The organism is Shewanella hanedai (assembly GCF_007197645.1).
GTDB classification, from domain to species: domain Bacteria; phylum Pseudomonadota; class Gammaproteobacteria; order Enterobacterales; family Shewanellaceae; genus Shewanella; species Shewanella hanedai.
Genome location: NZ_VKGK01000019.1, coordinates 1 through 57,671 on the forward strand (window position 1 = coordinate 1; position 57,671 = coordinate 57,671).

Below are 57,671 nucleotides of genomic sequence, written 5' to 3' on the forward strand. Positions count from 1 at the left end.
CGTACGTGCAATGCCTACCTCGATGTCGACCCGCCGCTAAGCGGGCTCCCCAGTTCAGCGACTTCGTCACTTCTCGCTACAAAGCAGCTGAATGCTGCGCATCCAATACACTACTTTTTCGCCCCCATGTGTCCCCTCCGGGGATAATAAAGAGTAGGTCATTTCCAGGCGCCTATTTAGTATCTAAGCCCGCTACGATGTAGCGGGCTTTTTTACGTCTGTAATTTGTCATTTTCTCTAGGTATAGAAAAGCCTACTCTTGTGAGTAGACTTAGCTTGAAATTTAATGCCTTATATTGATTGCTTTTAATCCATAGAAAGCTCTTTGAGCTTTCTGGTTAAAGTATTTCGTCCCCATCCGAGTCGTTTAGCCGCTTCTTGCTTATGACCATTGGTGTGGGCTAAGGCTGTTTCTAGTAGTATGCGTTCAAATGCGGGTTGGACTTCTGTGAGAAGATCGCTTTCGCCCTCTTGGAGTCGGTCATTTATCCAGATTTTTAGTGACTCTTCCCAATCAGCGCCTTCTCCAGTTTGAGTTTGTCTGCTTTTAGTTTGATCTTTGAGTAGCTCTGGTGGCAGATCTTGGGGGAGAATCTCTTGGCCTGAGGCCATGACCATCAACCATCGACAGGTATTTTCTAGTTGTCTTACATTCCCAGGCCAAGGGAGCTGAGAGAGTTTTTCTGCTGTCTCTTTTGTTAGAGTTTTAGCTTCGACTTCTATCTCTTTCGCTGCTGAGTTCAGGAAGTGTCGTGCGAGCTGTGGGATATCTTCTCTGCGCTGTGATAATGCGGGTAAGTGAACGCGTATCACATTTAATCTATGGTATAGATCCTCTCTGAAGGCTCCCTTTTGCACTAGTAGCTCTAGATCTTGGTGAGTCGCTGCGATGATCCTAACATCCACTTTAACCGGAGAGTGACCTCCGACTCGATAGAACTGTCCATCGGCTAATACGCGCAATAAACGGGTTTGGACATCAAGTGGCATATCCCCAATCTCATCTAAGAAAAGCGTGCCACCATTTGCTTGCTCAAATCGACCTTGTCTTACTGCACCTGCACCAGTAAAAGCCCCTTTCTCATGACCAAATAACTCTGATTCAATCAGGTCTTTAGGGATCGCGGCCATATTAATGGCAATAAAGGGCTTATCTTTACGTGGGCTGTGCTTATGTAACGCACTGGCGACAAGCTCTTTGCCTGTTCCTGATTGCCCATTGATTAAGACGCTTATAGAGGAGCGTGATAGGCGTCCGATAGCCCTAAACACTTCCTGCATCGCAGGAGCTTCACCAATGATCTCGGGCGCTTTAACACTAAGCTCTTCAGGCTGCTTAATGGCTTGTTCGTTAGAGTGGGTGAGGGCTCTTTCAACGAGTGTTATTGCCTCATCGATATCGAATGGCTTGGGTAGGTATTCAAATGCTCCTGCTTGGTATGCGCTGACGGCGCTATCAAGATCTGAGTGAGCTGTCATTATGATGACGGGGATTTCAGGGTAGTGCACTTTGATACGTTCAAGTAGACTTAATCCATCAGTACCCGGCATTCTAATATCGGAAATAATCACTTTGGGTTGACTGAGTTCTAGTGCATCCCATAAAGATTCAGCGGCTGCAAAACTCGCACTGCTAATGTTAGCGCTTTTTAGTGCTCGTTCAACGACCCAGCGAATAGAGCTATCATCATCGAGTACCCATACTTGTTCTTTCATACTCTTTTTTCCTCTCGCTTTATTACGCTGATTTTAAAGTTATTCATCTGTTATCTATTTTCAATGGGAAGCAAAATGGTGAAATCGGTTCCCGCTGAACTAGATTGGCAATCAATTCTTCCGCCATGCAATCTGGCAAAGTTGTGCGCAATAGATAAGCCAAGTCCTGAACCATTATCTCTACCGGTTACCATGGGATAAAAAAGTGTATCGAGGAGTTCTGGTTTTACACCTGGGCCGTCATCAATGATTGATAGCGCGATGACGATTTTGTGTCTTAGAGTGCCTATCGTTACTTGATGTTGTGTACGAGTCTTTATCAATATATTCCCTCCCTGAATATCCAGTGCTTGTATCGCATTTTGGAGGATATTTAGCACCGCCTGTTGCAACTGTTCTGGATCCATTTGAATATCAGGAATCGAAGGATCGTAATCTTGCTCTAAGGTAATGTTTGAAGGGATAGCCATGGTGACGAGTTTTAGCACCTTTTGAATCACTTCATGAATATTGTGCAGGCTATGTTTAGTTGGCTTTTGTGGCCCAAGTAAACGGTCGACTAAGTTTCTTAGCCTATCAGCTTGTTCAATGATTAAATCGGTAAATTCATTAAGTTGAGGATCGTGCAGTTCTCTCGATAATAACTGTGCGGCGCCACGAAGACCCCCTAATGGATTTTTGATCTCATGTGCCAGATTGCGCACTAGATATTGTGCTGCTTGCTGTTGTGCATCAAGTGTCAGTTGTTGGTGAATGCGCAGTTGTTGATCCACCTGACGTAGCTCTAATAGGGCTAACCCTTGCTCTTGCTCTAAAGGAGAAAGTGTTACGTCAACAGTATGATGCTGGTTATCTAAAGTGACTAATGAGGCCGTGTTAACGGTGAGTCCTTGATTGTCTCTGATTGAATTGGATAATAGATCTGTACTAACACCAAGGATTTGAAAACTATCAGCAAGAAAATGCTCGGTTAAGCGATGACTCCCAACTCCCAATAGTTGTTCTGCTGCAGCATTTGCATAGCAGAGCTTGAGATCAGCGTCTATTACCATGACTGCAGTGACGAGATTATCGAGCAGGTGTTTAGTGTCCATTAGTGTTCCTATTGACTCGTTGCACTATAATGGTGCATCAAATTGGTGCAAGCTGCAACTATCTTTTATTGAGTCATTCTAAGTAAACTAACAGTCTAACCGTATATATTTTAGTGAGTTAGTTAACCTCCCTTGTTATACGGTGTTGGCTTTCTGCTGTTGTTCACTATTGCTCGATGAAGATAAATCTTTCTTGGTGAGGAGGATGCAAGTTGTCTGCCGTTTTGCGCTACAGCTTTGATAATAAAGGTGTGTTCGCCTCGGGGAATGTTTTTGAGGCTAAAAATGGGTGTGGTTTGAGCGTTTCCCATGACTTTGTCATCCATTAAGATAACCAATACATCTCCAGAGCTTAGATTAGGTGAGATCGCCGCCATAATCGTGATGTCACCATTATTGTCTCTTATGGTTGCTTCTTCCTGGGGGGACTGTATGCCAATGGTGTATTTTGTTGATGGGGCTAATTCCTCTTGGGTGTCACTATTCATGGTGCCTGATTGCGGAGGCAAAGGCGTGACTTGATTTTGAGTGTTACTTTTAAACTGCACAACTTGTGAATTATTTACCGGTTCATCAGAGTAGTGAGCGTTGCCATCTTTATCGATCCATTTATAAACGGCGGCTTGGGACATGAGAGTCACTGAAATAAGGAGAATCATTAAGGTTAAGCGCATCATCTTTCCTATGTTATGCATTTGTAAGCTATTAAAGATTAGCTTTTTTTTAATGCAAAATCATGGTGAAAATTAATCAGGCATCTCTATTCTATTGAATTAGATAAATCTAAGCATAGATAAAAATACAATAGTTATAATTTTCAATGGTTTATATTGTATTCATACAGATGGTCAAAACTATCGGTTTTTGTATGACCATTTTTATTACAGAGGGAGTGTTGAAATGATGACAAAATAAAGCCGCACCTGAAAGTGCGGCCATTAGTCTTTTATGTCTATCAAGATTGCTTAAGCGCTCAGTTGTTTAATCATTTCATTGGCCACGGCTTCTGATGAAGCAGGATTTTGGCCTGTAACTAAATGCTTATCGATGGCCAGGTAACTCCCCCAATCATCTCCCTTACTGTATAAAGCACCATGGTTTATCAGCATATTCTCGACAAGAAATGGCACTATGTCTGTTAACTGTACTGCTGCTTCTTCACTGTTCGTAAAGCCTGTGACCTTTTTACCACGGACCAAAGGAGTTCCATCATCAGCTTTAACATCTTTTAACGCGGCAGGGGCGTGGCAAACTAAACCGACGGGCTTGTTAGTTCGATAAAAGGCTTGGATAAGGGCAATTGAGTCGGTGTCATTAGCAAGATCCCATAATGGCCCATGACCTCCTGGGTAAAACACGGCGTCATAATCATCTGCGTTAATGGTGTTTAATTTAAGAGTATTGGCGAGATGTGACTGTGCTTTTTCATCTTTACTGAAGCGATCTGTTGCCGCGGTTTGGAAATCAGGTTTATCGCTATTTGGATCGAGCGGTGGTTGTCCTCCATTTGGGGAAGCCAAAGTGACATTAAATTTCTGGTCTTTAAAACAGTAATACGGGCTTGCAAACTCTTCAAGCCAAAAGCCTGTTTTAAGACCTGTTTCGCCTAATTTATCATGTGAAGTTAGTACCATTAAAATGTTCATTGAAGTTCCTTTATGGAGTCATGATGATTTATTACTTCGGTATTAACGCTCTTAAGCGATATTTAAGAGCGTTAATGAATAAGTGGTTGAGGTTTATAGATTGCGTTCTAATATTTGGCGGCTCATGGCTAAATCAACTTCTTGATGTTCACCTAAGGCTGTCATGCCATGTCTTTCAAGTTGGATCATGATTTCGTCGATATGGGTTTTAGTCAGCTGGTAGTCTGATAAACGTGTTTTTATCTTCATGGTTTCGAAGAATTCACGGGTTTTTTCAATCGTTGCATCGATACGTTCATCGTTAGTCCCTTGAGTTATTCCCCAAACTCGCGCGCCATACTGCAATAACTTGTCCTGCTTGCTTTCACGTCTGATGTCCAGCATTCCGGGGAGCAACATAGCGATAGTACGGGCATGATCTATGTCATAGAGGGCAGTCAGCTCATGGCCAATCATGTGCGTAGCCCAGTCGTGGGGGACACCTTTTCCAATCACGCCACTCAATGCCATTGTCGCGACCCACATAAGGTTAGCTCGAACTTCAACATTATCAGGCTGGCTGAGGGCAAGTGGGCCTAGCTCTACCAGTGTTTGTAATAAGCCTTCAGCGAACCTGTCTTGTACTGGTGCATTGACTGGGAAAGTAAGGTATTGCTCAGTGATGTGGATAAACGCGTCGACCACACCGTTTGAGACTTGACGCTCTGGCAGTGTTAACGTTTTAGTTGGATCTAATATAGAGAACTGAGGGAAGACATGGTTACTCATAAAAGAGAGCTTGGCTTGAAACTCTTTACGTGTAATGACACTGGCGCTGTTCATCTCTGAACCGGTTGCAGGCAGAGTGAGCACTGTACCAAATGGCATTGCAGTAGTTACCTTAGCACCCCAGCTGAGTAAAATGTCCCATGGATCACCTGCAAACACGGCTGCAGCGGCAACAAATTTAGTGCCATCGATGACAGAACCACCGCCTACAGCAAGGAGAAAATCAATGTTCTCCTCTTTCACAATGGCAACTGCTTGCATCAAGGTTTCATAGGTTGGGTTCGCTTCAATACCGCCAAACTCTACGATATTGCGTTCACCTAATGCTGCCTTCACTTCATCTAATGTGCCAGTACTTCTGGCACTGTTGCCGCCAAATAGCACTAACACTTTTGCTGTAACTGGGACGAGTTTATCTAATTCGGTAATCTTACCCTCACCAAAGCTGATGTGAGTTGGGTTGTAATAGTCAAAGCTGTACATGATTTTCCTATCTGATTGACCAACATTATGCAGTTGATCAGTCTTCTTGTTAATTGGGGAATAGCACCCAAGGTAGAATAGTAAGGATGCTAATTTTATTGGTTAATCTGCAATATGAAGCGGTTGAGCGAGTAGGAACTTTGTTGCATCTAATACGCGTTCAATAATTCTTGGATCACGACTCAACTTATTGCGTAAGCTGGCACCTAGCCACATTTGATAAAGTACCTCAGCAGTATCAAACGCGTGCATTTGTGCAATAGAGCCATCTGCGATACCCGTTTCAATACAGGTTGCAATACGGTCGATCACTGCTGATGAGCCTGCATCTAATGCAATCCGCATTGACTCGGAGAGGTCAGCTACTTCCGCGCTTAACTTTACGACTAAGCACTGTTGATTCTCACAAGTATCGCTTTGGTTTATTTGCCAGCGAAGCCAATACTGCATCAAACGATCTAAGCCAGTGCCTTCATCGGTGCTGAAAAGTTCATCGATAGAGTGAAGATAATGCGTAAAGTAATCGGAGATGATCTCTTCACCAAACTGCTCTTTTGACTTGAAGTAGTGGTAAAAAGATCCTTTAGGGACATCGGCATATTTTAAGATTTGCGATAAGCCAACATTAGTGAAACCTTTGCTGGAAATTAGCGTGTAGCCAGAGTCGATTATATGCTGGCGTGTGAGTTGGGTATCTTTTTTCATTTGATTAGAATAATCACAAATAGACCGGTCGTCTAGTGATTTTTTATTGATTAGTGTGACTTCAATATTGCCAAGGAAATACCCTCGTGCCAATGAGCCTTAATGAGTTCGCTTTGCCTGCTGGCAGTGTGATGGGATATCGGTAAGCTGTACTGTTACATTGGTTATCTCAATAACGGCATCATAGTCAGCTGCAAACCCATCGATAAATGCTGGGTGGCTGTTACGATCGACTGGGTGTATTTCAGATTCTATATAGATAGGTTGATAAGGAGCGTTTCTGCTCTCGCTTAACCTTATTGAAAGTTGATTAAGAGTGTCACTTGCGGGTGTCGCAGTGACCCAATAGGTTAATGCTTCTTCGCAAGGCTGATATGAACTTACTTCATGACCCGAAATATAGATTCCCTTATGCATGCTAATTTCAGCCAATGTAGTATTGCGGTTATTAGATGGTTGAGTAGTACTTATCTGACATCCTGTTAGCGCTAAGAAGAGAGGCATTAGCGTAAATGAGGTAGATATTTTCATGTAGCAGCTATCTTTGTTTGATCACGCTTTTGAGTAATGCGTTCAACAATTTGCGTCGCATTAAGATCGTGTACCACATTAATCACCGTAGAAGGAGCATCGGTTACAGCGCCTATAATGACTAAGATTGGGATCACCTCTAAAGGAAGACCTAGCGTTGTGACGATAAATATCTCACCTAAAAAAGCGCCGCCGGGTACGCCTCCAATGACAAAGGCGGATAACACTGAGATTAAAATAGTGATGGCAAAAACGTCGGGAGTAAACTCTAGCCCTAATAGCGAATAGATAAAGATGATCTTTAGGGCTGTGATCATTGAAGCACCACCCTTATTTAGGTTCACCAGCAGAGGCAAACAAATATCTGCAATCTCGTCTTTAATGCCCATCTTTTTTGCGGCTCTGAGATTAACCGGCAAACTGGCCAATGAGGAGCTGGTTCCTAAGGCTGTTGCTGCTGGCTCAATGGCATTTTTCCAAAAAAGTTTAACGCCAGCTTTTCCTCCTCCAATCCAAGCATAAATTGAGGAGCCAAGTGTTAGATAGATAATTGCAGCGATAAAAAATAATCCTATGGCGCGAGCAAAAGTGACGATGAGCTCAGAATCCTGACTGGCCATGGTTGAAGCAAAATAGGCGCCTAATCCAACCGGAGCTGCGAACATCAGAATGGACACTATCTTCATTATGACGGTGTTTAAGCTGTCGAGCATCGAGGAGATTCGTTTTCCATCTTCGCCTGACTGGCCGATGGCTATCCCCGAGATCACTGACATGATAATTAAGGCTAAGATATTGGATTTTGAAAGCAAACCAACGAAATCATTGGTGGTTAATAGAGAAACAAAATCCATGCTACCGGGCTCTGTTTGCATACTTTGATGCAGATCCAGTGTCACCCCCTGTGCGGGATCAAACGTCATTGCCAACCCAAGAATACCGACTGCAGGGATTATGGCCATAACAATAGAGATAAGCATGATACTGACCAATATCAGACCCAGTTTCTTAAGATCAGTCATACGCGCAATTGAGGAAGTCACGCTAATGGCGACCAAGGGGACAATGATCATAAAGAGTAGATTTAGAAAAATTTGACCGATTGGTTTTAGTTTTAAAGCGAACTCAGGGAGTGTTAGACCTAAAGTACCGCCAATCACAAGTGCAGAGAGGAGTATGATTGATGTTCGATAAGCCTGAAGTCCGTTCCACATAATTTATCCGTTTGCATAATTAAACTCTTACAGTTAGCAAATACGTTATAGCGGGACATCTCAGGAGTCAACTTACGTCATTAGGATATAATTCTTAGCGTGGAAAAGGGGAATGTTTACTGAAGCTTGTTTAGCCTGAATAGTGTCTTTTATCTTCATCGATAAGATAAGCCAAAGAGGCTAACAGGGCTTTTCTAATATGTTCAGGCTCCAAAGGTTTAGAGATATAGTCGTTCATGCCAGCGTTTAGGCATTTTTCTTTATCACCCACCATCGCATTGGCTGTCATTGCGACGATAGGGATTGTTTTGTAGATTTCTCCAACTTCACCTGCACGTATTTTTTGTGTTGTTTGATAGCCATCAAGCTTTGGCATCTGACAATCCATAAAAATCAGATGATAAGGATTATCGCAAGTCGACTTTTCAAGGAGTTCTAACGCCTGGATGCCATTATTAGCTATTTCGATTTCGAGTCCAAATTCATTAATGATCCCCTCTGCAACCAACTGATTAACCATATTATCTTCAGCTAATAGCAACCTAGGCTGAGTGGAACCGAAATGCTTAGTTAGTTGCCAATCATCGTTACTTTCAATGACTGTATCTTTACTTATTGAGAGCTGGTCTTGGCTATAATTCGTGAGTAAGGTCATTAACTCAGGCTGATAAATAGGTTTATTAAAACCAGCGTAGATTTGTTGCTTGATATAATGACTGATAACGGGCGCGTCTATAGTGCTGTAATTCAGTAAGGTAGGGATTTGGGAGAGTAAAGGCTCATCTTTCAACTTGGAGAGTACGACTTCAATGGCCTGCTTTCCCGTTGGCAAACTCAAGATAACGATTTTAGGTTGAAGCTTGTCTAAATCACAATGCTGAAATGAATCTTCACCAGAGGGCATGTTTAGTTTTGTTACCCTAGCATTTAATCCAATGAGAATATTCTCGAGTATGTTGTCAGAAAGAGGAGTGGTGCTAAGTAATAAAATAGGTAATTTATCAAGATTTGGGGCTGATATTTTTTGGTGAATTGGCGTCTGGCTTGGCAGCTTTATATCTATTTCAAATGTAAAAGTACTGCCTGTAAACTCTGTACTGGTTGCAGATATGTCTCCTCCCATAAGTTGGCTTAATTGTCTTGCTATTGAGAGTCCTAAACCGGTACCACCGTAGTAACGAGTTGTCGAACTGTCGGCTTGACTAAATGGCTGGAAAACTTCTTCTATTTTATCTTCCCTCATGCCTATACCTGTATCTTCGATGGTAAAAGTTAGCTTGTGTTTATTGTCCATCGATGACAGTTGTCCAATGACATTGATATTGCCAGTTTGTGTAAATTTTATGGCATTACCTATGAGATTGGTAAGTACCTGAGTGATACGTCCGGGATCGCCAACAATATAGACGGGCTGGATTTGAGTTATATCGAGTGCAAGCTCAAGATCTTTTTCTTGTGCACGAATAGCTAAGGGTTGTATTAGTTCATCTAAAGTTTGTTGTAAGTTAAACTCGATAGATTCAATATCAAGCTTTCCTGATTCAATTTTAGAAAAATCCAGAATGTCATTAATGAGTTTTAGTAGAGATTTAGCGCTGCCTTGTGCCAACTCTAAATTGTGCTGTTGGCTTTGATCGAGTTTTGTTCTGCTTAACAGGGCTAACATACCCAGAACACCATTCATTGGGGTACGTATTTCGTGGCTCATGCAGGCAAGAAATTCAGATTTCGTTCTGGCAGTAGCTTCTGCAGCTTGACGTGCTTCATCTAAAGCCCAATTATTAAACTCAAGATCGAGGGCATATTTTTCTAACTTCTTCTCATTGTTCCTGGTTAAAGTTTGATCTTCAATACAGATAAAAAAACCGTTAATCTTGCCATCAATGTCAATGTCAGGCACTTGGGTAACATGGAATTGAAGGTATCCCTGATTGATATGTTTAAACTCAACGTCGAAAGTGAGAAACACACCATTAAGCGTTTGCTTGATATAAGGCTGCATGATTCTATATAGATTGGCTGGAATGATCTCTACGCAAGTGTGGTTTATCACTTCATTAATGTCGTAACCTAGCCAATTTAAACTATGACGATTAATAAATTGGATTTTTTGTTCTGTATCTACATAAGCTAAATGCACCGGAAGTACACTGGTCATGTTTTTTATATGGCGGTGAGATTTTTCAAGTTCTTTCTTTTGTAATAGCTGTTTATGAATAGAGTGATTATAGCTATTGATCAGTATGTTGAATTCATCTTTAGTCGTGCTGTTTAATGGTTTTGGAATGGAGTCGTTACTGGCTTGATGCTTAAGCTGATTGGTGATCCGAGAGAGAGGAGCCAATATGACCACTCTCTGTATCCAAAGGTTGATAACTAGGAGTAATGCGAGGCCGCAAATGACGATTAAAAGATAGTTATCTCGGCTTTGTTTGATCCCTGCCTCTAGCGCTGTGTTGTCGTATTTAAAATAGATAATATAAGGTCTAAGACGATTGACTTCGGGATCGATTAAGTGAAATTGAACCGCGTGGTGCAAGTTATGGCCGATAAAATCGCCTGAATGCTGGCTATGATTTTTTGTCGGAGAAAGCAGCAAGGCCATGATAGAAGGATGGAAGACTTTTGAAGCTAATTTACCATTGTGTTGAGCTAAACTATCAGCATTGATTTTCATGTCTGATGATTTGATTACCGAAAGGCGATCAATATTCTCATAGGTCGCTAATACACCCACAACCCGTATCATGTTAGATAGTTGAGAATTTGTTTCTAGGGCAAGTTTTAACGTATCTGTTATCTGCGAGAGCTCAATATTCGCTTGTATCTTGATTCTCTCATGAGTCTCTTGAACAAAGTAGACACTTAAAATTCCGCAGATCAACACACCAATAACTAGAGTGCTTAAATTGAGTTTAATGGCAATACTTCTTGTAATAAAATGGCTCCTCCGTTCAAGATTAATGGAGTGCTTACTCATATTAGATCCCAGAATAAAATAGTGTTTTTATATGGTCACATGAGCTATTAAATGCTGCAGCTTTATTGAGCGTATCACACACTGATTGGGCGAGAGATATTAGATCTTCTTGATTTTTTAGTAGGTTTTTTTGTTCAACATTATTAAGTAGATAGATGTCAGTAAGTGATTGATTAAATTCGATTTCAGAAATTTTCTCTCGTTCAGCCATCAGTTTGACTGCTTCAACTGGATGCTGTTTGAGGTATTCATAAGCCATCTGCCAAGCTTGATGAAGTTTGGGTACTAAATCGGGATTTTCACTGACCACTTTCTTAGAGATAGAGATGGTATCTAGAATTTCGTTTGGTATCTCTGCGGTAGTAAAAATTCTATGATTTACTTGATGTGAGTCATTTAATATTTCGAATGAATAAGGTGGGTAAGTCACCATCGCATCTATTTGACCAGCATTGAGAGAGTGCAGTGCATTGCCTTGCTCCACATTTATAATTTCTACATCGTCCAAAGTCATTCCGTACACAGTCAATGCTCTAGCTAAGATATAGATCCCGAGAGAGCTGACTTCACAGCCTATTTTCTTACCTTTTAGATCGCTTAATGACTGATAAGGAGCCTGACTTAATATCACATCACCTCCGTTGGAATAATCAGCCAACAAGACCACGTTTAATGGGTCTCCTCCAAATTCTTGAGCTTGGACTGCTTCAACTATGGTACTCGCAAAGCCATCGACACGGCCGCTTATATAGGCTCTTTGTCCGTCAGAAAGACTCGCTGTTTGAGCTAATGCTAAATTGAGTCCGACATCTTCGAAAAAACCTTTATTTTTAGCAAGATAAAGTAATTCGTATCCAGGCCAAGGATTAATGGCAATGGTGACTTTTTGTGTTTTAGGCTCATGGCTACAAGCGATAAGTATAAAAACAATAAACAGACTGATTGTAATTCGTAACATACTTTATTCTATTGAGTTGAATGTACTTAATAGATTAGTAGACGCAGAGAGTTATCGCCAACGAGATAGGGAAATTGAAAGGGTAAGAAGAGTTAAATATTTAACGTAATATAGAAAGCAAAAAGCCCTAATATATTAGGGCTTTTTCGTTTTTACTGAGAGATTATAAACTGTAGTAAAGTTCGAATTCCACAGGGTGAGTTGTTTGCGCAACTCGAACAACATCTTCAGTTTTAAGCTTGATATATGAATCGATGAAATCATTGCTAAATACATCACCACGAGTTAGGAACTCACGATCAGCATCCAAACACTCAAGCGCATTCTCTAATGATGTTGCTACTGTTGGGATTTCAGCCGCTTCTTCTGGAGGAAGATCATATAAGTCTTTATCCATTGCTTCACCTGGGTGAATCTTGTTTTGGATACCGTCAAGGCCAGCCATAAGCATTGCAGAGAAGGCTAGGTATGGGTTAGCCATTGGGTCACCGAAACGTAGCTCGATACGACGGCCTTTCGGGCTTGGTACTACAGGAATACGAATCGAAGCACTACGGTTAGCGGCAGAATATGCCAGCATCACAGGTGCTTCAAAATGTGGTACCAGACGCTTGTACGAGTTAGTTGCTGGATTAGAAAACGCATTAATAGCACGTGCGTGCTTAATGACACCACCGATAAAGAACAGAGCTACTTCGCTCAATCCACCGTACTTATCACCAGCAAACAGGTTGGTACCATCTTTGCCTAGTGACATGTGTACATGCATACCGCTGCCGTTGTCGCCAACGATTGGCTTAGGCATAAAGGTTGCTGTCTTGCCATAAGCGTGTGCCACGTTATGAACAACATACTTAAGGACTTGAACTTCATCAGCCTTTAGCGTTAGCGTGTTAAAACGTGTAGCTATCTCGTTTTGGCCTGCAGTCGCAACCTCGTGATGATGTGCTTCAACAACTTGCCCCATGTCTTCAAGAATAAGACACATTGCGCTACGAATATCTTGTGAAGAATCGACTGGAGGCACTGGGAAGTAACCGCCTTTAACACTAGGACGGTGACCGGTATTACCACCTTCATAGCTTTTACCTGAGTTCCAGCTTGCTTCTTCAGCGTCGAGCTTGTAGAAACAACCTGACATATCTGCGCCGTATTTTACGTCGTCAAATAGGAAAAATTCTGGCTCTGGACCGACTAAAACGGTATCAGCAATACCTGTAGAGCGAAGGTAATCTTCTGCTTTCTTAGCAATTGAACGAGGGTCACGGTTGTAACCAGTCATTGTTGCTGGTTCTAAAATGTCACAACGAATGTTAGCAGTAGTATCAGCAGTGAAAGGATCAAGTACGAAGCTTTCAGCATCTGGCATTAATACCATGTCTGATTCGTTAATGCCTTTCCAGCCTGAGATAGATGAACCATCGAACATCTTACCGTCTTCAAAAAAATCGGCATTAACTTGATGTGCCGGGATAGAAACGTGTTGCTCTTTTCCTCGGGTATCGGTAAAGCGCAGATCAACAAACTTAACTTCTAATTCTTCTAGTTGTTGTAAAACTGATTCAGCTGACATTCTAAGTCTCCGAGTAGAGTAAAGGTGTTTATTTAAATTAATGCACATCGTGATTTGATAAACTATAAGCTAGACTTGTGCCATATTTATAACTTACTAATTTTATTGCGATCTCTTGCTTTACATTCTTTATGAATATCGACGTTCGCACCAATATGGTGCGATGTTTGTTCGATATTGGTGCGGCCATCGTATTGGTGCAAGTGAAATAAAACGGATTATTATAGCTGTCTAAAAAATAATCCTGTGCGATAGCCCTCGGCTAGAGTAGAATGGCACGTTTTTTATTGCAACAGCTATTGTTTGAGCTGTTACAAATACCCCTATATTTTGATGGTAAGAGGTTTATCTGTGTTAGAGAATTTACGTAACATCGCCATTATTGCGCACGTCGACCATGGTAAAACTACCTTGGTAGATAAGTTGCTGGCCCAGTCTGGAACCCTTGAGAGTCGAGGAGAAGCCGCTGAGCGTGTGATGGATTCGAACGATCTTGAGAAGGAGCGTGGAATCACGATTCTGGCAAAGAATACTGCCATCAAGTGGAATGATTACCGCATCAACATCGTTGACACTCCTGGTCACGCCGATTTCGGTGGTGAAGTTGAGCGTGTTCTATCTATGGTTGATTCAGTATTGCTTCTTGTTGATGCAGTTGACGGCCCAATGCCGCAAACTCGCTTCGTAACGAAGAAAGCATTTGCTCAAGGCCTTAAGCCTATTGTTGTTATCAACAAGATTGACCGTCCAGGTGCTCGTCCTGACTGGGTTATCGATCAAGTATTCGATCTTTTCGACAACTTAGGTGCTACTGATGAGCAGCTAGATTTCCCAATCGTTTATGCTTCAGCACTAAACGGTTTTGCTTCACTTGATCCAGAAGTAACAGAGGGCGATATGACTCCTCTGTTTGAAACAATTGTTGAGAAAGTATCATTTCCTGATGCCGATTCGGAAGGTGACTTCCAAATGCAGATCTCTCAAATCGATTACAACTCGTACGTAGGTGTTATCGGTATTGGTCGTATCAAGCGTGGTAGCGTTAAGACTAACCAACAGGTCACTATTATTGGTGCTGATGGTAAGAAACGTAACGGTAAGATGGGCCAAGTATTAGGTTACATGGGTCTAGACCGTACCGAAGTTGAAATTGCTAACGCTGGTGACATCGTTGCTATTACAGGCCTAGGTCAGCTATTAATTTCAGACACAGTTTGTGCAACTACTAACGTAGAAGCATTACCACCGTTGTCTGTTGATGAGCCAACACTAACGATGACCTTCCAGGTCAACACTTCTCCATTCGCTGGTAAAGAAGGTAAGTACGTAACTTCACGTAATATCCTTGAGCGTCTGCAGCAGGAATTGGTTCACAACGTTGCATTGCGCGTTGAAGAAACTGAAAGTCCAGATCGTTTCCGTGTTTCAGGTCGTGGTGAACTTCACCTTTCAATCTTGATTGAAAACATGCGTCGTGAAGGTTACGAGCTAGCTGTTTCTCGTCCTGAAGTTATCGTTAAAGAGATCGATGGCGAGATGTGTGAGCCATTCGAAAACTTAACTGTTGATGTTGAAGAGCAGCATCAAGGTGCAGTTATCGAGAAGCTTGGTATCCGTAAGGGTGACATGAAAGACATGCAGATGGATGGTAAAGGTCGTGTACGTATCGACTTCGTTATCCCAAGCCGCGGTCTAATCGGTTTCCAAACTGACTTCATGACAGCGACTTCAGGTTCTGGTCTTATTTACCATTCATTTGACCATTACGGTCCAGTGAAAGGTGGTGATATTGGTCAACGTGCACGTGGTGTATTGATCTCTAATGGCACTGGTAAAGCACTGACATTCGCATTGTTTAACCTTCAAGCTCGTGGTCGTCTGTTTATTACTCACGCTGCAGAAGTTTATGAAGGCCAAGTTGTTGGTCTTCACGCTCGTGCAAACGATTTGACTGTTAACTGTTTGAAAGGTAAGCAGCTAACTAACATGCGTGCATCAGGTACTGATGAAGCACAAGTACTGACTCCACATATCGAAATGACACTTGAGCAAGCGCTTGAGTTCATCGATGATGATGAGCTAGTAGAAGTAACACCTTTGAACATTCGTGTTCGTAAGCGTTACTTGACTGAAAACGAGCGTAAGCGTCATAACCGCTAATTACTGCTTCGTTTAACTACAATTAATCTGTAAAGGTTAATTGTAGGAAAAAGCCCTGAACATGAGAGTGTTCAGGGCTTTTTGTTACTTGCACCTGAACAAATGCGTCATCTAGTTGGTATAATACCAATCAGTATAAAGATGTGATCGCTCAGCGAGAATTTAGCGCTTCTGAGGTAAGGCGACGAGTGAAGAACATAGTTATTCTACGTTTAAGCTCGTTAACACTGCATCAGAAGTGCTAAAACTCGCCTTTTAGGCGTGTTTTTGGCTGCCTACTTCTGCGTTGAATGAATTCACAAGGGAATAACCATTCCATCATCCATTTGCCTTGAATTAGTTTGCCAAAAAACACGCTGAGTAGATCACTTTCTTATACTGGTTGGTATAATCCACGTGACGAGACCTCGAGGTAGCTGCCAGTAGGCTGTCACGAGGGGCTCCCTATTTTCAACTCGCTTATAGAATTAAAGGTTGTGACCATGAAGCGGATCCTATCCATTCAATCCCATGTGGTATTTGGCTGTGCCGGTAACAGCAGTGCTGTATTCCCTATGCGTCGTTTAGGCATGGAAGTGTGGCCAATTAACACAGTACAGTTTTCCAACCATACCCAGTATGCCCAAGGCTGGAAAGGCACAGTGATGCCTGTCGGTCAGATCACTGAATTAGTGCAAGGACTGGATAATATTGGTGAGTTAAGAAACTGTGATGCGGTGTTAAGTGGCTATCTGGGTAGTCCTGAACAGGGGGCGGAAATCGTTGCAGCTGTCGCCAAAATAAAAGCAGTTAACCCGCAAGCCATCTATTTTTGCGATCCTGTGATGGGTCATCCTGAGAAAGGTTGTATTGTCACGGCTGGGGTACAGGAGTTTTTTAAAACTAAAGCTTTAGCTGCGGCTGACATTCTCGCGCCTAACCTGCTTGAGCTTGAAACACTGACAGATAGGCAGCTGCATAATCTCGATGAGGTTATTGATGCCTGTAAGAGTCTATTAGAAGCCGGTGTGAAGATGGTATTGGTAAAGCATCTAGCCAAAGCGGCAACGAACCAAGAGCAATTTGAAATGTTGCTGGTGGACAAGAGTGGCAGCTACTTAGTGTCTCGTCCATTGTATGAATTTGAGAAGCAGCCTGTGGGTGTTGGTGATTTAATCAGTGGTCTGATGTTGGCTAACCTTCAAGCTGGCTATCAATCTGTTGAAGCGTTTGAGCGTACCAATGCAGCGGTGGATGCGGTGTTATTGGAAACGTTTAATCTGCAAGCCTATGAGCTGCAACTGGTCCGTACCCAAGATGCAATTGCTTCGCCAGTCATTAATGATCGCGCCAAACGGGTAAAGTAAAGCACTGTTATAAGGGCTAAGTTTAGCCCTTTTGCTGTCGGCGCTTAAAAAGCGCCTGTTGCGCCTGGAAATACCACCGGGCTGACGTTGCCATTGGCGCTTACACTCGCGACACCGAACAGATAATTGTCGATCACCATATTCTCTAAGGTGAAAGATTCAACTTTGCCAACATAACGGCTGTGAGTCCATTCAGACTCAGTGGTTAGTCGCCAATACACTCGATATCCAACCACCTCTTTCTGTTGGCTTAGTTGCCATGTTAAGCGAGTACTTGGCGAGACTTTACCTTCAATACTCACTGATTTTGGTGGGGCAGGCGCCCAGGCCATCGATGCCAGACTAATTGCGTTTAAGGCAGTGAGTTTGGCATTAAAATCGAAGTCTACGCCTTCAATAACATCCCCATAAGCCACACCATTTTCCATGCGAATGTCTTGATGCTGACGGTCATAGTGCTCGTTGGTTTCCATGATACGCACTGCGGGCAGACCGGCTTTATTAAAAGGGAAATGGTGTCCACCACGGCCAAAGCGGTCTAGGCGATACACCAGCATGACATCCAGATTAGTCATGTATTGGTCGGCCAAGGTTTTAATTTTACGGGCGAGATTACGTGAAGCTGAATCATTCTCACCACCACTAAAGTAGCGCTCTTTAGCCTCCTCTGCTGTTTCGGCAATACGAACACCTTCAGAAAATATTCGTACTGAATGGTTGTCGATAACGCCATTGACACCTTCAATATTGCCTATCATGTCATTGTTTAATACGGCTTCGACCTGCCAATCCTGATCTTTGGCGTATTGAGCTAATGTCACGCCGCCATATAAACCTTGCTCTTCACCGGACAGAGCAGCATAAACAATGGTGCCAGCAAATTGGTACTTTGATAACACTCGCGCAGCTTCAATGGCGCCAGCAACTCCGGAGGCGTTATCGTTTGCTCCTGGTGAGACAGAGGTTGAATTCATCACATCACTGACCCGTGAATCGATATCCCCACTCATCATCACCACGCGTTTAGGGTCAAGGCTACCATGCTGAATTGCAATGACATTAACCACTTCACTCGGATCTGGAATACGCTTGCCTGTGACGGTATCGGCTAAGGTGATGACCTCTAAACAACCACCACAGGCTTTTGAGATATGTTCAAACTCAGTTTTGATCCAACGTCTTGCTGCGCCGATCCCTCGAGTATCCGATTGGGTTTGTGAGAGGGTATGACGCGTACCAAAGCTGACAAGTTTTTCAACGTCAGCCTTCAGTCTTTTAGGATTTGTTGATACCGCGATATCATATAAACGCATATCTTCTTGGGAAGGTGCAGCAAGATTTGCGGCGCTTGCCGTTGAGCTTAGTGACAGTATTATTGCGAGGATAGACAAATGGCTTAAAGGGATAGATTTGGAAGTCATGTTTGCTTCTCTTAGATGTTATTTTGTACAACACTTTAGCAAATGTACACCTAAGAGCAAAATATACAGCTAAGCGCATCCTATCCGCGACATATGGAGCGACCGCCATCGACTTTAATCGAAGTTCCTGTGACAAAGTGATTACTCATGATGAAATCTATGGTCTGAAACACGGGGTGAAAGCCCGCTTCGAAAGGCAGCAGGGTTCCTTTAAGCACCTGTTCTTTTTGCTCTTGTGTATGATCAGGTAGGAACTGCAGTGGTCCCGGCATAATAGAGTTACAACGAATACCTGGAGCAAACTTTTTAGCGAAAGAGCGAGTTAGGTTCTCCAAACCGGCTTTGGTTGAGCAATAGAGTGAGCGTTCTGGCATTGGGTTTTCGGCGTAAATATCGGTCATGTTCACCAAGACGCCAGGGTTTTCCTCATCAAACATGTACCGCTTTAGCTCATGAGTGAGCAGATTCGGAAACAGCATGTGAACTTGAAATAAAGCGATAAACTTGGTTTCAATATCTTGGCTATTGTCAGGATCTTGCTCGAAGACTGAAGCGTTATTGACGAGCAGATCGATACGTTCAACCTTTGCGCTGATAGCGCTAACCGCTTGTTCGACGCCATGCTTATCGTAGCTATCAATTTGAACCGGATGAAAGTGTGGTGAATCGATGGAAGTAAACTCATTGGGTTGGCTACGAGAAATGGCAAATACCCTGTCACCTTTAGCAATAAACTGTTCGGCTAAATAGAGGCCTAATCGACGACTCGCTCCGGTGATCACTATCGTTTTCATTTTATTCTCGTTTAATTTTTAACGTGTAAGTAGTTAATTTACCATAGCTTAGACGTGAAGAAGAGGGGGAAAGCTTAAGTTAATTTCAAGTCAGGAATATTGAGTATTAGACCTAAAGTTAGTCAACTGCAATTTGGCTAGTTGAGGGGATTATACCAATCAGTATAAAGATTTGCTCGCTCAGCGAGAGTTTAGCGCTCCTGAGTCAAGGCAACGAGTGAAGAGCATAGTTATTCTACGGTTAAGCTCGTTAACACAGGATCAGAAGCGCTAAAATTCGCCTGTAAGGAGTGTTTTTGGCTGCCTATTTCTGCGTTGAATGAATTCACAAGGGAACAACCATTATCTCATTCATTCGCCTTGAATTAGTTTGCCAAAAAACACTCTGAGTAGATCAACTTCTTATACTGATTGGTATTAAAATCGATTTCTTACTTGGAAGCGCCATTCCCACTTATTGACTTCGACTCCCGTGGTAAAGGGCATACTGATATCAATATGAGCGACGTTGCCATAGCTGGATCGAGAGGAATAAATTCGAGCGCCAACGCCGACGCTACCTATGGGGTCTGATACCTCATTCCCCTCATCTTGGCCACCTGTTGCTTGACCTACGTCCACAAACGCGGCCCAACCGAGTTCGGCAAATTGATACAGATTAATATTAGGGTAGTTACGCAGTTCAGCGGTAAATAACCATTGATTGTCGCCATGTTGATAATCGTTCGGGTAGCCACGAATACCAGTGTCATCGCCCAAGGCGAAAGTTCTATCAAGATAGTTATTCTTAGAAGTGCTCAATCGGGTTTTGACATAAGCAGTCCATTTAGGATTGATTTGATAGAAGTACTCTGCCATGGCATTTACTTTATAAAAGTCCTTTTGCTGTGTGGCGAATACCCCTGTTCCATCGAACGATAACAACACCAAGTCATCATTGCTTAAATAGCCTCGGGTTGTCTTCCAGTTAATATGATAGCCAACCGATGAGTTGTTTACATCTTGGGTTTCCAATCCAAATTTAAGGTAATGATGCCAGCCCAAATTAAAGTCTTCGTTGTAGTTAATTAAATGAACATTGTTAAGCACTTTATAGTCATCTTGCAGGTATTCGTAGGCAACCCAAGGGTAGAGAAAATCTCGGTCTTGGGGGAGTGTTGTATTAGGGTACTGTTCAATATTGGCAAATTCACTTTTGTCACGGGTCACCCCTGTGATGAGGCGAGTGCGTGAGTTGGTGGTGTTATTGATACGCCAACCATATTGAAGATTGAAATAATCTTGAGTATGTTCAAATTCATTGATATCCATACCATTCTGTCTAATCGTATCGGTCCTCATATCATCAAGATAGCGGATACTGTACATATTGGTGGTATCTAACGAGTAGAAGGGTTTATCAAATTGGAATTGAATCGCCTGACCATCACTATTGTCGTGAAAACTGGCCGCGATGGTCGAGTGTTCTACCAAGTTGTCTAGTGGTGCTTTCACCGCAAATTTGTAGCCAGTTCTGTCATTACTGGATTTATATTTGATGCGTGTTCGTATACCTAACCCGAGCAGGTTGTCTTCTTTGAGCCCGATAGAGAATTTACTGTCTCCGCCACTGCGTCCTAAACTCACTGTTGGTAATAGCGACCAATTATCCCAAGTTTCTACTAATACAACTTCGCCCTCTTCGGGGACATCTGCATCGGGATCACGCTCAGTAAAACTGATTTTTGCATCACGAATGTAAGGCTCATATCTTAGAATTCGCTGGGCTTCATCAATATCTTTTTGGCTCACGCCATCTTGTTCGGTAAAGGTGAGCTTATTTAAAATGGTAGATTCTTGGGTATTGATATGAAGGTAATTTGCCCAGTGATGAAGGAAAAAACTGTCAGGATCTGATTCATCGAAGATAGGGTGACTCACGACAACGATTTTATGTAGTGGCTTTTTCTCTGTTAACGCATCTGTTTTATCCGTGACTTCTTCGGCCATACTCATTTGAGAAGCAAAGAGGCAAATACTGATAGAAACTAGATACGTCTTGTATGTCACGTCAGATACACCCCATTTGATTAAGTTTGTATTTTACTGTGAGAACTAAACAATGTGATCACAACTTAATAACACACCTAGGAGAGGGCTTAGTCAAGCAAGAAATGAAAATAACTTTATGATTTAATTTAAGCAAAGTGAAATATCGCAGCAAATAAATTCATTACTGCGATGGGTTTCTTTCACGTTAGTTGGATTGGAAACTAGAGTGTTCTTCTAGGGGGGACTGCGACGTTAGCGAAGATTAATCCTGCAATGAGAGACATAAATATCAGGAATATCTGGCTACCAATATGAGATTGGTTAAGCATGCTTTCACCTAGAATAAGGGTGTTGAGCCCAATGTAGGTTTTACTGCCCGGAACGAGAATTACGATGCCTTGCAGCAGGGCGATAGAAGCAGGGGCTTTCATCCATCGAGCAAACAGGTTCGAATAGACACCCACGGCGAAAGCACCAAAGAAAATTCCGATAGAATCGCCTAAATACAGCCCGCCTAACATCGATGAACAAAAAGCGACAATACCCGCTAGTACACCCCAAGGGGCGTCTTTCATGCGTGCTTTAAAGATAATGACCAGCGCCAAAGATAAGATGGGTACAGCAGACCACACAGCGAGGTTGGGCAAGGGGTCTGGTTCAAAGTAGATCGCTTCACCGAAAATGGCGGTTCCCACCACCATGCCAAAAATTGCACCAAAATAGAGCTTAAACAGCTGCATGCAGGCATCCATGATACGTGCGGTGCCGGAAATCAGATCTCTGGCGGCCAGTTCTGCTAAGCCCAAAGTGAGCGCCAATCCAGGGATAAAGATAATGATGCCGGACAAAATGACCACTGGTAGGTTGATGCTAGGATCGACCTGTGCAATACCACAGGTGATAATGGCGCATAATATTGCTGCAAGCGGTTCGAGGGTTTCGGCCAAGCGTTTGGAACGCTCAGCGCGGTAAACAAGGCCGTATACCATGAAACCTAATAGTGCTGACCAAAAGACATCGTTCCAGCTAGTCCCCATCAACATTGCGAACGCACCCGCTGAGCTTCCAAACGCCAATAAAGTTAATAATGGGCCGTAGGGTGTGGGTTTGTTGGCAATCTCGTCGAGTCGCTCTAATGCCTCGTTAAGAGTCCTCTTTCCTGACACTAACTCTTCAACCAGTTCATCGGTTCTTGCCAGTGAGCCTAAATCGAGTTCACCGGGCTTTACCCTAGCGACATGGTTATATTCTTGCTCATCGTTACGTTGAAGTACGAAAGTCATGGCGGTTGGGGATATTAAAAAATAGCCCTCTAAACCTAAGAAATGAGAGACGGCTTGAAGGTGTGCTTCGAGACGATAAGCTGGGGTGCCAAACTTATGAAGATACTTACCTAACTTAATGATAAATTTGTGTTTCTCTAGGAATTCTTGATTGTCCACTAGCAAGGTCCAGTCTGATTAAAATGAGTGCCAAGGATTGGTAAGTATAAAACGAGCGCATAGTAACCTAGTTTGTGTTGAAAAGGTTAATCAGATGGAAAATATTTACTTCCAAGAGATAACTTGTCATCTTGGCATTAACGTTATTAATCATTAATTAGGAAGATGTATGCCAGTTGCTATATCCGGGCTCTATATCAGTATCACAGCCATCTTAGTCATAGTCTTTGCGATGCGAGTGGTCAAGTTACGCCGCAAATATAAAATTGGTATTGGTAGCGCCGATAATAAAGAGCTGAGAATTGCCGGTCGGGTGCATGCGAATTTAATTGAGAATGCCCCGATAGCCATGACTTTGTTGCTGGTGGCAGAACTCAATGGGTTAAATTCAATCCTCTTACACTTGTTAGGTTTAGTGTGGATTGTGGCGCGAATATTACATGCTATCGGATTAACCCAAGGGGATGGCGGCTATCATTTAGGTCGATTTTGGGGCGGGTTATTAAGTTGGTTGATGATCTTAACACTGGCGGGCATCAATCTTGGGTATTTTATCGCTAGCTTGCTATAGGACTTTAGCCCCTAAAGTCAGTAAGGGTAAACATCCATACTGATTTTAGGGCTACTAGTCGTAAGCCCTTACTTCGATCTGAAATTAGGTCGGTTGGTTGTTTTTTGTTCGACTTTTAGCCCGTTCTCCTGCTATACTCCGCGTCCCATTTATCTGTGGCATGAGAGTGAGTGTTTAATTATTACTTTCCATTTTTCCAGTCCAGATAATGCAGTGGGCGCAAATGTTGGTATTATTTTTCATGTTTGATAGTTAGGCTGTAAAACTCATGCAAGTTGAATCTACGTTATTTACCTATCCCAAGTATCGCTCTGAATTGCAGCGACCGGCACCATTTTTGCCTATGTCTCGTAAAGAGATGGATAAATTAGGTTGGGATAGTTGCGACATTATTATCGTCACAGGTGACGCTTACGTGGATCATCCCAGCTTTGGTATGGCCGTTATCGGTCGTATGCTTGAGGCTCAAGGTTTTAGAGTCGGTATCATCTCTCAGCCTGACTGGTCTAATAAAAATGACTTTATGAAGTTAGGTAAACCCAATCTCTATTTTGGTGTGACAGCTGGCAACATGGATTCGATGATTAACCGTTATACGGCTGAGCGTCGTATGCGTCATGATGATGCCTATACTGCAGGTAATATTGGTGGCAAACGCCCCGATCGCACGGTGACTGTCTATACCCAGAGATGTAAAGAGGCCTTTAAGCAGGTACCTGTGATCATCGGTGGCATCGAAGCAAGTCTGCGTCGTATTGCCCATTACGATTATTGGTCCGATAAAATTCGCCGCAGCGTCATTTTAGATGCCAAAGCCGATATCCTGGTTTACGGTAATGCCGAGCGCCCTCTGGTTGAGCTTTCACATCGTCTTGCTGCTGGTGAGCCGATAACCGAACTGCATAATATTCGTGGAACCACAGTGATCCGCAAAGAACCTATGCCGGGTTGGAAAGGCATGGATTCACGCAAAATTGATCAACTGCATAAGATCGATCCTATTCCGCATCCTTATGGTGCCGATGACGTCGGCTGTAAGAATTTATCTGGTCCATCAGATGTAAAAATCTTTGATAACGATGCCCCGAAGGCGATCAGCGTACAACCGGCGAGACCTAAGCCATGGGAGAACACTTACGTGTTGCTGCCAAGCTTTGAGAAGGTGTCGGAAGATAAATATCTTTATGCTCATGCCTCTCGTATTTTGCATCAAGAGCAGAATCCAGGTTGTGCTAGAGCCCTATTTCAGAGACATGCTGAGCGTGCCATTTGGGTTAATCCGCCCGCATGGCCTTTGTCTACCGAAGAGATGGACGGTGTGTTTGGCTTACCCTATGCGCGCGTGCCTCACCCTTCATACGGTAAAGAGGTTATTCCTGCTTACGACATGATTAAGACGTCGATCAATATCATGCGTGGTTGTTTCGGTGGTTGTTCATTCTGCTCCATCACCGAGCATGAAGGCCGAATTATTCAGAGTCGTTCGCAAGAATCTATTGTGAACGAGATTAAAGATATTCAAGAAAAGGTGCCTGGCTTTACCGGTGTTATCTCAGATCTCGGTGGGCCGACGGCCAACATGTATCACTTAGGCTGTAAGAGTGAGAAGGCAGAAAAAACCTGTCGTCGTATTTCTTGTATCTTCCCCGATATCTGTGGCCATATGGACACCGACCACCAACCTACGATTGATCTCTACCGAGCTGCTCGTGAAGTGCCTGGCATTAAGAAAATCTTAATCGCATCGGGTGTGCGTTACGATCTCGCATCGGAAGATCCTCGCTATGTGAAAGAGCTGGCGACCCATCATGTGGGCGGTTATTTGAAGATAGCGCCTGAGCATACCGAAGAGGGCCCGCTGAATAAGATGATGAAGCCGGGCATGGGCAGCTACGATAAATTTAAAGAGCTTTTTGATAAGTACTCCAAAGAAGCGGGTAAGAAACAATATCTTATTCCTTACTTTATCTCGGCTCATCCAGGTACGACCAACGAAGATATGGTTAACCTGGCTTTATGGCTCAAGGGTGAGAAGTTTAAACTAGATCAGGTGCAGAATTTCTATCCATCGCCAATGGCGAATGCGACGACAATTTATCACACTGAACTTAACTCGCTTAAAAACGTAAAACACACCAGTGAAACCGTGACAGTGCCTAAGGGCGGACGTCAACGTAAGCTGCATAAAGCGCTGTTGCGTTACCATGACCCAGCTGGCTGGCCAATGATCCGTGAAGCGCTCATCGAGATGGGTAAAGAGAAACTGATAGGCGGCGGGCTTAATTGCTTAGTGCCAGCAGAGTCTCGTCAGGAGCGTGAAGCAAATCGTAATAAGGGTAAAGGCGGTAACAAGAGTTTATCTGCCAATAAAGACCAAGGTGGTCAGAAAGCCTTAACGCGTTTCTCTGAAGATCAATTTGCTGATCGTAAGCCCAAGGGCAAAGGTGGTAAGCCGAGTTCAACGGCTAAATCGGGAGCTGGTAAAGCTGGTGGGCAGGGGAATTCCTCAGCGGCATCTAAGCAACGCCCGCCGAAGAAAAATGTTTGGGGAACGACACCTAAGCACCAGAGGTAGTATCCAGTCAGAGCATTAAACTAGAACTGGCTAAATGAATACAAAAAGGGGAATATCAATGATATTCCCCTTTTTTCAAGGAGTTTTCGATGAATGATAATTCAGATAATGCGGCAACGGATGGTTATAGCGAAGATGGTTTCTGGCTTAAGGTGAAACAGTTTGCTAAAAAAGCGGGGCGAGAAGTTATCGATAATGCGCTGTGTCTTTACTACGCAGCAAAAAGACCGGATACGCCAAAGTGGGCCAAGACGGTTATTTTTGGCGCGCTGGCCTACTTTATCTCTCCATTGGATGCGATACCTGATCTAACCCCCTTTGTGGGTTTTACCGATGACTTAGGTGCACTGGCTGCTGCTTTAGCGATGGTGTCGATGTATATCGATGACAATGTTAAAAACCAAGCCGCTGAAAAAACAGCAACTTGGTTTGATTAATTAGCTATTTTTATTCAACCACTCAGCGGTTGTAATTGCTTCAGCGCCACCAAACGAAAGAGACAGTAGGTTGGCAGCAACAAGCTGTTCTCCGCTGAAGTCATGCTCACCGTAGCCCAATGTCGGTGCTGCGATGGCATCGCTAATGACTTCACAGTGATAACCCTTATTGGTGGCACTGCGAGCAATCGTTTGTACACAGGCTTGGGCCATTGCGCCAACGATCACTAGCTTTTCAATCCCAAGCTCAACGAGTGTTTGCTCAAGGGAGGTGTCAATAAAGCTGTCTACTTGATGTTTGACGACTAGTGGCTCACTTTTCTGTGGTGCCACGCTCAACGCTATCTCAATACCGGGTGTGTTGTCGGTAAAGAATGCCGCGTTCTCATCTTCGAAAATATGCTGAATGTGGATAACCGGGAGCCCTTGTTCCCTAAAGTGAGTCAGCAGTGTTTTAGCTTGTTTAGTGGCTTCGTCTGTGTTGTCTAGTGGGAAGCGTCCGCCGGGGAAATAGTCATTTTGTAGATCAACCAATACCAGCGATGTGCGCATGTGTTGCTCAAGCGGTGCGGCTAATTGAGTCAAGACACTGAAATCATCCTCTGCTAAATACCACTGTCCGTCATCACTTAATGTCCAAAGCTCCTTACTGATAAAACCACTGGCAATATTCATCGACCAGTTGGCTGATAATATGGCTTGTTTATCGTTTAGTACTTTAATCTCGACATTACGGTAAACAAGTTGAGTTGGGCCACTTTTGGCAAACTCGCTCCAAAATGCGCCGATGGCATCTCTTCCATCGAAACGGCCAAATGGAGAAACCTGCATGTTTGCCTCAGGCAAATAGCGTTCGATACACGCTTGAACATTACCTAGGTTAAAGTTCGCTATCCATTCACGGCTTGCTTGCATCACTGACTGGCGTATTGACTGACTCATGGTGTTACTCCTGATTAATCGATTTGTTTTTCTATGCTAAGCAGTTTATTGTTATTTGATTCTTTAATAATTAACCAGAAAGTGAAATTAATGTTCATAAAAAGTGAACAAAGGCGGCTTGCTTATCAAATGTTGGTATTTGATGAGGTGATTAAGAAAGGCTCCTTTACCGCAGCAGCCGAGTCTTTAGGTCACACCAAATCGGCAGTGAGCCAATACGTGAGTCAGCTAGAGGCTGATTTAGGCGTACGCCTTTTGAACCGCAGTACTCGCCAGTTAAACCTCACCGTGGTTGGGCAGCAGCTTGCAGAGCGAAGTGAGCAGCTACTCGACCTACTGATGACAACTATTGAAGAGGTTAAGTCCCATGAACTGGCGCCCGCAGGGCGTATTGCGATCACAGCTCCCCATGCTTTTGAATCGAGTTTAGTGACACCAATCGTGGCTCAGCTTTGTCATGAGTATCCGAAGTTAGTGCCGGAGCTTCTGTTTAGTGATGAGCGATTGGATTTGTTGCAAAACAACTTGGATTTAGCCATCTCAGTGGGGCAGCAAAAAGACAGCGCATATCACGCCATATTGATTGGTAAGCTCAGCAGTATTCTGGTGGCATCACCAGCGTACTTAGCCAAAAACCGTGTTACCGATAAAGTGATTAACATGCAACATTTGGTCATTTTACCCTGGCAGCAGCAAGCTCTATTGGAGGGGCCTCATGGTGAAAATATGGTGTTTAGTAGTGATAAACTGCTGAAGGTGAATACCTCCATTAGTGCGATTAACAGCGTGAAGTGTGGTGCAGGCATTGGTCTTACGCCCTCCATTTTTGTGCAGGACGATTTAGCATCAGGTCAATTGCAAAGAGTGCTGCCAGATTACCAAGGAGAGGTGAGGGATGTGTACGCTCTTCACTCTTACCAGCAGCAACTACCACTCGTGTTAAGGCGATTTGTGGATCGATTAAAGATGGCATTTGGCCGAGTGAGCAATCTAGGGGAGGGGTAAAAATATCTCCCAGAGCTTAAGTTAAAATTTATCTGCTTATGATAGGGTTAATCACAAATCATCGGAGATAATAATGACAACAATAAAATACTCACACATTGGTCTGTTAACCGCTTCATTGTTTAGCTTGTCGGCTCAAGCCGTGACCACGGAACAAAGTGCCTTTTTCGATAATCTAGCTGCTCATTGTGGTAAAGCATTCGAAGGTTCTGTTATTGGTGGTACTTCAGCTGATTCCGCCTTCAGTGGTAAGAAGCTGATTATGCATGTACGCGAATGCAGTGATAACGAACTTAAAGTGCCATTTCATGTGGGCGATGACCACTCCCGTACTTGGGTGATCACCAAGACTCAGTATGGTTTACACCTAGCCCATGATCATCGCCATAAAGATGGCAGTGAAGACAAGGTGACCATGTATGGCGGTGTTACTGCCTATATGGGCAGTACAACCGAGCAATCTTTCCCCGTCGATGCTTATTCTATAAATAACTTCAGAGATAACGGCTTAGATGTGTCAGTCACTAACGTATGGCATATGTACGTCAAACCAGACGAGTTTACCTATCGACTCACTCGAGATAATCGCGATTTTAGAGTCGACTTTGATCTCACCAAACCAGTAGCGTTGCCACCCGTGCCTTGGGGACATAAATAACAGGCCTTTGAATGAAGGCTGATTACATTTTTATATTTGGTTCACTTGGTATTGGATGGGACTGTTGAAGGTAATACCTTCATTGGTCTCCATCGCTTGCCAGCGGAGGATGTGTACTATTTCTTTGAGAAGGGTTTGTGAGATGCGATTGAGTTAGCCATCTTCAAATGAAGATTAGGTACATTTCTTATTAGTTAGTTTTGAATTGGTATTGGGCTAATCTTTGAAGACCATACTTTTATTGTAATCTATCACCTGCGGTGAGCGCATGTGCAGATACTTCGGCGAAACGCTGTAAATATATCCCTATAAGCTTTACGGCAGCATCCATGCTGCCAAAACTCGCAGTCGCAACTACACCAGTTTATTTATCTCTTCGATTTGGCTTAATTGAGTTGATTTGCAGTCCATTTGGCAACAAACTTCCCACCGGCTTTGGCAATTTTCTCTAATCGGTCACAAGTTCCCCAAGCGACTTTAGTACCAATCTCTTTTGTTGCAGACTTAAGCTCTTTATCATCTTTGATTAACGACACTTTTAGGGTCGCAACAGAGACTGGATGAATCGCCCAAATACTGAATTTCTGCGGCACGACATCAATATAATCCACTTTGACGATAATATTGTCATGTTGAGTTGGTTTAACATCTTTACGTGTGATCAATTGATAAGGATAACGTTCACTATTAGTCAAAATTGATTCAGATAATGATGCTAGCATTTTGCATTCAGCTTTAATCTTATCCTCAACCATACCTTCACTAAATTGCATATCTTCTAAAATCAACGATTTTGATGTCAATGGCATGGGTTTACTTACAGTCGAATCAACGTCAGCAGTGGTTATTTCAACCTTATTAGTGATTTTTTCTGTTTGTGCTTTTTTGTTTGTACTACCACAAGCGATTACCAATACTGATAAAATTGTCACTGTTGCCAGTTTTTTAAGCATCATTGCCTCTATTATTAAAAATTATATTCCATTTGCAAAGAAACATATCTTTAACAAAAACAAATGACAAGCATTTTTGGCTAAGAAATAAAGTGTTTGCAGTCAATTAAACTAAGTGGGGAAGGCGGCAATATGTGGATGTAGTATAAACTTTCTTCTTTTCTCTGAATCTGGACTTCATAGTCGTTTTTTAAACTTGGTAACCCCAAAATTTCTAAATCGGAGAGATAAACAATTAGGTGTAGAGACTGCCGGGGTTGTACTTGTGTCTTCTCACTGAAGTCGCTACACATCAGTCTGCTGCAGGCAATAAATACACGCAAGGTTATGTTTTAAATCAAGCCGCCAAATACCAATCCCGCCCAATGATCCCATCCACAGATATCTCAAACTTACATCGGGCAAGTTAGTCAGCTTTTCCCCAATACAGATATAAATACTCACTTGGCATTTTGAAAATCAGGCCACTTGAGCCGAGTCCTGATTGTCGATATACCCACTTACCATTTTCATCTTCGAAGGTGCCGAGATTGGCTTGTTCCACTGGTGATAAATGGTAGTTGACGCCATCATCTCGGTAGATGCTGATATGGCCTTGTCTTTGGGAGAAAGTACAGGGGGTTGAGGTAATAAGCTCCCCCTGAGGTTTATCAAAAATATCACAGCGTGATTTCATCGTGTCTGCCATCAAAGGTGTTGCGATGCCACTGAGTAAAGCGCTGAATATGATGGCGTATATGCTCATTGGCTTCATTATCGACTCCCCTCGTTGATGATGATCACTTCTCTTCAAAGGTAAATGATTGTCCAGCTAGTGCTGCTTCAAACATCAAACCGCCTTTGGCCATGGTATAGACTGCCATTCCATTGATGTATGACGCTTTAGCGACCTTGCCTCCTGCGCCGCTTGAGTTACCTGTGGTGCCAGCTTGGGCATTTGCACCTATGGTGATGGCGACAGCTGAAGCTTGGGCACCAAACTCAAAACTGCCACTGGTGAAGGCGTCATAGGCTTTGGCATTTTTAAAGAAAATAATCTCGCTGTAGGCCTGGCCTCCGATTTGAAAACCTAAGGATATCTGCGTCAAGCTAGTGTCCCCAGTGTAGCCTTGGTTACGGAACACTTTACCTTTACCGTAGGCTGCGCCAATGCCGAAACCGCCTTTACCTACGGTGGGGAAGATAGCGTAACCATAAGCGTTGTCGAAAAACTTGTGAGTGTCATTGGCCATTTTAAATTTGGCGATAGTGTCGGTGTACTCTTCATCGGCTAGGACGGCTTGTGAGAACATAAGCGTGGCGGCCAAGCATGTTGCTGAGATCAGGCTGATAAACTTTTTCATAATGTACTCCGTTTCAATTGCTAGCTTCAGCATACTCACCTAAAACTAAAAAAGCGCCTTTTAGGGCGCTTTTTTGCAGAGTAGTCAGCTTATATTCAGTTACTCTTCTCCCCCGAGACTTCGTTGCCCAAAACATAGTGATTGAACCATTTTTGATCCCATTCCATCTTGGCTTTTCGGTGCTGGTATTTACTTAAACCATGACCCTCATCTGGGTAGACGATAAGCTCCACTGGCACATTGAGGTAATGCTTAAGGGCGCGATATAGGCCTTGTGCATGCCCAACAGGAACACGCTGATCGTTCTCACCGATGTGGATTAAGGTTGGAGTCTTTATTTTATCGGCATGGCTTAGGGATGAACCATGAGTATAAGCATCAGGCTTCTCCCAAGGCAGACCTTCCATAAAGTTAATGACATGGCCGGGGGTATCTTCGAGCATCCACTGCAAGCGTTGATCGAAGACGCCTGCGCCAGAACTTGCCGCTTTAAATCGGGTATTGGTACTGATTAATGCATTGGTTAGGTAACCTCCGTTACTCCATCCCATAACCGCCATCTTATCGCCGTCGGCAATGCCAGCTTGGATAAGATTATCAACTCCCGCCATGATGTCATTAACTTCGATAACATGCTCTTGACCGACAAGATCGGTTAAGAACTTGTCGCCGTAGCCAGTTGAACCACGGTAGTTTGGTGATAGTAGTGCCCAACCATCAGCGGTAAAAGTAGAGCGACCATAAGATCTATGTTGTAACGCATAGGGCGTTGCTGAAGTCGGGCCGCCGTGAATTTGAACAATTAAAGGCAGTGGGCCATCCTCTTGTTTGTAACCTGCGGGTAGATCCAATATTCCCTCGACGACTGCGCCATCAGGAGCTGTCCATTTGACGATTGATATCTGAGGTAACTGCCAATTGTCGACTTGGGGGTTGATATTGCTAAGGCGTTTGGCTTTGGCATTTTTGCGATTGGCGTCGGCAATGAACATGTCAGAGAAATGATCTAGCCCATTGTGACTAAAGGCGACTGATTTACCATTTTGACTAAAACTATAGCTGCCAATAACCATGTCGCCCTTGATGACGTTGCGGGTGTCGCCTTGCTCGCCATCTTCGACTTGGGTGCAGAAGAGTTTAACTCGGCCATGATCGCTGCCACGGTAACAAATCTCGTCGCTGTTAGGCCGCCATTTGATATCACCCGAGTTTAAGGTCACATCACCTTCGCGAGTGAGCTCAAAAGAGGGTTTGGTGCTCGCGGTTGCATTGGCAATAAATAACTTACCCGGATGACCATCGAAATCGATTCGAAAGGCTAGTTCGGTATTATTATCTTGCCAAGCCAGTCCAAGTAACCAGCCATAGGGAGATGGCGCATTGTCTCGCCATTGAGTATCAGCAAGGATAGAGTTTGTTTGTGTTGCCGTGTCAAAGACTTCGATATCTGACCAGCCTTCAAGCCGAACAAGTTCATTGTCATCGGTGGTTATACGGGCAATTTTACTGCCGTCATTGTTGACCTTAAACTCCCAGACAACCTTATCGTCATCGAGTAACAACTCTTGTTTAAAGTGTTGTAGATCCAGCTGGTACAACGGATTGGTTTTACGCTCACCATGGCCATATTTTGGCGCTGAATGGCTAGCACGCATCGAGGCCCACTCGTCTTTGTCTTTAACCGTTTTGGTGGCTAAGAAGTAGAGGCTACTGCCGTCTTGGCTCAATTGAAAGCCGTTAACACCATCGACTTCTTTCGTCATGGGTTGGCTATTACCACTGCTGACGGACAGTCGAAACACTTGTTTTTTGCCGTTGTAAGGTGCTTTGGCTTTCTCTTGTTTGATTGAACTCAAATAATAGATGTACTGACCATCAGGGCTCCACTGAGGGCTGGATTCGCTTTCATTAGTAAATGTCATGCGCTGGGATTCACGGCTTTTCGTATCCAGTAGCCATAGATCACGTTGGCTTTTATCTAGCTCTTTATCCCAGCGTGATTCGAGCCAAACGGCTTGCTTTCCATCGGGACTGAGTTGGACACTGGACATGCCACCAATATCGAAAAAGTCGTCTGTGGTAATGATGTGTGTTCTTTGTGTTGCTGCGATAGATGAGGTTGATGCAAGTACACTGCTGATGACTGCCAGCATACTCAAACGACTTAGCTTTCCCATGGTGGTCCCTTGTTTTATTATTTGTAGACACAATAGCTTAAAATGAGAGACGTTAAAAAGCGTTAATCTATTTGTTAATCTTCTTAATTGATTTTTTAAGTGACTTTGAGCTATTGGTGTTGCTTTTCATCTTCTTGATTATCTTCCCTCATTAGTTGATGGAGGTAATTGAGCTCTTCTGAATTTAACAGTTGATTACTGGTTTTGAGTGGATTGATTAATGTGTGTTTATGGCGATTGAGTTTGCCCCGCAAATAGGCGGCTTTAGTGATCTGCTTGAGCCCATAAATAGCGAGAACATACACAGTCAGCAAGAGTAATAGGCGAGCCATTGCTTGGGGGATTTCAGATATTTGATCGCCCAGATAAAAGGGCAGAATTACGAGTAGGGTTCGCACTAACCAGTTGCACATCAAGGCGAGGGTGAGTACTAGCAACCAATGAAACTTGATGTCTTGTAAACTTTCTTGGTGCGCTTTTCGTGAACGACCTTTGTATCTTCGCAACATCTCAATAATGAGAATGAAGTAGATGAGGGTTTGAATAGAGAGCATGCCGGGAAGCAGTGTTGCGAGAGCGCCTAAATGGGTAAAACTGAATTCTCCTAATTCCAAAGTATTACTGAAATCAAGCACAAAGCTTTTGCTTTCAATAGAGATAATAAGCACTGCTAAAGCAACAATGAGTGCTAGATAAAAATGTGCTGAAAGTCGTAATTCAAGCTTGATGTTGTTTAGGCTTCTATAGCAGTAAAGATAGAGAAGTGGCATGAGCAGAAAGTAAAAAGGGATGATAAGGGTGAAGAGTAGATGTATGGGAACGGGGGAGTTGTCTCGGTTCAGCATACCGGTAAAGAAATACAGGCCCATCAAACTAAAGATACTGCCCAGTAACTTATTATTGCCGTTTCCTTCGCGGTAAACGTAACGGATATAAAGGCCTAAACCGATACAATGAAGCCCGCCGAATAGAGAGAGCCACCAATATCCTTGAGAGAAAAAACTGTTGAATTCATTCATAGCAATTCATTGTTGTATTAATTGCAGGTTAGAAGCAAGGGGATGGCTGAGATTTTAATCAAGTATTATACCAATCAGTATAAAGATTTGATCGCTCAGCGAGAGTTTAGCGGTTCTGAGGCAAGGCAACGAGTGAAGAGCATAGTTATTCCTACGGTTAAGCTCGTTAACACAGTATCAGAACCGCTAAAACTCGCCTGTAAGGAGTGTTTTTGGCTGCCTACTTCTGCGTTGAATGAACTCATAAGGGAATAACCATTATGTCATCCATTCGCCTTGAATTAGTTTGCCAAAAAACACTCTGAGTAGATCAACTTCTTATACTGATTGGTATTAGGTCTTTGTGGATTCCTATCCAGCGATAAATAAGCATATGAGCTGCCAGCAGGCTACCTGGCAGTATTCATTTATCTTTAAGACTCTTGAGATTTTCTTATGTGTCGATTAGATACATGTGATGGAGGTTTTCCAGGGGCAGCAGAACGTTCGGCGAGCAGGTGGCGTATGGCCATGACCGGATGAGGGAGAAGCATTCTAGGGCCTGCAAATATCATGATTTCTCGTGCTTTTGCTTTCATATGTGGCTTGTAGCAATGGACTGGGCACTTATTACAGGTTGGTTTATCTTGCCCATAGGGACAGCGATCGAGGCGTGTATGGGCGTAGGCTAAAAATGTGACACATTCCTCGCATTGGTCGACGGTAGTGTTGTGGTGATGAGCTTTGCAATAGATCTGTACCATTGCGGCAATGGTTCTGTATTCGTAGAGTAACTTACCGCTTAATAACTCATGTTTTGCCATTGCTAGCTCCAAATGGTTAGATCTATTTGATAATTGGAGTCATTGACTCAAATGCTTAAGCTTATTTTAGAGGGTTCAGCAGTATAATCCATGAAGGTGCGCACAAAATAGCGCTTTAAAAGTACAAAGAAAGAGAACTTAAGCTTTGGTTGTTCATTAATTAATGTGCCATCTACGCCCTTCTGGCTGAATTGTTAGATATAATGGTGCAAGTATTTATCTATTTCTTAGTGTTAAAGCTGTGATTTTACATGTGCTGATAACCTTAAGTCGTTGTTGATTTTTCTCGTTTTATTTAAATATTTTATTGTGTAATACTCCTGAATAAATGGGAGTTGGTGGTAATAAAAATAAGAAATTTGACGATTTGAAATAAAAAACTAGATAAACACTTGATTTATAGCAAGAGAATGGATTAATAATACTGGTTACTAGTTGTACATTTATGGCTAGTTAAACTTAACCAAATTATTTAGATTTAGTAGGAAATCACTGGTGGATGACAATGAAATATTTAGCCATTGTATTACTGGTTGCTTTAGGCGTTTATCTTTATAGACGCGCTAAACGACTGGCCGAAGACGAACAGGAAGTAAATAAGCCTGGCGAAAAAGAGATTGAAGAAGTGCCTGCAGTCGAGAAGTCGTCAGCAGATGAAGCTCAAGTTGAGGAAGGTTCAGCTGTAAAGGCTGTCGTGACTCCTTTAGCTGAAGAAACGGAAGTGGAAAAGGTCGCCGACATTGACTCAATGGATCAAATTGACAGTGTCGATAATGAAAAGTCTGCAAGTGACAATCAGTCGATAGCTCCAGAAGAGGTGGTGGTTGCAGCAGTGACCTTGCCCGTTGATACTCCTGCAGAGCCAGAGCCAGAGCCAGAGCCAGAGCCAGAGCCAGAGCCAGAGCCAGAGCCAGAGCCAGAGCCAGAGCCAGAGCCAGAGCCAGAGCCAGAGCCAGCACAATCTGATGAATCGTGGGCGAATGATAAATTAGCCAATGCGCTGGTGGAATACCGTGGTGCATCAGATACAAGCGTAAAGCATCAGGCTCTATTGGCCGCAATTGGTGAATGTTACAAACAACGTAAGCAGGCTGAGTATGCTGATTACGGCGCAGGGTTAACACCTGATTATCTCGAGTTGTTCGCCTCGTTAGCATCGCCATCGAGTGAGAAAGGGGCTGGTTTCATGCATCTTTCAACTCTGCTTAATGATACTGGTCGGTTCGATGAAGCGATAAGCGTTTGTCAAAAGGCCACAAGCTACGGTTTGAGTGATGGTACTGTGACTGGGTTCGAAGGACGAATTGTTCGGATCGAAAAAGCGAAGGCTAAAGCGAAAAAGTAAAACAGCGTATTAGTATTGGCGTAAGCTGTGTAAAATGAGGCGAACTTAGGTTCGCCTTTTTTATTGGCTGCTGTTTAACGCCATTTTGGAGTGTTTATGAGGTTCGTTTTACTGGGTTTATTTATCTCTTCTTTGACGGCTTGTACGCAAAACCCTGAGTGGACTCTATTTTATTACGCAGACGAGGCGAGTATTTCTACCGCTGCGAAACCAAGTGAGCATATCGCTGGATATTATTCGACGTCAGAGCAGTGTCTGATGAAGGGAGCTGGGATGGTCAAGTTGAGTGATTCTGGTGTCGGCAGCTTTCAATGTGGTCAGCAATGTGTAGCAAACGACACGGGTTCATTAACGTGTCAGACATTCGTTGATTCCTTAATTTTTTAAGTCTGATTAACCAAAAATGATCATCTTTTTCTCCATAGTTAGCGCATGTAATACCTGTATTTAAGAGAGCTCATTAATGAAGTTAACATCAGTACAGCTTGATCCTACGTCGAACAGTTTGTCGATTGAGGCCAATATCGACTTTGAAGCTTTTGAGTTGTTTGCCGAACCATTATCTAGCTCCATTGATGCCAAAATCTTAGAGCGCCAATGGGGAGCGGACAGGCACCAGTGGCTACTGGAGTTTGAAGGTACCTTGATGCAACTTAATTATGAGTTTTATGGGGATATCTGCTGGTTATCGGTTACGCGGGATGATGAATTTGAAGTGCTAGAGTTTCTCGCTAGCCTGTTGGAGCAACAAAAATGAACCAAGAAAACCAAGGTGCGGCGTTTCACTATCAGGCATTAACGCCTGATCTCATTCTAGATGCGATTGAAAGTTTGGGGATCTACCCAGAAACAGGTCTGTTAGCACTCAATAGTTATGAGAATAGAGTTTATCAATTTCGTTGTGACAATGGCGTACGCTATGTGGTGAAATTTTATCGTCCTGAACGTTGGAGTAATGAACAGATCCAGGAGGAACATGATTTTTCTCAGTCTCTTTTCGACGAAGAGATCCCTGTTGCAACCCCAATCATTATCAATGGCCGCTCACTACATGAGTATAAAGGTTTTAGATTCGCTCTATTCCCATCGATCGGTGGCCGCTCGTTTGAGGTGGATAACTTAGAGCAGTTGGAGGCTACCGGACGTTTTATCGGACGTATTCACCAATTTTCGCAGCAGGGGAAGTTTAAACATCGTGATTTAGTCAATCCTCAGGTGTTAGGGGATGAATCTCTGCTGTGGCTGAAAGAATCCGGTCATGTTCCCTCTTCGTTAGTCTTGCCCTATTTTACGATTGTGGAACAGGTACTAGATAAATCAAAAGAGATCTGGGCTAAACAGAACCCTAAACAGATACGTTTACATGGCGATCTGCATCCGGGCAATATTTTATGGACGCCTGATGGGCCGGGCTTTGTTGATCTAGACGATGCGCGTACCGGACCTGCTATTCAAGACCTTTGGATGATGATCACTGGTGATAGACAGCAGAAACAACTCCAATTAGAGATCTTGCTTGAAGCCTATGAAGAGTTCTGTGATTTTGACGCTAAAGAGTTAACATTGATTGAACCGTTACGCGCTATGCGCATGTTACATTACAATGCTTGGCTGAGTCGCCGCTGGGAAGACCCTGCTTTTCCTATGAATTTTCCGTGGTACGGAGAGGAGAAATATTGGGAGCAACAGATCCTTTCATTTAAGGAACAACTTGCGGTACTCGATGAACCAGCACTGAGTCTTATCCCCGGATATTAGTATAACTCTCATTTTGTAACAGAAAAATGAACTAATACGCTTGAGATGGACTCCAAAGAACATTATGTTATTCTTCAAATTATTAAAATTACCTAGCGTATTGCGCAAAGAACAAGGAATCATCATGAAAAAAGCATTACTGATTGCCCTAGCCCTACTAACAGCGCCAATGGCAGCACTCGCTGCTGATTATAAAGAGGGTGTGCATTACACTGTGCTCAATGACGGTCCAGCGACTGCTAAGCCTGAAATCACTGAGTATTTCTCGTTTTATTGTGGCCACTGTTATAACTTTTCTAAAGTACAAGTTCCTCAAATAAAAGCGAATCTACCAGAAGGTGTTGTGTTCAAGCAGAACCATGTTGAGTTTATCGGTAGAGAGATGGGCACTGAAATGTCACGTGCTTTTGCTGTGGCTCATCAATTGAAAGTTGAAGATAAGATTGAAAAAGCCATATTCAGTGCTATCCATGAGAAGAAGCAACACTTCACGAATCGTGATGATGTTCGTAATCTATTCATTGATAATGGCGTTGATGGTAAAGATTTCGATGCTGCGGCAAGTTCATTCATGGTGAGTGCTCAAATGTCACAGATGAAGCGAGCGACTGAAAATGCACAAATCTCAGGTGTACCAGCGCTTGTCGTTAACGGTAAGTATCGCGTAGAGACTGGGGCGATTAAGTCTTATGACGAGCTACTCGATATCGCTTATTACTTAACAAGTAAAAAATAAACACTGAGTCATTACTCATTGATTAAAGGAGCCTAACGGCTCCTTTTTTGTACATGGATGTACTTATCCCTGATCGCAGGGATAGCGATTGAAGGGATTTGTGTCAGGTGTTTTGGTGACTATCCAGCAGGAATGCTTAACAAATTGTAATGCATCAGGAGATTTTACGCAGAAAGTACACCATCTAGAGTTCAAGTATTGACTTAAATAGCTGTTTAAAAGGCATAAAAAAACCGTATTTCCTGGTCGCAAGAAATACGGCAGTTGAGCCATGAGGCTCAGTTTTACCCTGAGTAACAAATCTAACTTAACAGGGAGTCAATTTATTGGCAAGTGCCAATTTAATTAATCTTTGGTGGATATTCGTTTAACAGAAGGGGGGAAATAGATGTCAGACAAGGTTGGTTTCAAATACTTACAATTATATACATTCTTTAATGCAACTCTTATGGAAATATCCTGTCAAAATCTGAACTAGTATCCATAATTAATAAGAAAATCTGTATCGGTAATAGGAGGCCAATGTGAGAGTATTTCCTGTCTATGCACCTAAGCTTATTGTTAAGCATGCACGTATATTTTTGTCTGGGGTGATCTGGGTTAAAGACTTGGGTCGTTTAGAGTTTGAAAAAGGGAGATTTTTATTGCCAAGGAAAAGCTTACCAGAGGTAAAGCAGGCAGTACTTGAGTTAAATGAGTTGATAGAAACTCAAAGTAGCGAAGCGAAGATAGCGTAAATCTTCGCATTCGTACAATACAGGCTTTTAGTTCACTTCATCATTGAGCAAGCCAACGAGTCCAGTCACTTTCTCATTCCAAGAATTGAGATCCTGACTTAGTTGTTGGTTTTGCTCAGTCAGTCCGATGCTCTTCTGCTTCTCTTCTTCAAGCTCCATTTTTAGTAGCTCGATAGTTTCAAGTGCTGCCTGGATTTTTGTCTCCAGTTTGGACAGTAGTTCAAGGCTCATGGGAGTCCTAGTAGTTTCTGGATGGTAGTTGATTCTATCAGTGCACATACAGTAGTGAATAGTTAATTATGCTGAATGTCTAAAATATCTCTGTATATTCGTATGAATCGTGTTTTTTTTGTACGTGTTATAATATCGCTCTGATTCTCCTCTTAATTTCCCCGTGGAACATTTCAATGACGACAAGTGTTTTTCTACTCTTGCCTTTGGCTCTGACGCTCATTTTAGCCTTAACAGTTAGGCGAACCCTTTTGGCTTTGGGTGTCGGAATTATCTCTGGCGCGTTGATGATAGCTTCATTTAATCCATTCAAGGCTGTGGAATATTTAGCGGTAACGGCAAGCCATCAAGTTTATGCCGATGGGAGTTGGCAATCTTGGCATTTGAATGTGTTAGCAGCGATGGTGTTACTTGGCGCAATGACCCAATTATTGGCTCGAGGTGGCGCGGTAAATTCGTTTGCCGACTGGCTGTATCATAGAATTCGAAATGGCAGGCAAGCTAGGTTGGGAGTAGTGTTTCTAAGCTGGATAGTTTTCATCGATGGGATCTTTAGCTGCATTGCAGTGGGTCATGTTTGTCAGCCATTGAGTCAGCGTTACGGTATGCCTAAAGAGCAAATTGCTTATTTAGTTGACTCGAATGCTTCCCCTTTATGCTCATTGTTGCCTTTCTCAAGCTGGGGGCCATACGTGATGGCAATACTAGCTGGGATCACCTTGTTGCCCGTCTCTCCATTGCAGGCATTTATGGAGATGGCGCAAATGAACTTTTATGCGATAACCGTCATTGGTTTGTCCTTGTTGGCTGCCTGGTATGGTAGTGGTTTTACACCGCTGAACAGTACAGTCATAGTCAGGGAGTCTGTGAAGCTTGGTAGCCCTTGGTTGCTGGGTGTTCCGATGGCGACATTGCTGCTCGCTTCGATAGGATTCACATTATGGTCAGGGGCGACAGCGTCTGATAATTGGAGCATCACCGATTGGTTGTCTAATGCTGATATCGGTAGCTCAATGCGTAATGCCTGTATATTGGCAATGCTGACTAGTGTCGTATTACTCAAATTATCTGGCCGAAGTCTTAGTCAGCTGATAAAAGATATATTGGCAGGTATTCAGGGCATCAGTTTTGCGATAGGAATTTTAATTTTTACTTGGATGATTGGTGCTGTGATTAGTGACTTAGGTGTCGCGAAGTTATTGGCTGGCTGGGCCGAGCAGTTTATGTCGGAGCACTTTCTTCTCGCTGGTATGTTTCTATTGTGTGCGGTGATGGCGTTTACGACGGGTTCAAGCTGGGGGACATTTGCAATCATGATCCCTATCGGTGGTGAGATTGCCGCAGTTGTCGATGTCACTTTATTGGTCCCTGCGCTCAGTGCGGTAATGGCGGGAGCGGTGTTTGGTGATCACTGTTCCCCCATATCAGATACTAGCGTGTTGAGCGCAACTAGCAGTGGTTGTGAACCACACTCCCATGTTATTACTCAACTTCCTTTTGCGATGATCGCAGCTCTCACATCACTTTTGGGATATCAACTAACTAACTTGGCTTTGCCAGTCTATGGCGTTTGGCTGATGGTTATGATCACCGCAGGAGGTCTTTTCTTTCTACTGACGAGATTTTTTAGAAGAGGAGTTTTACAAGTAGAGGGCTGAACGAAGGAATTAGATACTGAGGCCGATTTGTTTATAGCAAAAAGCCCCTTGCGGGGCTTTTTTAGCTAACTAGCTCGCTTAGAAGCGGTAATCAACTGATAGATATAGTTGCTGGCTATCATTTAGTGATGCGGTCTCAGAACCTGCAACTACGCCATTGTAAGGTGTAGGCACTGGTGCATTACTGATATCATAATCCTGCTTAAGGTAACGGTAACCAATTTCAGTACTTAGGTTATCGTTAATCTTATACATCAAACCTGTTTGACCACCCCAAACAAAACGGTTCTTAGAATCAAACTCATTTGTTTCTGGGCTCAGATGGTTCATACCTGCAGTTGCACCAATAAACCAGTTTAACTTGTTGGAAGCACCAAGTCCGACGAGGTAATCATATGACATTAAAAAGCTTTGCTGCTTAGTGAAATCATCTGAGTTGTATGAGTAAGTACCATAAACACGGTTAGCATCATTTAAGTAAACACCGGCTCTAACTTCATAGATTACGTTGTTTTCGGTTTCTTTAATGTGTTCAGTTTGAGATACACCTGCGATTGGGTTTTGTAGTTCAGGAGTATAAGAACCTTTGTAAGTGTTTTGCTGGGCACCTACGGCACCACCGACGAACCAATCTGCTGCCATTGTTGGTGCTGAAATTGCGGTGGCTAGAACAGCGGCTAATGCTAAAGATTGCTTTTTCATAATATGCTCTCACTCTTTGAATAATAAGGTTTTTGTTTCGTTGAGGGCATAGTAGATGGCATTAGCTGAACAAGAACTGAACCGTCGTTTAGTACAAGTGTTTGTATTAATTGGATGTTAATATCCAGCCGTCCTGTTCAATAATTGTATTATCTGGACCTCTTTAGGTTGGGTTTATGTTTATATTTTGTTGTTTTTGGCGTTTATCTTGCTCAGTATTGCATGTTAGTTAAGCGGGGATATTCAGATCTCGTTAATTTCTTGGGGTTTGCATCAGCCCCAAGAGATCAATTTGGCTTATTTTTTAAAAATAGCGTCGTTAGTTCCATAAGGACCTAGGTTGAGATCGCGTTTACGGATCTCATCGACACGGTCGAAGGCCTCTTCAGCAACATGCAAGTTTTTCACATCGTTACGCCAGTAATATTTGAATCCATTGAAATTCGCATTATTAGGGTACCAATACATTACGCCCAAACCTTCATCCGTCATAATGGGTGTGTTGTGAATAGTTGCACCAGGAATATAGAAGTACTGGCCTGTGCCAAGTTTCTTGAACTGGTTATCCGCAAGAGTCTGACCTTCACCGTTGACTACATAGTAGCACTCAGGCTGACCATGAAAGTGCGGTGCATGGTCTGATTTTCTGCCGTCAGTGATCCCGATAACCACAGGGCTATCTGACAGTTCTTTCCAAATATAGCCAACTGGTGATTTTGATTTATCACAGTCTTGAATTTCGAGTACATTACCGTCGTCATCTAATGATTTACAAAATTGCTGATCGGCGGGAATACTGCTGTTCGATTTAATCGTTTTAAAGTCAATCTCACCCGCTTCCCAAGCGGCGATATACGCTTCAACTTCAGGGTTGCTACATTGCTCAGGCATGGTGTCTTGTGGCGAGTAGGGGGTGCTGTCATATGGCACAGGCGTCATCTGTTGGTAAGGCAGTTGTGTATGGTTACATTGCGGACCTTCTGCCATGACTGAAGTCGACGCTAACGCTGCGATCCCGAACATCATTTTTAGTTTCATCACTCTCTTCCTATTAAAATCTAGCTTAGCTTTACGCTGCCATATTTTTTATTGTAATTAGTTGCTTAAGCTAAGAATAAAGTGATAGTTACTTGGTTAAATTGAATTGGATCACGCAATGTTTTGAGCAGCAAAGTTATTCGTGAGCGAGATCGCGAATAAAGTTATCAGTGACGTATTTTTAGAGGTAAAGCGGCAGTCGAACTTATTCAGGCGAATGGTAAGGCTTACTGCTCGGGGGAGATGAGTGACGTGTAGCGTGTGGGATTAAGGACGGCTCTGATAAACAACCAGAGCCGATGAGTTATATTGGCAATATAAATTACATCTCTTTGAACCACGTTCTATGGCACTCAGAGCATAAAGGTGCTTTAACTTTATGTTCAGCATGACAAGCGATACAGCTAATTGCTTCACCATAATGTACTGACTTGTGAGGGTTTGCATGTGCGTTAACAAGACGACTGGTATCGATGTCTATAGTGCTAATTGTCCCATGGCACTCTACACAGGCTGCATCGTTAGTGTTTTTCTTGGCATTAACATGACACGTTTTACATGCGTCTTTTTCTTCATAAATAAATGAATGGTTATCACGACCTAAGGTTTTTCCTTTAGCCGTGATCAAATCACCAGCATAAACGGTGCTAGAAATAGATATGAGTAATGTTAAAGCGGCAATAAATGTCTTCATGACTAAACCTCCATATCTGTGTTAATTGTTTTGCTAACGATAAATCCGCCCGCTAAACCTTCTAAACAAGCGCAAGATGAGAGGCGGTTGACGCCATGGACACCGCCAGTCGCTTCACCAATCGCATATAGGTTTGGCAGTGGTGCTAGATTTTTAGATCCAATCACTCGGCCATCAACATCGGTTTTTAAACCGCCCATGCAGTAATGCACTTTTGGCCAGATACGGGAAACTACAAAAGGGGGAGTCAGGTGTTTTGCGGTATCCATTAATCGACCGAAAAGTGGGTCTTCACGATTTTCGACATGTTTATTGTGTAATGTGATTGATGCTTTTAGGGCGCTAGCATCCACATCAAACTTGGCCGCTAGCTCCTCAATGCTGTCAACTTTCCACGCCATTTCATCACGCAATGCGCGCACGACTCTGTCGTCGTTCGGGTAGTCGTTATAGTTAAAAAACGCGATTGGGTATGCGGGGGTGTTGTCAGGATTACGTTGGGCTAAAATACGGTCAGAGCAATATTTGCGATCTAAACGTTCATTCATAAAACGATTACCATCTAATACGCTTGCTATCATACCTTCATGGAACGTGATGGATAATAAGGCGTTAGACCAGCCAAAGCCGCCTTCGTCTGGTGAGCCCCAATGACCGGTCTGAATCATGTTCATATGAACTGGCATTGCGCCATGAGACATAGCGGTAAGGGTGACTTCACCAGTCGCGCCTTTTGCGTTTGTGCAATCCATCGTCGGATCAATAGAAGGGTCTAACAGATTACAAAGCTGTTTGTTCATTGCAAAGCCGCCTGTCGCAATGACCACTTTGTTGGTTTTAATGTGTGTAATTTCACCCGTGCTTAGATTTGGGTATCGAAATCCACTACGTACTTTAAGGCCGATAATTCTATTGCCGTCCATGACAAAGTCTTCAACATATTGTTGAAGTCGTAAATCACCCCCTTCGTTTTTAGCCACTTGATACAAGTTACGTGTAATTTCACCACCAGTGCCATCCACAGTGCGTATAGCACGCGCCTTGTTATGACCCCCTACCAGCATGTTGAACCCTTCGCGAAATTTAACGCCTGAGTCAACGCACAAGTGGTATGAATCTAAAGCATGATTTGCGATAGCTTGTAAGTGTTCTTTTGAGGCCATCCCTCGACCTGCAGTGACTTGGTCATTTACCAGTTCTTCGGGCGAATCATCAAGTATGCCTTGTGATAACTGGATTGGGTTTTTAGGCACGGCGAACCAGCCGCCATTAATGGCTGAGTTACCGCCAAACTGCATCATCTTCTCTAGGACTAATACAGATTTGATACCACTGCGTTTGAGGTTAATCGCGGCAGAGAGGCCAGCAAAGCCTGAGCCGATAATAATCACATCAAAGGTTTCATCCCAGTTAATCTCATGACAAGTGTTAGCTTGTACGGTACTGGGTAATGTTGCTGCTAAGCTACCAACGGCAGCGCCGGCACTGAGCTTTAAAAAGTTTCTTCTACCTTGCATTCTGTGACCCTCAATAATAGGAATAGGGTAAAGATAAGCGCAATGTCAGTGATTAAAGGTGAACTGAGTCACGTCATGTTTTCAGTGACAAACATATTCGTGAGTTAGCTCTCGAAGATCTTTTCTCTCAACATGACAATGATTTACGAACATAGAATGTGAACAGATTCTATATGGCGTCAAAGTTTGGGTATATTTGCGTGAAGTGAATCCCGATTAGATGAGATATCTCTAAGGGAAAATGATTAAAAGTGCATAATCGGTTTAATTACATAAACTGGCTTTTTATAGATGAAATGTCCTACTGAAACACTGCCAATGCTGCGTTGTAATCAAATACTTGATGCCGCAGAACAGTTGATCGAGACGCAAGGTATCGTGTCATTTAGGTTCTCGCAATTGGCGAAAGAGGTGGGGTGCTCAACGGGGACTTTATATAAGTTTTTTGAGCGTAAAGAAGACGTATTAGTCTGCCTATTTTTGCGCAGTGCGACCTCGAATCATCTACAGATATTCATCAACAAACACCCTGATTTAACCGCCCAAGAGAAAGTCCTGTTACCGATACTGTTTACCTTTGAGACGATAAAGCGCAGTAAAAGCTTTTTTACTCTGCGCTCGGTGTCGGTCAATACCATGGTGTGGCAGTTGGCCAGCGATGAAAAAGTCGATCGTTTTAAAAAACGCATTAATGCTTTTTGGAAATGGTTCACTGATTCTCTCTATGAGGCGATTGAACGTGGCGAGTTAGAGGCCACACCATTACAAGTGATGGAGTTAGTGCAAGGGATCACTTTTTATTTAACGGGGTCTTTAACTCAATTTGAGAGTCAATTGGTCGATGTAAAATATCTAAGTCACCGACGTGAAACATGCTATCGCCATCTGGCTAAGTTAATGGGCCAATATAAATGGCGTAAACCGCTTACGCATGATTTGTTTGATTCACTCGAGTCTCGCTCATCTGCTTTTTTTGATAAGCATTATCGTGATCATATGAGTTGCGCCGCTTGTAGAGCAATATCAAGCGCGCCGACAGAAGCTGAAACGAGCTGTTCAGGTTTACAGGCGACGGGTTGAAGTTTCTTAGGCTAACCCCCGTTTTACTTGACTTTATTGTGACCACTGAATAGGCTGCTCAGTCAGTATTTAAGGTGGTAAGCAATGCACATAAATTATAATTTAAAACCTGCGTTAGAACGCCGTACTGAGCAGTTCGAGCCTGAAACTAATGTGGGCTTCGGTAACCTCAGAACCGATCATATGTTTTTAATGGATTATCGCGACGGTGAGTGGTGTGATCCAAGAGTTGTCCCTTATGGGCCATTTCAAGTTGCACCGGGCGCTATCGCGCTACATTACGGTCAATCTGTGTTTGAAGGGGCTAAAGCCTTTAGGCATGATGATGGTGAGATCTATACCTTCCGATTAGATAAAAATGCCGAGCGACTCAATCGCTCTGCTGACATCTTATGCATTCCGGGCTTACCTGAATCAATGCAGCTTGCAGGCATTAATGCTTTGATCGATGTGGATAGACTTTGGTTCCCAATGCAGGAAGATGCTTGCCTCTATATCAGACCTTTTATCTTCGCGACTGAAGATAGACTGTCAGTGAGTCCAAGTCAGGAATACACTTTTTGTGTGATGCTTAGCCCGAGTGGACCTTATTATGCTGACGGATTTGATAAAGCGATTCGTCTGCTGATTAGCGAGCGTTTTCACCGTGCAGTTTCTGGTGGAACTGGTGCTTCAAAGGCTGCGGGCAACTATGCTGCGTCATTGAAGGCGGGTAAAGCGGCGGCTGAGTATGGCGCAGCTCAAGTGCTCTATCTTGATGCGAACAATAAGCAGATAGAAGAAGTGGGCGCGATGAACCACTTTCATATCTTAAAAGATGGCACAGTGATCATTCCTAGCTTTACTGACACGATTCTGAAATCTATCACCTCTCAATCTATATTAGATTTAGGTGGGATATTAGGTTGTGAAGTACGCCAAGAGACTGTGATGCTAGATAAATTCATCAGTGATATCGAATCCGGTGAAATTATTGAAGCAGGTGGTTTTGGTACTGCAGCAGTCGTCTCTCCAGTAGGTTCTTATATTTTCGAAGATAATCGAATCGTTACTGTTGGTGATGGTCAGGTTGGTGAACACACTCGTCGTTTATATAAGACATTGACTGATATCCAAAAGGGTAAGCTTCAAGGCCCTGATGGTTGGATACAGCATGTAGAACGTAACGCGTGATCAAGTTGCTATAGACCAAATTAAACAAGGCGCTTAGGCGCCTTTTTTATTGGCAGCTACAGTATTAAATAGCCTGCGCTGTTTTAAAGAACAAGTGATCACACTCATCTGGTGTTAACGGTTTATTAAACAGAAACCCTTGCACCTGATCGCATTGATAGTCGGTCAATAGCGACAGTTGTTTATGATTTTCAACGCCTTCAGCGACCACCTCTAATTGTAAGCTTTTTGCCAAGGCTATGATCGCAGTGGTGATGGTGGCGTCGGCCTTTTTACTATCAATATCGTGCACAAAACTTTTATCGATTTTTAAGGTGTCGACTGGAAAGTGTTTCAAATAACTCAAACTTGAATAGCCAGTTCCAAAATCATCAATGGCTAAGGAGATACCGAGCTCTTTAAGTTGAGTGAAGATGGTGACAGCATCCGTGGGGTTTTTCATGATACTCGATTCAGTGATCTCTAACTCCAATGCTGAAGCGGGAAGATTCGCAACCGCAAGCGCAGCTTGAACTATCGAGACCAGATCTGTTTTCAATTGTTTCGCCGATAGATTGACAGCAATAGTTAAGTCAGTGTGGCCTATTTGGTGCCAAACGGAGAGCTGCTGACAGGCTTGGTTTAATACCCAGTGACCTATCAGCTCAATCATGCCTATCTCTTCGGCAACAGGAATAAACTCCATGGGGGAGATGCTGCCAAGCGTGTTCGACTCCCAACGTAATAGGGTTTCAAATCCCGTTAACTTATGCTGAGGAAGGGTGTATTTAGGTTGATAAACCAGATACAGCTCATCGCGTTCAATCGCTTCTTTAAGGCCAGCCTCGAGCGACAATTGACGAGATGTCACTTCATTCATTGCCGGTAAGTAAAACTGGAAGTTATTTCGACCCTGTGACTTGGCATAGTACATGGCCGTGTCGGCAGATTTGACCAGTAGTTCACTGTTCGAAGCATCTGTGGGGCATAAACTAATCCCAATGGATGTGGAAACGACAAACTTTTTCCCATCCAAGATAAAGGGGGCTTTAAAGGTCTGAATCAGTTTTTCTGCGACGGACTCAGCTGCTGAGGTATTACTCAAATTTTCCAAAATAATGATAAATTCATCCCCGCCAAGTCTGGCGACAGTATCACCTTCTCTTATAATATCCTGAAGACGTTGGGCCACTAACTTAAGCAAAAGATCGCCAATATGATGTCCCATGGAATCATTGATGAATTTAAATCGATCAAGGTCGATAAATAACAGTGCGATTAAGCTGTGTGTTCTTTTGGCTTTGTCTATGGCGTGCTTTAATCTGTCATGGAATAAGCTACGATTGGGCAAGCCTGTTAACGTGTCGTAGTTGGCCAGCAACCTAAGATTTTCTTCCGCTTTTTTACGGGCACTAATATCGGTAAATATCGCAACAAAGTGATCCTTTTTACCATTCTCATCATAGATCTTATTGACCTCTAGCCAGGTTAAAATTTGGCTTCCATCACGGTGTGTTATGCAACTTTCCCCTGACCAGTAATGGTTAGTGCTCAACTCGAATAAGATCTTTTTATATTGCGATCTAGCTTGAGGGTTGAATGCAAACTCTAACAGATGCTTATCGACAATATGCTCAAAATTAAACCCAGTTATTTGACTAAAAGCTGGGTTTACGGAGATAACCTGATGGTTAATATCACCAATAATTACGGCTTCACTCATACTTTGCAGCACTTGTGCTGACAGCCATAACTTGTTTTCTATCTCTCTTCTTGCGGAAATATCTTTATGGATGCCAGCCATACGAATAGGGGTGTTTTGGCTATCCCGCTCTACCACTTTCCCCCTGTCTAATAGCCATATCCATTGATCTTGAGCTTGCTCTATTCTGTATTCAGCTTCGAAAAAAATGCTCTCACTATTAAGATGTTGCTTGAGCAGCTGCTCCACACGAGGTTTGTCCTGAGGGTGCATAATACTCAGTAAGGTCTGGTTATTTTTACCAAACAACTTAGGGTTAGCAATATGACTTCTAAAAACCGTATTGTTATGGATATCCCAATCCCACATGCCATCGCCAGATGCCCATAAGGCGAGTTTTAATCGCTCCTCTGATTCTCTGATCGTCTTCGCTGCTAAGACACTTTGTTTACGCTTTGCTTGCAGTCTAAGTAACAACAAAGTGAGTAAACCTAATAAGGTGATAGTCAAAAGGAGTTGCAGCAGGATTGTCAGTCTAGCGTTATAGAAGCTATATTTTGCGGTAAAAGCGCGGTTATTGGTGATTGCATTCAGCAATGGGAACATAATAAGTTGCGGTGGGATTTGTGCTTGTTCGACTTTATCGGTATCTATATTGGGTATGGAGCAGAATAGGGCAGGTTTTTTTTCATCAAGGCTCAATGGCTTTGATGACAATAAGGGTTCTGTTGAACCTGAACTGGAATACGCCAGAAGTAGGCAAAGGAGAATTAGTGTCGGTATTTTTGCGAACATTCTGCTAAAGGTTTCATCGATTTTAATTGTGGGTTATATATACAATAAATCACCAGCATATACAAGTGCGTATCTTTATGTGTCTTTTTAGGGGGAGCAATTCGATACTCATCTAAAGAGCCTATGAATAGAGTGCTAGTCATTGCAGCAATTAGGTAAGGTGCTGTGAGTCATTGGACACCGCCATTAGCGGTCAGTCTATTAAAGTTATGGCCTGATATTAATGGGGATAAGAGAGATATCGACTCAGATTAATGTTGGCTAATGGAAACGGTCAGTCTAACTGGCTGTTTATCAATGTTATTGACTGTAGGTGAGAACTTTTGTTTAGAGAGTTCAGCCAGTTGATGTTCACTGACATCAATTTCATTTCCGCCTCCTTGTAGCTCTACTCTTTCAATTATTCCTTCTGAATTTATGGTCAATGTGGCGGTGAGATTTTGCTGTGCTTCGGCACTTGAAAGCGATGACCAATCCAAGGAACCGTTTCTAACGAACCAGTAGTAGCCCAGTTCACTCACACTCACTTCATGGGGCGAAACTTGCTTTGTTGGTATTAAAGTAGAACAGCCAACGAGTATTGAGAAGGCAATGCTAAGAGTGAATATTTTACCGATGAACAGGCTTATCAATTGACACTTTTTCATAGTTATATTTTTTATTTATCTTAATGCTTAAAATGTAATCAATTCCAGCATTTTGCTTTGAGTTGGGTGGTTTTAGTGGTTGAACTGTCCGAAGTGCATTTTTGCGTGTTTTAGCTGGGGGAGGCGGATTGCGAGGAGTTCAGAGTCAAGAGGGGACACTAGATGTTGAAAGTGTAGGCTCTATCTCTGTCGCTTACACAAACTTAATACCAATCAGTATAAAGATTTGATCGCTCAGCGAGGGTTTAGCGGTCCTGAGGCAAGGTCATTAATTGCTCCTGCATTAATGACATTCACCACATCCATGTGGCTTGCAACGAGTGTTTTTGGCTGCCTACTTCTGTGTTGAATGAACTCATAAGGGAACAACCATTATGTCTTCCATTCGCCTTTAATTAGTTTGCCCAAAAACACTCTGAGTAGATCAACTTCTTATACTGATTGGTATAACACCTAGATTTTAAACATTATTGTGATGGTTTGTCTTCTTTGGCAACGCCGTGCTGCTTCATCACTTGATGTATCTGCTCATCTTTTTCTTCCCATAGTTGATTTAACCAACGCTGGAATTCGACGCGATAAGCGGGTTCTGAAAAGTAACGTTTATTATCGACTTCTGGGACGGGTAAGATTTCAATTTTAACGATAATTTTCTTAATTTTCCCATGCATCACCTCTGATAAAGGATCAGACTGAGCCTCAGGATAAACCAATGTGCAGTTGAGTAGGTGAGTGAACTGCTCGCCCATCGCAGAAAGCGTAAAGGCGATGCCACCGGCTTTAGGCCTAAGTAGATAACGATATGGCGAATCCTGACGGGTACGTTTCTCTTCGGTAAAACGGCTGCCCTCAACATAGTTGATGATTGAAGTCGGCATAGTTTTAAACTTCTGGCAGGCACGTCGAGTCGAAATTAAATCTTTGCCTTTTAGCTTTGGATTCTTCTTCAGCTTTGCTGGGCTGGTACGGCTCATAAATGGCATGTCCAGTGCCCAACATCCTAGGCCTAAAAAGGGGATATACATTAACTCACGTTTAAGGAAAAACTTGAGCATAGGGATATTGTTACGCAACACGTAAGTTTGCACTGCAATGTCGAAACCACTGAGGTGGTTGCTGATCAGCAAATACCAACTGCTCTTGTCTAAATTTTCTAACCCCTGAATATCCCACTCAATATCTGCAAGCAGATAGAGAATACCGCCATTACAGGTGGCCCATGCCCACATAAATCGATTCATGATCTTAGTGAGGAGGTTTCGGCCCGCCGTAAAAGGCACGAAGAGTTTGATAATGCCACCTAAGCTGATTAAGCCTGCCCATACCGTAGTATTAATGGCTAAGAGCAGTGAACTCATAAGGTATAGCAGTGAAGCGGGTAAAAAATTCAGCATCGTACAGTTACACCTTCTGGTCTACTTTGTTGTCTTTGGCTAACAGCTCCAGCATTTGGTCTTTTTCTTGCCAAATATGATTAAGCTGTTCTTGGAATGCGATCTTAAAGGCTCTATCTTTCATGTAATCCCCCCTCATCTCGGCTGGGATCTCCGTGACCGTGATATGAACATGCACCTCATTAACCTGACCACTAATATATTCCCAATAACTCGGCACCTTGTCTGGGTAATAAATAGAGACATCCACCAATTTATTAATATGTTCGCCCATGGCTGATAGTGCAAAGGCAAGTCCACCCGCTTTAGGTTTCAGTAGGCGTTTAAATTGAGAATTTTGTTGTTGATGTTTATTCGCTTGAAATCGGGTGCCTTCAACAAAGTTCATCACGCTAACGGGCTTAGATTTAAATTTTGCACACGCTTTACGTGTGATCTCAATATCTTTGCCCCTAAGCTTAGGGTTTTTTCTGAGTTGAGCCGAGCTATAACGGCGCATGAACGGGAAATCCAACGCCCACCAAGCTAGACCTAAAAATGGCACGAAGATAAGCTCCTTTTTAAGAAAGAACTTCAAAAAGGGGATCTTTCGATTTAAGACTCGCTGTAAAATTAAGATATCAACCCAAGACTGATGATTAGCAATAACCATGTACCACTCTTTGGGACTAAGCTCAGCATCGCTGTGCAGATGAATTTTTACCGGATGAAAAAAACGCTCGATAACCCCATTGATAGAGATCCAAGCAGTAGCGCAGTTATCAAGCAACGATGAGATCGCAGTTCGAATAAAAGGTACAGGAATCAATTTAATCGGGCTTAATAGGACGATCGGGAGCACCCAAAACACCGTATTAATGACCCAGCAGACAAAAGCCAGAGAGCCCTTGATTAAAGAACAAATTCCACCCACGTAACATCCCCTGATACAAATTGGAGACTTATACTACTCTCAGTAGGGCTTTTGCTCAATATTGATGTGCCAGATCAGTGAAATTTTCATTTTTATAGCGGATTAATAGACATTTATGTTAATAAGTGGTTTTTAAGCTGTTTAGTAGCCTGTCCATCGCGCGGTAACCGAGTGCTTGAGCGATGTGATTACGCTCTACGGTTGGACTCTGTTGAAGATCGGCAATGGTGCGAGATACCCGTTGAAGGCGATGAAAACTGCGTATCGAAAGATTTAATTTGTTGACGCTTTGCTCCAGAAAAAGCAGATCAGCTTGTTTAAATTGACCTACCTCTTTGAGTTGTTTTCCTGTCAGTTCACTGTTGAGGCATCCAGCACGGCTCAACTGTAACTCTCTGGCTTGTTTTACTCTTACCGCTATTTCTGCGCTGGTTTCAGATTTAGTGTCAGTTTTGGTTAATGCACCTTCAGGCAATCGAGGTACTTCGATGGTGAGATCAAATCGGTCGAGAAAAGGCCCTGATAGACGTGAAAGATAACGCTGGATTTGATCCGGTGTGGCTCTGGCATTGTCGATATCACCACAAGGGCTGGGGTTCATGGCTGCAATTAACTGAAAGCGACTTAAGAAGGTGAGTTTCGCCGCTGCGCGGGAGATCACCACCTCGCCACTTTCCATCGGCTCACGCAGACAATCGAGAACTTTTCTCGGAAACTCCACCACTTCATCTAAAAACAACACCCCACGATGGGCCAGTGATATCTCGCCAGGTTTGGGGATGCTTCCTCCACCCACCAGTGAGATAGCTGAGCTCGTATGGTGCGGGTTACGAAAGGGGCGGGTATAAAATTGTTTTGGTTTGATTTCGTGACCAGCGACTGAATGCAAGGTAGCGACTTCCAGTGCCTCATCGTAATCCAAAGGCGGTAAGAGCTGCATCATGCGACTGGCAAGCATGCTTTTACCGGTTCCAGGTGGCCCAAGTAATAAAATATTGTGGTTACCTGCTGCGGCTATCTCTAACCCATGCTTAGCATGGTATTGACCTATCACTTCACTGAAACAAGCATGCTCTGACACTGGGTCATTTGAAATCCACTCTAGGCCTGACTCAATACCGGGCAGCGGTGCCTGGCCGTGCAGGTATTCACTTAATCCTTGAAGATGGGAAGCAAAATGAACCTTGTTATATCCCACCAGCTCCGCATCGGCGCGGTTGTCCAGAGGGATAACAATTTTGGTGTCCTGTTTACGCGCCTCAACAATGACTGGCAAGAGTCCATGACTATGTCTGATATGGCCAGATAGCGCGAGTTCACCGACAAATTCATGATCGGCTAGCGCATTTTTAGGGATTTGTTCCGAGGCGGCTAATATGCCGATAGCGATGGGAAGATCGTAACGTCCTCCCTGTTTTGGTAGATCTGCAGGTGCCAAATTAACCGTGATTCGACGCATGGGAAATTCAAAACCAGCGTTGATAATGGCGCTACGGACTCGCTCTTTGGCTTCTTTAACTGAAGTTTCTGGTAGACCAACTAAATTAAATGCTGGCAGCCCATTACTTAAGTGAACTTCAACGGTGACGGGTGGTGCGTCGACGCCTTTGCTGGCTCTTGTGGCGACACAGGCGATGGCCATAAACAAATCCTTTTGCTTAATAGATCTGCTATGCATCTCTATTTATATCGCAATGCGATGTTATTAAAGTTATTTTTAATAAAGTTTCAAATATAAAGTGTAGCAGGGGAAAAGTGCTCTGGCTTAATACTGGTGGGTCTTTCTTAGCCTGAATCTTTGTGCTTGGTCATTGTTGTATTTTAGGTAAAATGGTTGGATAGATGACTTGGGCAAACCGAATGTTTGGCTTGTTAGTTTAAGCAACTGTGGAGTGAATCACTATGACACCTTTTCGTCCCCTCAACGCTTTACTGTTCATTGGCATTTTCACCGTGACGAATGCTGTGGCTGGTACTGAGTCACTTCCCTTAATGCCTGAGAACATTAAACAGCCTTATGCCGACGTTAATGATGAAATCACGCTAGCAAATGCTGCCCAGTTGACTAAAGTGTTTGCTCAATCTGGTTATGCCTTGAAAACAGTCAGACAAAACCATCATGTCCCTGAGTTGTATGTGATGAATTTGCCAGAGGATCTTAATGAGCAAACAGTCGATAATAAGATAAACGATTTTGTACGCCTGTTACTGCCGAATGTCTTAGCGGTAAATGAGCAGATCTTAAAAGTGAGGGCTAACTTAACCTTGATGGCAGAGAAACCAAGTGCAACCTGGAGTGCGAAGGAGCAAGCTTGGTTACACTCTTTAGCTAGCAATTATGGCCTTAAAAGCAGTGCTAAAAAAGATGAACCACAGCAAAGTGACGATAAACAATCCGTGAGTATTGAGCTGCTACTTCTTCATATAGATGTGATCCCAACGGGTATGGTGTTAGCCCAAGGGATAGATGAAAGTGGTTGGGGAACCAGTCATTTTGCAGTCCAAGGTAATGCCCTCTATGGTGAACACTTACCGCAAGGGGGTGGGAAATACCTCTCAACCCCTGGAGGGCATGTAAAAGTGGCAGCCTTTGATAACCTATATCAGGGAACTGCTGCCTATATTTATAATCTCAATTCCAGTCGTGCCTATCATGAGCTGTGGCAGTTGCGTCAGACACTGCAGGCTAAAGGCAAATCTGTCACTGGGTATGAGTTAGTTGCAGCGTTAGCCAACTATTCCGTGCGTGGTCAGGCTTATGTGGATAATCTGCGTAGCTTAATTCAGCATCATCATCTGGACAGTTACGACAAGGCTGAATTGGACTCATCAGGCGGACGTAAACGAATTAAGTTTGAACATTAATTTATCTAGCCATACTAATAAGAAATGATGACATTTTATTATGGTTGACTGACTGACCTAATAGTTGGTATTTATTTCGTTAAATATAAATGAATAATTAACTTAGGCACTTATCGTTATTATCAAAAAATTATGATAAGTGTCCTTATTCTTATTTTGATTAAGCAATTAACCTATTATATCCATCTTGCTATTTTAACTCACCGTCCCACTTAATATACAAACTTGAAAACTCCCCATAACTCCTTCCGTTTATTCATGATGAGTGGCACTATTTATTATTGCTTGAGCATAAAACGCACAGGTAATATGGCTTGATTCGGCCACTTTTAATATTGATAAGTCAGTGGGCTATCAAGAAGGATTAATTACAAGCAAGTCAAAAGTACTTCATAAGGTAATGTTATGGTTATGATTAATACTGGCGATACTGCATTTTTGCTGTTATGCACAGCACTGGTGTTATTAATGACCCCCGGGCTAGCGCTCTTTTATGGGGGAATGGTAAATGAAAAAAACATGCTAACTATTATGATGCAAAACTTTATTTGCATGGGAGTAATAGCCATTTTATGGGTGTTTGGTGGGTTTAGCCTAGCATTTGGTAGTGATGTAGGAGGTGTGATTGGTTCTTTGACTGAATTTATGGGGTTCTACCATATTGGCGCAGAGCCGAACGATACATACGCTAAGAGCGTGCCGTTTATTTTATTTTTTGCCTATCAAATGATGTTTGCCATTATTACTCCTGCATTGATGACCGGCGCTTTTGCCGGACGATTTAAGTTTCCCGCTTATCTCAAATTCATTATTTTATGGAGCTTACTGGTTTACATTCCTGTGGCGCATTGGGTCTGGGGCAATGGTTTTATGGCATCAATGGGCGTGGTTGATTTTGCTGGTGGGTTGGTGGTCCATACCACTGCAGGTGTTTCAGCCTTAACCGTTGCTATGTATGTGGGTAAGCGCAGAAGTACGAAAGAGGGTAAGAGAGAGGAGCCGGCAAATTTACCTCTAGTTGCAGTAGGCGCAGGGCTTTTATGGTTTGGCTGGTTTGGTTTTAATTCAGGCGGTGCTTATGCTGCTAATGAACTCGCCGCTTATGCGTTTACCAATACGACATTAGCGGGCTCTACTGCGATGCTGGTCTGGATGTTCTGGGATTGGCGTGAACATGGTAAACCCTCTTTTTCAGGTGTATTAGTTGGCGCTGTTGCCGGATTAGCCACAATCACTCCCGCTGCGGGTTATGTTGAACCCAGTTCTGCGCTCCTTATTGGTGCTATTGGTGCTACGGCTTGCTACTTTGCCAAGTACGTGCAACAAAAGCTGGATATTGATGATGCACTGGAAGTATGGCGT

The 57,671-nt window shown here is 43.1% G+C and carries 50 protein-coding genes (1 of these 50 running past the window's edge); 18 read left to right on the forward strand and 32 right to left on the reverse strand.

Annotated elements, in window-relative coordinates; all coding sequences use genetic code 11:
* Positions 1–306: 306 nt before the first annotated feature.
* The 11 genes from glnG to glnA all read right to left on the reverse strand — a co-directional run bounded on the left by glnG (position 307) and on the right by glnA (position 13,668).
* Positions 307–1,716, reverse strand: coding sequence for a nitrogen regulation protein NR(I) (glnG, locus tag FN961_RS15270; RefSeq protein ID WP_144041049.1), 1,410 nt, complete (start codon positions 1,714–1,716; stop codon positions 307–309).
* A gap of 50 nt (positions 1,717–1,766) precedes the next feature.
* Positions 1,767–2,810: a nitrogen regulation protein NR(II) gene (gene glnL / locus FN961_RS15275; protein ID WP_144041050.1), complete on the reverse strand. Its 1,044-nt coding sequence runs from the start codon at positions 2,808–2,810 to the stop codon at positions 1,767–1,769.
* A 122-nt stretch (positions 2,811–2,932) separates the two neighbouring features.
* Positions 2,933–3,505, reverse strand: a complete 573-nt coding sequence (locus FN961_RS15280; protein ID WP_244950671.1) for a DUF4124 domain-containing protein — start codon at positions 3,503–3,505, stop codon at positions 2,933–2,935.
* Positions 3,506–3,775: 270 nt separating this feature from the next.
* Complete coding sequence (locus FN961_RS15285; RefSeq protein ID WP_144041051.1) at positions 3,776–4,456, reverse strand: type 1 glutamine amidotransferase domain-containing protein; 681 nt, start codon at positions 4,454–4,456, stop codon at positions 3,776–3,778.
* Between the two features lie 93 nt (positions 4,457–4,549).
* On the reverse strand, positions 4,550–5,707 hold the full coding sequence (locus FN961_RS15290) for an iron-containing alcohol dehydrogenase (RefSeq protein WP_144041052.1): 1,158 nt from the start codon (positions 5,705–5,707) through the stop codon (positions 4,550–4,552).
* 102 nt (positions 5,708–5,809) lie between these two features.
* Positions 5,810–6,412, reverse strand: coding sequence for a TetR/AcrR family transcriptional regulator (locus FN961_RS15295; RefSeq protein WP_144041053.1), 603 nt, complete (start codon positions 6,410–6,412; stop codon positions 5,810–5,812).
* A gap of 99 nt (positions 6,413–6,511) precedes the next feature.
* Entirely contained in the window at positions 6,512–6,943 is a 432-nt protein-coding gene (locus FN961_RS15300; RefSeq protein WP_144041054.1) for a hypothetical protein, read from the reverse strand.
* Positions 6,940–8,157: a dicarboxylate/amino acid:cation symporter gene (locus tag FN961_RS15305; protein ID WP_144041055.1), complete on the reverse strand. Its 1,218-nt coding sequence runs from the start codon at positions 8,155–8,157 to the stop codon at positions 6,940–6,942. The genes FN961_RS15300 and FN961_RS15305 overlap by 4 nt, the downstream gene beginning before the upstream one ends.
* A gap of 130 nt (positions 8,158–8,287) precedes the next feature.
* Positions 8,288–11,137: an ATP-binding protein gene (locus tag FN961_RS15310; protein WP_144041056.1), complete on the reverse strand. Its 2,850-nt coding sequence runs from the start codon at positions 11,135–11,137 to the stop codon at positions 8,288–8,290.
* A 1-nt stretch (position 11,138) separates the two neighbouring features.
* Complete coding sequence (locus tag FN961_RS15315) at positions 11,139–12,095, reverse strand: ABC transporter substrate-binding protein (protein ID WP_144041057.1); 957 nt, start codon at positions 12,093–12,095, stop codon at positions 11,139–11,141.
* Between the two features lie 163 nt (positions 12,096–12,258).
* A complete protein-coding gene (glnA, locus tag FN961_RS15320) occupies positions 12,259–13,668 on the reverse strand; it encodes a glutamate--ammonia ligase (RefSeq protein WP_144041058.1) in 1,410 nt (469 codons plus the stop codon).
* A 351-nt stretch (positions 13,669–14,019) separates the two neighbouring features.
* Here glnA and typA point away from each other — a divergent pair, with 351 nt between their 5' ends.
* Positions 14,020–15,828 (forward strand): translational GTPase TypA, encoded by a 1,809-nt coding sequence (typA, locus tag FN961_RS15325; RefSeq protein ID WP_185972805.1) that lies wholly within the window; start codon positions 14,020–14,022, stop codon positions 15,826–15,828.
* A gap of 482 nt (positions 15,829–16,310) precedes the next feature.
* Positions 16,311–17,174: a pyridoxal kinase PdxY gene (gene pdxY, locus FN961_RS15330; protein ID WP_144041059.1), complete on the forward strand. Its 864-nt coding sequence runs from the start codon at positions 16,311–16,313 to the stop codon at positions 17,172–17,174.
* Positions 17,175–17,218: 44 nt separating this feature from the next.
* On the opposite strand, the gene FN961_RS15335 is transcribed toward pdxY, so the two are convergent.
* From FN961_RS15335 to FN961_RS15355, 4 genes are all read right to left on the reverse strand, one after another.
* Positions 17,219–18,595 (reverse strand): M28 family peptidase, encoded by a 1,377-nt coding sequence (locus FN961_RS15335; RefSeq protein WP_185972806.1) that lies wholly within the window; start codon positions 18,593–18,595, stop codon positions 17,219–17,221.
* A gap of 80 nt (positions 18,596–18,675) precedes the next feature.
* Positions 18,676–19,389, reverse strand: coding sequence for an SDR family NAD(P)-dependent oxidoreductase (locus tag FN961_RS15340; protein WP_144041060.1), 714 nt, complete (start codon positions 19,387–19,389; stop codon positions 18,676–18,678).
* Positions 19,390–19,806: 417 nt separating this feature from the next.
* Positions 19,807–21,378, reverse strand: coding sequence for a BamA/TamA family outer membrane protein (locus FN961_RS15350; protein ID WP_229814710.1), 1,572 nt, complete (start codon positions 21,376–21,378; stop codon positions 19,807–19,809).
* A gap of 263 nt (positions 21,379–21,641) precedes the next feature.
* Positions 21,642–22,862 (reverse strand): threonine/serine exporter family protein, encoded by a 1,221-nt coding sequence (locus FN961_RS15355; protein ID WP_144041061.1) that lies wholly within the window; start codon positions 22,860–22,862, stop codon positions 21,642–21,644.
* A 169-nt stretch (positions 22,863–23,031) separates the two neighbouring features.
* On the opposite strand from FN961_RS15355, the gene FN961_RS15360 reads away from it, so the two are divergent.
* From FN961_RS15360 to FN961_RS15370, 3 genes are all read left to right on the forward strand, one after another.
* Positions 23,032–23,433, forward strand: coding sequence for an MAPEG family protein (locus FN961_RS15360; protein WP_144041062.1), 402 nt, complete (start codon positions 23,032–23,034; stop codon positions 23,431–23,433).
* Positions 23,434–23,701: 268 nt separating this feature from the next.
* Positions 23,702–26,008: a YgiQ family radical SAM protein gene (locus FN961_RS15365; RefSeq protein ID WP_144041063.1), complete on the forward strand. Its 2,307-nt coding sequence runs from the start codon at positions 23,702–23,704 to the stop codon at positions 26,006–26,008.
* An 89-nt stretch (positions 26,009–26,097) separates the two neighbouring features.
* The gene (locus FN961_RS15370) at positions 26,098–26,445 is read left to right on the forward strand and encodes a YkvA family protein (RefSeq protein ID WP_144041064.1); all 348 of its coding nucleotides are present in this window, start codon (positions 26,098–26,100) and stop codon (positions 26,443–26,445) included.
* Here FN961_RS15370 and FN961_RS15375 read toward each other — a convergent pair whose 3' ends face one another.
* Entirely contained in the window at positions 26,446–27,387 is a 942-nt protein-coding gene (locus tag FN961_RS15375; protein WP_144041065.1) for a cysteine hydrolase family protein, read from the reverse strand.
* A gap of 90 nt (positions 27,388–27,477) precedes the next feature.
* On the opposite strand from FN961_RS15375, the gene FN961_RS15380 reads away from it, so the two are divergent.
* Both FN961_RS15380 and FN961_RS15385 read left to right on the forward strand, forming a co-directional pair.
* Positions 27,478–28,392 carry a LysR family transcriptional regulator gene (locus FN961_RS15380; protein ID WP_229814709.1) on the forward strand — a complete coding sequence of 305 codons (915 nt, stop codon included), beginning with the start codon at positions 27,478–27,480 and terminating at the stop codon, positions 28,390–28,392.
* 73 nt (positions 28,393–28,465) lie between these two features.
* Entirely contained in the window at positions 28,466–29,050 is a 585-nt protein-coding gene (locus tag FN961_RS15385; RefSeq protein WP_144041066.1) for a hypothetical protein, read from the forward strand.
* A 386-nt stretch (positions 29,051–29,436) separates the two neighbouring features.
* Here the strand turns inward: FN961_RS15385 and FN961_RS15390 are convergent, their stop codons facing one another.
* The 6 genes from FN961_RS15390 to FN961_RS15420 form a co-directional block, all read right to left on the reverse strand.
* A complete protein-coding gene (locus tag FN961_RS15390) occupies positions 29,437–30,006 on the reverse strand; it encodes a hypothetical protein (protein WP_144041067.1) in 570 nt (189 codons plus the stop codon).
* 403 nt (positions 30,007–30,409) lie between these two features.
* On the reverse strand, positions 30,410–30,757 hold the full coding sequence (locus tag FN961_RS15395) for a hypothetical protein (protein ID WP_144041068.1): 348 nt from the start codon (positions 30,755–30,757) through the stop codon (positions 30,410–30,412).
* Positions 30,758–30,782: 25 nt separating this feature from the next.
* The gene (locus FN961_RS15400) at positions 30,783–31,346 is read right to left on the reverse strand and encodes a lipid-binding SYLF domain-containing protein (protein ID WP_144041069.1); all 564 of its coding nucleotides are present in this window, start codon (positions 31,344–31,346) and stop codon (positions 30,783–30,785) included.
* A gap of 95 nt (positions 31,347–31,441) precedes the next feature.
* On the reverse strand, positions 31,442–33,523 hold the full coding sequence (locus FN961_RS15405; protein WP_144041070.1) for a S9 family peptidase: 2,082 nt from the start codon (positions 33,521–33,523) through the stop codon (positions 31,442–31,444).
* Between the two features lie 110 nt (positions 33,524–33,633).
* Positions 33,634–34,542 (reverse strand): hypothetical protein, encoded by a 909-nt coding sequence (locus tag FN961_RS15410; RefSeq protein ID WP_144041071.1) that lies wholly within the window; start codon positions 34,540–34,542, stop codon positions 33,634–33,636.
* Between the two features lie 413 nt (positions 34,543–34,955).
* Positions 34,956–35,345: a nitrous oxide-stimulated promoter family protein gene (locus FN961_RS15420; RefSeq protein WP_144041073.1), complete on the reverse strand. Its 390-nt coding sequence runs from the start codon at positions 35,343–35,345 to the stop codon at positions 34,956–34,958.
* A 499-nt stretch (positions 35,346–35,844) separates the two neighbouring features.
* Here FN961_RS15420 and FN961_RS25840 point away from each other — a divergent pair, with 499 nt between their 5' ends.
* The 6 genes from FN961_RS25840 (at position 35,845) to FN961_RS15455 (ending at position 39,921) form a co-directional block, all read left to right on the forward strand.
* Positions 35,845–36,690 (forward strand): hypothetical protein, encoded by an 846-nt coding sequence (locus FN961_RS25840; protein WP_342353819.1) that lies wholly within the window; start codon positions 35,845–35,847, stop codon positions 36,688–36,690.
* A 96-nt stretch (positions 36,691–36,786) separates the two neighbouring features.
* The gene (locus tag FN961_RS15435) at positions 36,787–37,077 is read left to right on the forward strand and encodes a hypothetical protein (RefSeq protein ID WP_144041075.1); all 291 of its coding nucleotides are present in this window, start codon (positions 36,787–36,789) and stop codon (positions 37,075–37,077) included.
* Between the two features lie 76 nt (positions 37,078–37,153).
* Complete coding sequence (locus tag FN961_RS15440; protein ID WP_144041076.1) at positions 37,154–37,447, forward strand: DUF3630 family protein; 294 nt, start codon at positions 37,154–37,156, stop codon at positions 37,445–37,447.
* The gene (locus tag FN961_RS15445; RefSeq protein WP_144041077.1) at positions 37,444–38,448 is read left to right on the forward strand and encodes a serine/threonine protein kinase; all 1,005 of its coding nucleotides are present in this window, start codon (positions 37,444–37,446) and stop codon (positions 38,446–38,448) included. The genes FN961_RS15440 and FN961_RS15445 overlap by 4 nt, the downstream gene beginning before the upstream one ends.
* 124 nt (positions 38,449–38,572) lie before the next feature.
* On the forward strand, positions 38,573–39,184 hold the full coding sequence (locus tag FN961_RS15450; protein WP_144041078.1) for a thiol:disulfide interchange protein DsbA/DsbL: 612 nt from the start codon (positions 38,573–38,575) through the stop codon (positions 39,182–39,184).
* A gap of 524 nt (positions 39,185–39,708) precedes the next feature.
* Positions 39,709–39,921, forward strand: coding sequence for a DUF1107 domain-containing protein (locus FN961_RS15455; protein WP_144041079.1), 213 nt, complete (start codon positions 39,709–39,711; stop codon positions 39,919–39,921).
* Positions 39,922–39,948: 27 nt separating this feature from the next.
* Here FN961_RS15455 and FN961_RS15460 read toward each other — a convergent pair whose 3' ends face one another.
* Positions 39,949–40,152, reverse strand: coding sequence for a cell division protein ZapB (locus tag FN961_RS15460; protein WP_144041080.1), 204 nt, complete (start codon positions 40,150–40,152; stop codon positions 39,949–39,951).
* 176 nt (positions 40,153–40,328) lie between these two features.
* On the opposite strand from FN961_RS15460, the gene FN961_RS15465 reads away from it, so the two are divergent.
* Entirely contained in the window at positions 40,329–41,810 is a 1,482-nt protein-coding gene (locus FN961_RS15465; RefSeq protein ID WP_144041081.1) for a Na+/H+ antiporter NhaC family protein, read from the forward strand.
* Between the two features lie 78 nt (positions 41,811–41,888).
* Here the strand turns inward: FN961_RS15465 and FN961_RS15470 are convergent, their stop codons facing one another.
* The 4 genes from FN961_RS15470 to FN961_RS15485 all read right to left on the reverse strand — a co-directional run bounded on the left by FN961_RS15470 (position 41,889) and on the right by FN961_RS15485 (position 45,761).
* A complete protein-coding gene (locus FN961_RS15470; RefSeq protein WP_144041082.1) occupies positions 41,889–42,512 on the reverse strand; it encodes an outer membrane beta-barrel protein in 624 nt (207 codons plus the stop codon).
* 297 nt (positions 42,513–42,809) lie between these two features.
* The gene (locus FN961_RS15475) at positions 42,810–43,553 is read right to left on the reverse strand and encodes a cupin domain-containing protein (RefSeq protein WP_144041083.1); all 744 of its coding nucleotides are present in this window, start codon (positions 43,551–43,553) and stop codon (positions 42,810–42,812) included.
* 319 nt (positions 43,554–43,872) lie between these two features.
* Positions 43,873–44,244, reverse strand: coding sequence for a cytochrome c3 family protein (locus FN961_RS15480; RefSeq protein ID WP_144041084.1), 372 nt, complete (start codon positions 44,242–44,244; stop codon positions 43,873–43,875).
* A 2-nt stretch (positions 44,245–44,246) separates the two neighbouring features.
* Positions 44,247–45,761, reverse strand: a complete 1,515-nt coding sequence (locus FN961_RS15485; protein WP_144041085.1) for a flavocytochrome c — start codon at positions 45,759–45,761, stop codon at positions 44,247–44,249.
* Positions 45,762–46,052: 291 nt separating this feature from the next.
* Between FN961_RS15485 and FN961_RS15490 the strand changes: the two genes are divergently transcribed.
* Together FN961_RS15490 and FN961_RS15495 are read left to right on the forward strand one after the other, a co-directional pair.
* On the forward strand, positions 46,053–46,841 hold the full coding sequence (locus FN961_RS15490) for a TetR/AcrR family transcriptional regulator (RefSeq protein ID WP_144041086.1): 789 nt from the start codon (positions 46,053–46,055) through the stop codon (positions 46,839–46,841).
* A gap of 84 nt (positions 46,842–46,925) precedes the next feature.
* Complete coding sequence (locus tag FN961_RS15495) at positions 46,926–48,014, forward strand: branched-chain amino acid aminotransferase (protein ID WP_144041087.1); 1,089 nt, start codon at positions 46,926–46,928, stop codon at positions 48,012–48,014.
* Positions 48,015–48,078: 64 nt separating this feature from the next.
* Here the strand turns inward: FN961_RS15495 and FN961_RS15500 are convergent, their stop codons facing one another.
* From FN961_RS15500 to FN961_RS15520, 5 genes are all read right to left on the reverse strand, one after another.
* A complete protein-coding gene (locus FN961_RS15500; RefSeq protein ID WP_185972807.1) occupies positions 48,079–50,412 on the reverse strand; it encodes a sensor domain-containing protein in 2,334 nt (777 codons plus the stop codon).
* Positions 50,413–50,741: 329 nt separating this feature from the next.
* Positions 50,742–51,137 (reverse strand): hypothetical protein, encoded by a 396-nt coding sequence (locus tag FN961_RS15505; protein ID WP_144041089.1) that lies wholly within the window; start codon positions 51,135–51,137, stop codon positions 50,742–50,744.
* A 467-nt stretch (positions 51,138–51,604) separates the two neighbouring features.
* The gene (locus tag FN961_RS15510) at positions 51,605–52,531 is read right to left on the reverse strand and encodes an acyltransferase (protein ID WP_144041090.1); all 927 of its coding nucleotides are present in this window, start codon (positions 52,529–52,531) and stop codon (positions 51,605–51,607) included.
* A 7-nt stretch (positions 52,532–52,538) separates the two neighbouring features.
* Positions 52,539–53,444: an acyltransferase gene (locus FN961_RS15515; RefSeq protein WP_144041091.1), complete on the reverse strand. Its 906-nt coding sequence runs from the start codon at positions 53,442–53,444 to the stop codon at positions 52,539–52,541.
* Between the two features lie 118 nt (positions 53,445–53,562).
* On the reverse strand, positions 53,563–55,086 hold the full coding sequence (locus FN961_RS15520) for a YifB family Mg chelatase-like AAA ATPase (RefSeq protein ID WP_144041092.1): 1,524 nt from the start codon (positions 55,084–55,086) through the stop codon (positions 53,563–53,565).
* A gap of 260 nt (positions 55,087–55,346) precedes the next feature.
* Here FN961_RS15520 and FN961_RS15525 point away from each other — a divergent pair, with 260 nt between their 5' ends.
* Together FN961_RS15525 and FN961_RS15530 are read left to right on the forward strand one after the other, a co-directional pair.
* Positions 55,347–56,309, forward strand: coding sequence for a glucosaminidase domain-containing protein (locus tag FN961_RS15525; protein WP_144041093.1), 963 nt, complete (start codon positions 55,347–55,349; stop codon positions 56,307–56,309).
* Positions 56,310–56,714: 405 nt separating this feature from the next.
* Positions 56,715–57,671, forward strand: the 5' portion of a protein-coding gene (locus tag FN961_RS15530; protein WP_144041094.1) for an ammonium transporter. 315 nt of this gene lie beyond the right edge of the window; only the first 957 of its 1,272 coding nucleotides appear in the window; the start codon lies at positions 56,715–56,717; its stop codon lies beyond the right edge, outside the window.

Excerpts from the sequence above, each read along its gene's own strand:
- glnG (WP_144041049.1), bottom strand. The coding sequence starts at position 1,716 with ATGAAAGAACAAGTATGGGTACTCGATGATGATAGCTCTATTCGCTGG.
- glnL (WP_144041050.1), bottom strand. The coding sequence starts at position 2,810 with ATGGACACTAAACACCTGCTCGATAATCTCGTCACTGCAGTCATGGTA.
- FN961_RS15280 (WP_244950671.1), bottom strand. The coding sequence starts at position 3,505 with ATGCATAACATAGGAAAGATGATGCGCTTAACCTTAATGATTCTCCTT.
- FN961_RS15285 (WP_144041051.1), bottom strand. The coding sequence starts at position 4,456 with ATGAACATTTTAATGGTACTAACTTCACATGATAAATTAGGCGAAACA.
- FN961_RS15290 (WP_144041052.1), bottom strand. The coding sequence starts at position 5,707 with ATGTACAGCTTTGACTATTACAACCCAACTCACATCAGCTTTGGTGAG.
- FN961_RS15295 (WP_144041053.1), bottom strand. The coding sequence starts at position 6,412 with ATGAAAAAAGATACCCAACTCACACGCCAGCATATAATCGACTCTGGC.
- FN961_RS15300 (WP_144041054.1), bottom strand. The coding sequence starts at position 6,943 with ATGAAAATATCTACCTCATTTACGCTAATGCCTCTCTTCTTAGCGCTA.
- FN961_RS15305 (WP_144041055.1), bottom strand. The coding sequence starts at position 8,157 with ATGTGGAACGGACTTCAGGCTTATCGAACATCAATCATACTCCTCTCT.
- FN961_RS15310 (WP_144041056.1), bottom strand. The coding sequence starts at position 11,137 with ATGAGTAAGCACTCCATTAATCTTGAACGGAGGAGCCATTTTATTACA.
- FN961_RS15315 (WP_144041057.1), bottom strand. The coding sequence starts at position 12,095 with ATGTTACGAATTACAATCAGTCTGTTTATTGTTTTTATACTTATCGCT.
- glnA (WP_144041058.1), bottom strand. The coding sequence starts at position 13,668 with ATGTCAGCTGAATCAGTTTTACAACAACTAGAAGAATTAGAAGTTAAG.
- pdxY (WP_144041059.1), top strand. The coding sequence starts at position 16,311 with ATGAAGCGGATCCTATCCATTCAATCCCATGTGGTATTTGGCTGTGCC.
- FN961_RS15335 (WP_185972806.1), bottom strand. The coding sequence starts at position 18,595 with ATGACTTCCAAATCTATCCCTTTAAGCCATTTGTCTATCCTCGCAATA.
- FN961_RS15340 (WP_144041060.1), bottom strand. The coding sequence starts at position 19,389 with ATGAAAACGATAGTGATCACCGGAGCGAGTCGTCGATTAGGCCTCTAT.
- FN961_RS15350 (WP_229814710.1), bottom strand. The coding sequence starts at position 21,378 with ATGGCCGAAGAAGTCACGGATAAAACAGATGCGTTAACAGAGAAAAAG.
- FN961_RS15360 (WP_144041062.1), top strand. The coding sequence starts at position 23,032 with ATGCCAGTTGCTATATCCGGGCTCTATATCAGTATCACAGCCATCTTA.
- FN961_RS15365 (WP_144041063.1), top strand. The coding sequence starts at position 23,702 with ATGCAAGTTGAATCTACGTTATTTACCTATCCCAAGTATCGCTCTGAA.
- FN961_RS15370 (WP_144041064.1), top strand. The coding sequence starts at position 26,098 with ATGAATGATAATTCAGATAATGCGGCAACGGATGGTTATAGCGAAGAT.
- FN961_RS15375 (WP_144041065.1), bottom strand. The coding sequence starts at position 27,387 with ATGAGTCAGTCAATACGCCAGTCAGTGATGCAAGCAAGCCGTGAATGG.
- FN961_RS15380 (WP_229814709.1), top strand. The coding sequence starts at position 27,478 with ATGTTCATAAAAAGTGAACAAAGGCGGCTTGCTTATCAAATGTTGGTA.
- FN961_RS15385 (WP_144041066.1), top strand. The coding sequence starts at position 28,466 with ATGACAACAATAAAATACTCACACATTGGTCTGTTAACCGCTTCATTG.
- FN961_RS15390 (WP_144041067.1), bottom strand. The coding sequence starts at position 30,006 with ATGATGCTTAAAAAACTGGCAACAGTGACAATTTTATCAGTATTGGTA.
- FN961_RS15395 (WP_144041068.1), bottom strand. The coding sequence starts at position 30,757 with ATGAAGCCAATGAGCATATACGCCATCATATTCAGCGCTTTACTCAGT.
- FN961_RS15400 (WP_144041069.1), bottom strand. The coding sequence starts at position 31,346 with ATGAAAAAGTTTATCAGCCTGATCTCAGCAACATGCTTGGCCGCCACG.
- FN961_RS15405 (WP_144041070.1), bottom strand. The coding sequence starts at position 33,523 with ATGGGAAAGCTAAGTCGTTTGAGTATGCTGGCAGTCATCAGCAGTGTA.
- FN961_RS15410 (WP_144041071.1), bottom strand. The coding sequence starts at position 34,542 with ATGAATGAATTCAACAGTTTTTTCTCTCAAGGATATTGGTGGCTCTCT.
- FN961_RS15420 (WP_144041073.1), bottom strand. The coding sequence starts at position 35,345 with ATGGCAAAACATGAGTTATTAAGCGGTAAGTTACTCTACGAATACAGA.
- FN961_RS25840 (WP_342353819.1), top strand. The coding sequence starts at position 35,845 with ATGACAATGAAATATTTAGCCATTGTATTACTGGTTGCTTTAGGCGTT.
- FN961_RS15435 (WP_144041075.1), top strand. The coding sequence starts at position 36,787 with ATGAGGTTCGTTTTACTGGGTTTATTTATCTCTTCTTTGACGGCTTGT.
- FN961_RS15440 (WP_144041076.1), top strand. The coding sequence starts at position 37,154 with ATGAAGTTAACATCAGTACAGCTTGATCCTACGTCGAACAGTTTGTCG.
- FN961_RS15445 (WP_144041077.1), top strand. The coding sequence starts at position 37,444 with ATGAACCAAGAAAACCAAGGTGCGGCGTTTCACTATCAGGCATTAACG.
- FN961_RS15450 (WP_144041078.1), top strand. The coding sequence starts at position 38,573 with ATGAAAAAAGCATTACTGATTGCCCTAGCCCTACTAACAGCGCCAATG.
- FN961_RS15460 (WP_144041080.1), bottom strand. The coding sequence starts at position 40,152 with ATGAGCCTTGAACTACTGTCCAAACTGGAGACAAAAATCCAGGCAGCA.
- FN961_RS15465 (WP_144041081.1), top strand. The coding sequence starts at position 40,329 with ATGACGACAAGTGTTTTTCTACTCTTGCCTTTGGCTCTGACGCTCATT.
- FN961_RS15470 (WP_144041082.1), bottom strand. The coding sequence starts at position 42,512 with ATGAAAAAGCAATCTTTAGCATTAGCCGCTGTTCTAGCCACCGCAATT.
- FN961_RS15480 (WP_144041084.1), bottom strand. The coding sequence starts at position 44,244 with ATGAAGACATTTATTGCCGCTTTAACATTACTCATATCTATTTCTAGC.
- FN961_RS15485 (WP_144041085.1), bottom strand. The coding sequence starts at position 45,761 with ATGCAAGGTAGAAGAAACTTTTTAAAGCTCAGTGCCGGCGCTGCCGTT.
- FN961_RS15490 (WP_144041086.1), top strand. The coding sequence starts at position 46,053 with ATGAAATGTCCTACTGAAACACTGCCAATGCTGCGTTGTAATCAAATA.
- FN961_RS15495 (WP_144041087.1), top strand. The coding sequence starts at position 46,926 with ATGCACATAAATTATAATTTAAAACCTGCGTTAGAACGCCGTACTGAG.
- FN961_RS15505 (WP_144041089.1), bottom strand. The coding sequence starts at position 51,137 with ATGAAAAAGTGTCAATTGATAAGCCTGTTCATCGGTAAAATATTCACT.
- FN961_RS15510 (WP_144041090.1), bottom strand. The coding sequence starts at position 52,531 with ATGCTGAATTTTTTACCCGCTTCACTGCTATACCTTATGAGTTCACTG.
- FN961_RS15520 (WP_144041092.1), bottom strand. The coding sequence starts at position 55,086 with ATGGCCATCGCCTGTGTCGCCACAAGAGCCAGCAAAGGCGTCGACGCA.
- FN961_RS15525 (WP_144041093.1), top strand. The coding sequence starts at position 55,347 with ATGACACCTTTTCGTCCCCTCAACGCTTTACTGTTCATTGGCATTTTC.